Genomic DNA, 54,826 nt, shown 5'->3' with positions numbered 1-54,826 from the left:
GCATCAGTCCGCAAATCAGCATCAGGGCGCCAATAACCTGGGTGATGCGCATACGTTCTTTTAAAATCAGCACGCTGGCGAACATCATGCCCACCGGCGACAGCTGGCCAATCACCTGCGACGCCGTCGGGCTCAGGTATTGCAGCGAGGAGCTGAAGAACACAAAGTTGCCTAGCAGCCCCGCCGTCGCGATCGCCAACAGCAGCAGCCAACGCGGCTGGCGGAACATCGTCAGCCGCGGCAGCTTGCCGCGTACCGCGAGGATCACGCCCAAACCGATGGCGGCCATGGTAAAGCGATACCAGACAACGGTAAACGGCTCCATCACGACCAACACTTCTTTCATCGCGATCGGCAACGCGCCCCAGCAAACCGCCGTGGTTAACGCCAGAGAAATGCCAACGCCGACCTGCTGCTTCGTATCCATATCACCTTCGCCAACGCTGACGGGCCTGCCCTCAGGCAACCCATAAATGTAAAAAGCCCCGCAACGAATTGCGGGGCTTACATCTATTTCGTAAGGCTCGAAAAATTATTCAGCTTCGATGCTGATGAATTTACGATTGCTCGGGCCTTTAACTTCGAATTTGACTTTACCGTCTTTCAAAGCAAACAGAGTGTGGTCTTTGCCGCAACCCACGTTGGTACCAGCGTGGAATTTGGTGCCGCGCTGACGAACGATGATGCTGCCTGCCAGTACTGCTTCGCCGCCAAAGCGTTTTACGCCCAGACGTTTAGCTTCTGAATCGCGACCGTTACGAGTCGAGCCGCCAGCCTTTTTGTGTGCCATTAATCCGCTCTCCTAACTTAAGCGCTGATGCCGGTGATTTTAACGTCAGTGAACCACTGACGGTGGCCCTGCTGCTTACGGTGGTGTTTACGACGACGAAACTTAACAATTTTAATTTTCTCGCCACGACCGTGAGCAACAACTTCAGCTTTGATCTTGCCGCCATCGACGAAAGGAACGCCGATTTTGATATCTTCGCCATTAGCGATCATCAGAATCTGGTCAAACTCAACCGCTTCACCAGTTGCGATGTCCAGCTTTTCCAAGCGAACGGTCTGACCTTCGCTTACTCGGTGTTGTTTACCACCACTTTGGAAAACCGCGTACATATAAAACTCCGCTTTCCGCGTGCCCGACTGTGTTAGTTCAGAGCGCGCTATAAATATTCACAATAGGGCGCGAATTCTACGCAAAAAAGCAGCGTATGACAAGAGCAGAATAAGACCAGAACAAGAAAAAAGAAGAAAAAAAGCGCAGTTTCTTTCGTGGCGTTTATCTGAACCGTTTTTCAAGTACAATCATAGGGACAGTTACCGCCATGTACCGATGTGAGCAGCGATCTCAACGCGGTGAAGAGAAACACAGCTGAAAAAAACACAATGAACCTAGAGCAAATTACCGAGTTAACCGCGCAAGATATGGCGGCCGTGAACGCAACAATTCTCGAACAGCTGAATTCCGATGTCACGCTCATCAATCAGCTTGGCTATTACATTATCAGCGGTGGCGGTAAGCGCATCCGGCCGATGATCGCCGTCCTGGCGGCGCGGGCGTTGGGCTATGAAGGCAACAAGCACGTCACCGTCGCCGCCCTGATCGAATTCATTCATACCGCCACGCTGCTGCATGACGACGTCGTCGACGAATCGGACATGCGCCGCGGCAAAGCCACCGCCAACGCGGCGTTCGGCAACGCCGCCAGCGTGCTGGTCGGCGACTTTATCTATACCCGCGCCTTCCAGATGATGACCAGCCTGGAATCCCTGCGCGTGCTGGCGCTGATGTCGGAGGCGGTCAACGTCATCGCCGAAGGCGAAGTGCTGCAGTTGATGAATGTGCACGATCCCGACATCAGCGAAGAAAGCTATATGCGGGTGATCTACAGCAAAACCGCCCGTCTGTTTGAGGCGGCGGCGCAATCGTCGGCGATCCTGTCCGGCGCCAGCGCCGAACAAGAGAAGGCGCTGCAAGATTATGGCCGCTACCTCGGCACCGCTTTCCAGCTGATCGACGATCTGCTCGACTACAGCGCCGACGGCAGCACCCTGGGCAAAAACACCGGCGACGATCTGAACGAAGGGAAGCCGACCCTGCCGCTGCTGCACGCGATGCACAACGGCGACGACGCCCAGCGTGACATGATCCGTGGCGCAATTGAGCAAGGCAACGGCCGTCATTTGTTGGAGCCGGTACTGCAGGCGATGCAGCAATGCGGTTCGCTGGAATACACCCGCCAACGCGCCGAGGAAGAGGCCGACAAGGCGATCGCCGCGCTGCAGGTGTTGCCGGCATCGGAGCACCGCACGGCGCTGGAAGGCCTGGCCCATTTAGCGGTGCAACGCGATTTTTAAGAAATCGCGATTTCGCAATACACTCATCAGGCCCGCGTACGCGGGCCTGCTTAGGTATTGCTCTCTTCGTCGATACGCGCCAGCAGACCGCCAATCCCTTCCCGCATCAGGAAAGCCACCATTTTCTCGCGCTCGCTCTCCGTCAAATGGTAGTAATACTCGATCCAGACCGCCAACGGATCCTGGCGTTCTACGTCATAGGCCGCCCCGTCTTCCTTCAGCACCAGCAGGTTACGCACACCTGAAGGCAGGCTATCGATATGGTATTCCAACGCTTTTCCCTGCACGCCTTTACGCCTGCGGCTGATCCAGCCTTCGCGCCGGGCCATCAAATTGATTCCCTGTGGTGAGGAGGGTAATCCTGCGATGCCTGTCAGTTCCTTGGCGGCAAACCACTCGTTTTTCATGGCCATCATCTCTGGGCAATAGTGGGCAACGTCATTTTTGGAAATTACCTGGGTATTTTTTAGGAAATTTAATGGTATTCTGGTTTCCGAATAAACGTTTCACGTTGTTCAAACGCTTAACTTTGACTCGTTAGTTATACCACTAACGCAACTTTGGCTAATCAGAAAAGGAATGTAAACATGAATTCAAGGAACCCAGATTGGCACCCGGCAGATATCATCGCGGCGCTACGCAAGCAGGGCACCACGCTGGCGGCGGTGTCGCGCAAGGCCGGATTGAGCTCATCGACGCTGGCCAATGCGCTGTCGCGCCCGTGGCCGAAGGGGGAATGGCTGATCGCCGAAGCGATAGGCATTCACCCATCGGAGATCTGGCCAAGCCGTTATTACGATCCGCACAGCGATTGCCTGCTGGATCGCAAAGCACGCATCAAGTCGTGAACGCGGAACAAAAAAAACCGCCGGAACAGCGTCCGGCGGCGTTTATCGGCTGACTCTCGGTATCGATCAGTTATTGATGAACTTCTCGCCCAGTTCGATATCTTTGTGCAGCACGTCCAGCATCTCGTTCAGCGCTTTCTGCTCGAAGGCGCTCAGGGTGCCGATATCTTTACGCTCTTCAACGCCGTTCTTGCCCAGCACCAGCGGCTGCGCGAAGAAGCGAGCGTATTTGCCGTCGCCTTCAACGTAAGCGCATTCCACAACGCCTTTCTCGCCCTGCAGCGCACGCACCAGAGACAGACCGAAACGTGCCGCCGCCTGGCCCATGGACAGCGTTGCAGACCCGCCGCCGGCTTTGGCTTCTACCACTTCGGTACCGGCGTTCTGAATGCGTTTGGTCAGATCCGCCACTTCCTGATCGGTGAAGCTCACGCCAGGGATCTGCGACAGCAGAGGCAGAATGGTCACGCCAGAGTGGCCGCCGATAACCGGCACGTTCAGCTCTTCCGGCTGCTTGCCTTTCAGCTCGGCCACGAAGGTGTTGGAACGGATGATATCCAGCGAAGTCACGCCGAACAGTTTGTTCTTGTCGTAAACGCCGGCTTTTTTCAGCACTTCCGCCGCGATAGCGACCGTGGTGTTAACCGGGTTGGTGATGATGCCGATGCAGGCTTTCGGGCAGGTTTTCGCCACTTGCTCAATCAGGTTACGCACGATACCGGCGTTAACGTTGAACAGATCAGAGCGATCCATGCCTGGCTTACGGGCCACACCGGCGGAAATCAGCACCACGTCCGCACCGTGCAGAGCCGGGGTCGCGTCTTCGCCGCTGAAGCCTTTGATTTTAACTGCGGTTGGGATGTGGCTTAAGTCGACGGCAACGCCTGGGGTAACGGGGGCAATGTCGTAGAGAGAGAGTTCAGAACCTGAAGGAAGCTGGGTTTTGAGTAGAAGGGCGAGGGCCTGGCCGATACCGCCAGCAGCACCGAGAACTGCAACTTTCATCCTATACTCCTTTATTATCTTAAATATATAAAGCGCCGTGAATGTGTTGGTTACGAACCTTGAGTCATTACACCTTTCAAAACAATAAATTAGTCAATTCTTGCCTGCAGGTGTAATAAAACGGCCGCTGTCGCGCCCATTTTAGATTAAATCGCTTGCGCATGAAGGGCATAGCGCACACTAATCAAAAATAGTGCGAGGTTATTCACGAGCAAGTTAACCGGCCGTTACATTACACCCTTACGCAACATCAGAACAACATCATTTTAATAACATTTTATTTACCACCGTAGGCCGATTTTCCGTCGTCAAAAGGGCATATTCATCGCGGCCGGATTTTGTTAAAATGCCGCCCTTTCCTCGCCGCCCGGTCTTTTTTATTTTCTTTGGGGCGGCCTTTGTTGCATAAAAATTCATCTATATGCATAATCATGACTTCCACTATCAACATTCCACGGTGCAAAATGCGTAATCCCGCAAAACAGGAAGATCTGATCAAGACGTTCAAAGCGTTATTGAAAGAAGAAAAATTCAGTTCTCAAGGCGAGATCGTTTTGGCGCTGCAAGAAGAAGGCTTCGAAAACATTAACCAATCCAAAGTATCGCGCATGCTGACCAAGTTCGGCGCGGTACGTACGCGCAATGCCAAAATGGAAATGGTGTATTGCCTTCCTGCCGAACTCGGCGTGCCGACCACCACCAGCCCGTTGAAGAATCTGGTGCTGGACGTCGACCATAACGACGCCGTCGTGGTGATCCATACCAGCCCGGGCGCCGCGCAGCTGATCGCCCGCCTGCTCGACTCACTGGGTAAATCCCAGGGCATCCTCGGCACGATTGCCGGCGACGATACCATTTTCGTCACCCCGTCCAGCGGCTTTACCGCTCAGAAGCTGCATGAAGCGATCCTGGGCGTGTTTGAGCAAGAGCTGTGAAACCTGGCGCTAACAAAGTGCGGCTACCTTCCGCATTTTGTTAGCGCTTCTTTAACCCTCGCGTTACCTCCCCGGCCTTTAACCGCGTTTAACACTGCTTTTTTATCCCGCAACAACACATTTCCATGACATCGCCATGTAACCAGCAGTACCCACTGTGATCTTCCGCACTTTTGGTTAAAAGCACTTACCTTATTGAAATTACATAAATTTAACATCAAAAGATCGTTTTATGAGCGTTTTTTATTCCTTACAGTTATAAAAAATAAGGATCATAAGGTTAAAGTTTCACTAGCAACTGTTAGCGAACTATTAATTTTTCGCGTTACTAGCTGTATACTCATTTTCGTGAACTGAATCACAGTTCGTTGGAACTGATAAAAGAATACGATGAGGTGAGATAATGAAAATTAAAGCTACCGTTGCAACCCTGAGCGTTCTGTCCATGCTTTCATTTGGTGCATTCGCAGCACAATCTGTTGATGCAACCCAGGCCGCACAACTGCAACCCGCCGGTGTGATCACCGTGAGTGGCGTCGCCGCTGCGCCTTCCGACATTCGCCAGGCACTGTCTGACAAAGCTGACGCCAAAGGGGCGACCGCTTACCGCGTGATCGAAGCGCGCAACGACGGCAACTTCCACGCGACCGCTGAAATCTACAAATAAGTAACGACATTACCCGGCAACGGGCAATACATCTCTGGAATCAAACGCTGTCATAACGGCCTTCAAGAATAAAAATCGCTGCCAAGCCCTTCCAGGCGGTTATGACCAAGGATCGCTATCATGAACATGAAAACTACTCTTGCTGCACTCGGTCTGCTGTCCGTCATCTCCTTCGGCGCATCTGCCGCCCAGTTGGTGACTAACGATCAGACCGCCAATCTGCAATCTATCGGCACCATTACCGTCAGCGGTATCGACGGCGCACCGACCGACATTCGCCAGGCGCTGTCGGAGAAAGCCGACGCTAAAGGCGCGACCGCCTACCGCGTGATCGAAGCGCGTAACGAAGGCAACTACCACGCCACCGCCGAGATTTACAAATAACAACTCTGGGAACGGCTTTGCAGAGCTGATTACCCTCGTCACTGCCACTGCCGAGTTCTGACGCAAACGCCGATTTCCCAGAGACCCTCTCGTCGTCCTATCCGACGAACCCCGTTGCCCTCGCTCGCGAGGGCTTTTTTATGGGCGTAAAAAAGGCCGCAAATGCGGCCCTTAGAGTGGCTTATGCTACTGAACAATCAGTAGGTCACCTTCGGCTCCTGCTTTTTCGCCAGCGCGTCCAGCAGGCGATCGTGAATGCCGCCAAAACCGCCGTTGCTCATCACCAGAATGTGGTCGCCCGGCTGTGCGGTTTTCACCACCATGTCCACCAGCGTGTCGAGATCCGCGCTCCAGTGCGCCGGCTGCACACAGGCATCAGCCACTTCCGCTACCTGCCATGGAATGTGATGCGGCTGGAACAGGAACACTTCGTCGGCGCGGCCGAGCGAAGGCGCCAGATCGTTTTTGCTGATGCCCATTTTCATGGTGTTGGATCGCGGTTCCAGCACCGCCAGAATGCGCGCCGTGCCGCCGACCTTGCCGCGCAACGCGGCCAGGGTGGCCAGGATCGCGGTCGGGTGGTGCGCGAAGTCGTCGTAAACCGTGACGCCGTTGGCTTCGCCACGCAGCTCCAGGCGGCGGCGGGCGTTGATGAAATCGCCCAACGCGCGGCAGGCGTCCGCCGGCTGCACGCCAACGTGGCGAGTCGCGGCGATGGCCATCAGGCCGTTATGCATGTTGTGCTCGCCCACCAGCGCCCAGTTCACTTCGCCGACCTGCTCGCCGTCGAGGAACACCGCGTAATGACTGGCGTCCGGCGTCAGCTTCTGCGCACGCCAGGTCCCCTCTTCGCCCACCAGCTCCTGTTCGCTCCAGCAGCCCATCGCCATCACCTGCTTCAGGTGGCTGTCGTTGTCCGGCAGGATGATCTTGCCTTTGCCCGGCACCAGGCGCACCAAGTGGTGGAACTGTTTCTGGATGGCTTTCAGATCGTCGAAGATATCGGCGTGGTCGAACTCCAGGTTGTTCATGATCAGCGTGCGCGGGCTGTAGTGCACGAACTTGGAGCGCTTGTCGAAGAACGCGCAGTCATACTCGTCGGCCTCGATCACGAAGAACGGGCTGCCGCCGAGGCGCGCCGAGACGTCGAAGTTGCCCGGCACGCCGCCGATGACGAAGCCCGGCTGGTAGCCGCAGGCTTCGAGGATCCAGGTCGCCATGCCGGCGGTGGTAGTTTTACCGTGGGTGCCGGCGACCGCCAGTACCCAGCGATCGCGCAACACGGCGTCGTGCAGCCACTGCGGGCCGGAAACGTAAGGGATGCCACGCTCCAGCACCGCCTCCACGCACGGGTTGCCGCGCGTCATGGCGTTGCCGATGATCACCAGATCCGGCGCCGGATCCAACTGGGCTGGATCATAACCCTGAATAAGATCGATCCCCTGGTTCTCCAGCAGCGTGCTCATCGGCGGATAGACGTTGGCGTCCGAACCGGTGACGTCATGCCCCAGTGAACGCGCCAGCATCGCCAGCCCGCCCATAAAGGTGCCACAGATCCCAAGAATGTGAATGCGCATAGGTTTCTCATGTGAGTGCATCGAATGTCGGCATATTCTAACGCTCAGAATCGTCCAGAAGAAATGGATTTGCCTATGAATGGCGCGCATCTTTGGGCTACACTGCTCGCGAAAACGTTGGCGGTTTGTTAACAGGCCGCTATCCATCCGTAGATTCAGGGATTGTGTCATGAAAACGTTAGGCGAATTTATCGTCGAGAAACAGCACGACTTCTCGCACGCCACCGGCGAGCTGACCGCGTTACTTTCTGCCATTAAACTGGGCGCCAAAATCATCCACCGCGACATCAACAAGGCTGGCCTGGTTGATATTCTGGGGACCAGCGGGGTGTCCAACGTACAGGGCGAAGTTCAGATGAAACTGGACCTGTACGCGAACGAAAAACTGAAAGCGGCGTTGAAAGCGCGTGGTGAAGTTGCGGGTATCGCTTCCGAAGAAGAAGATGAAATCGTGATATTCGACGGCGAGCGTGCTGAAAATGCCAAGTATGTCGTATTGATGGATCCGTTGGACGGTTCGTCCAACATCGATGTCAACGTCTCGGTCGGTACGATTTTCTCTATCTACCGTCGCATCACGCCGGTCGGCACGCCGGTGACCGAAGAAGACTTCCTGCAGCCGGGCAGCGCCCAGGTCGCAGCGGGTTATGTGGTTTACGGTTCGTCCACCATGCTGGTGTACACCACCGGTTACGGCGTCCACGCCTTTACTTACGACCCGTCTCTGGGCGTATTCTGCCTCTCCCACGAGAAAGTACGCTTCCCGGCGAGCGGCAACATGTATTCCATCAACGAAGGCAACTACATCAAGTTCCCTCTCGGCGTGAAGAAATACATCAAGTACTGCCAAGAGCAGGATGAAGCGACGCAGCGCCCTTACACCTCGCGCTACATCGGTTCTCTGGTGGCGGACTTCCACCGCAACCTGCTGAAAGGCGGCATCTACATCTACCCAAGCACCGCCAGCCATCCGCAAGGCAAGCTGCGCCTGCTGTACGAATGCAACCCGATGGCGTTCCTGGCCGAACAGGCCGGCGGTAAAGCCAGCGACGGCAAAAACCGCATTCTGGACATCACGCCGGTGAAACTGCACCAGCGCGCGCCATTCTTCGTCGGCACCAAGTCGATGGTAGAAGACGCAGAACGCTTCATCGCCGAAAACCCGGACGAGTAACGTGTTTCTGGCAAGGGTTCGGCACCGCGCCGAACCCTTATCGCCTTACAGCTTGAACGCCGCCATGCTCTGCGCCAGCAGCTGAGCCTGATCTTCCAGCGAGCGCGTTGCCGCCGCAGACTCTTCCACCAGCGCCGCATTCTGCTGCGCCACCTGATCCATCTGCGCCACCGCCAGGTTTACCTGTTCGATACCGCTGCTTTGTTCGCGCGTCGCCGCCGAGATCTCACGCATCAACGCCGTCACCCGGCCCACTTCACCGGTGATGCCGCTCATGGTCTGCGCGGCCGACTCCACCATCTGTTCGCCTTCCTGCACCCGGTTCTGCGACGCTTCAATCAGCCCTTTAATCTCTTTCGCCGACTGGGCGCTACGCTGCGCCAGACTGCGCACTTCACCGGCCACCACCGCGAAACCGCGGCCTTGCTCGCCGGCACGCGCCGCTTCCACCGCCGCGTTCAGCGCCAGGATATTGGTCTGGAAGGCGATGCCGTCCATCACGCTGATGATGTCGGCGATGCGGCGCGAACTGTCGGTGATCGCCTGCATCTTGCTCATCACCTGGCTGACCACGTCACTGCCCTGGTTGGCGATATCGGACACGCTCAGCGCCAGTTGGTTGGCCTGCTCGCAGTTCTCGGCGTTCATTTTCACCGTCGAAGTCAGCTGTTCCATGCTGGCGGCGGTCTCTTCCAGCGAAGCGGCCGACTCTTCGGTACGCTGCGCCAGATGCAGGTTACCGGCCGCCAGTTCGCGTGAACCGGTATCGATCTGGCTGCTGGCATCGCGCACTTTGCTGACCGAACTGGCCAACGCCTGCTGCATACGCTGCATCGCCCGCACCAGGCGGCCCATCTCGGTATCACCCTCACCGCGGATCTCATGGGTCAGATCGCCGCCGGCGATGTGTTCCAACTGCGCGATGGACTCGTCCAACGGGCGCAAAATGATCACGCGCAGCGCGAACCAGGCCAGCACCGCCAGCAGCACGCTGAGCAGGCCCGCCACCACGATCAACGAGATCTTGGTGCTGGCGTTGTTTTCCGCGTCATACACCTGCTTTTCGCCGAGCTTCATGGCAAAGCTGCGGAAATCGCTGAGATCCTTTTCAAACGCGATGCTCAGCGCAGAGATGCGGGTCTCCTGAATATGGTAATACTCATCGATTTTGCCGGCCTTGATGGCGGCAGCCATCGGCTTCACGCCCTGCTCGAGGTAGGCGCGATAGCTGTTTTGCAGACGATTGGAGAGTTCGCGGCCACGATCGGTCACGGTGCCAACGCCGACAAAGCGCGCCATTTCCTTGTTTGACTGATCGAGGTAACCGTAGATGCGGCCCACGGTGGCGTCGGACACATCGATCTGGCCGATCTCCCGTTGGCGCACCGCCAACGAAGCGGCGGTTCGGGCGCGCAGCGTCAGGTTGGAGCTGTTGGCCAGCGAGCCCAGCTCTTCACCGAGGATCTGGTTCAAGGTATGGATCGAGCGCGATCCTTCGTTAATCGCGTTGACGCCAATAACGCTGACCATGATCAGCAACATGGTCATCAGGCTCAGCAGGGCGATCAGCCCAGCCTTCACCGTAATCTTTTTTAGCATGAGTTCTTCCCGGCTTCAGAAATTGTGAGATCAGACGTAGTAGGGGTGGCAAAACGCGGAGCCAGCTTTGCTGGCTCATTATTGTTTGTTGAAGTTATCGGCAGGCGAAGGCAAAACTTCATGCCGCGGCGGGATTAATCTGGAAATTATCCCTGCGCCGGCACACTGGGTTTTCGACGATGAAAAGGGCAGGAAATCGCAAAAGAGTCCGCTATAATAGCCGCCACTCCATTTCTGGTTTGATGATTAAAGGAAACCGACATGAGCTTGAATCTGGTCCCTGCTGGCAAAGACCTGCCGGAAGACATCTACGTAGTAATCGAAATCCCGGCCAACGCCGATCCAATCAAATACGAAATCGACAAAGAAACCGGCGCGCTGTTCGTTGACCGTTTCATGTCCACCGCGATGTTCTACCCGTGCAACTACGGCTACATCAACCACACCCTGTCTCTGGACGGTGACCCGGTTGACGTGCTGGTCCCAACCCCATACCCGCTGCAGCCGGGCTCCGTGATCCGCTGCCGTCCGGTTGGCGTACTGAAGATGACCGACGAAGCCGGTGAAGACGCCAAGCTGGTTGCGGTACCACACAGCAAGCTGACCAAAGAGTACGATCACGTGAAAGACGTGAACGACCTGCCGGAACTGCTGAAAGCCCAGATCGCTCACTTCTTCGAGCACTACAAAGATCTGGAAAAAGGCAAATGGGTGAAAGTGGAAGGCTGGGCAGACGCTGCCGCGGCTAAAGCGGAAATCATCGCCTCCTTCGAACGCGCTGCCAAGAAGTAATTCCAGCCGCCGTCCGATGAAAAAACACCGCTCATTGAGCGGTGTTTTTTTTCTTACTGTTCTTCGAGACGCTTCAGCCAGTCACCGCTGGTAATTCGCGGGTAACCGTCCACGCTGTGTTTGTACAGGTAGATCCACGCACTCCCATAAGGCGTCTGAATCAGCTCGCGCTTATAGTCCTTGGTGTTGCTTTTCAGTTCGTCCAGCTCTGCCAGAATCGATGAGTTAATACGATACACCTCGCAATGTATCGTGCCCTCTCCAGGGATCGCCGCCGGGTAATGGCCCAGATTATAAATCTGATAGCCTTCGAGCTCGTGCTCGCCGAGCCATTGGGCGTTGGTCATCCAATGGCTGTTTCCCTGTTTGCGCCGTAAACTGCCGTAGACAATTATTCGCATCGCTAAAACTCAAACTGATAGAGCAAATCTAATGCCTGGTCGAGACCAGACACCGCTTCAAGATACAACTTAGGCATCAGGCGATAACGCAACGTCAGCGTGGCCAGCGAGTCGAAAATGCCCACCCCATATTTTACTTGTAAGCCTGGGAGGACATAGCCGCTCACGACAACCTGGGAATTGTCGCCAACCCCTTGAGTGTCCAGAGCCAAATTACTCACGCCGAATGCCTCGCCGATTTTACCCACAAGTTGACCACTTTGTGCAACCCCCATGCCGATTAACATCGACGTCATGGCGTTGCCGTCGGCGCCGGAGCTGCTCAAGCCCTGGCCGCGCAGCAGATAAGACAAGGCTTCCTGTTGCGATTTGGCCGGATCGGAGAACACTTCCAGCTTCGGTGCATCCGCCAGGCCGGTCACGCGCACGCCAGCAGTCACGTCGTCCTCGGTGGATTCCGGGTTGCGGATCGCTTCGATATTGAGCAGCGGCTGATCCGGCGGGCCGGAGAACATCAGCTGCCCTTTACGCACGATCAAATCCTGACCATAAGCATGGAAGCGACCGGAAGGGATGTCAATCTGGCCGTTGAGGCCCAGCCCTTTCTTGTCCTGCACCACCTTCAGATCGCCCTTCAAGCGGGCTTTCAGGCCGAAGGCGTCCAGCCGCACGTCGTTGCCGACGTGGATCATCAGGTTGCTGTTGATCGGGATCGAGGCGGTCTTCGGCTGAATCGGCTTCAGCTGATCGTCCAGCATCACCTCGTCGGAAGAGACGCCCACCGCGCTTTCCGGCAGCTCCTGCACCGTAATGCGCGCCCAAGGGATATCGACCTTGCCGTTGAGCGAGAACAGCTGCGGCGTGGCTTCGAACACCAGATCCGGCGACACGTCGATGCGGATCATCGGCGGCACCGTCACCCGCAGCTTGTCGCCCTTGGCGGCAATGCGCGCACGCCAGGCGTTGATGTCACGCCAGTCTGCATCGCCCGCCAGATTCAGCTGGCCGCGGGTGGTGCTGAGCAGCCCCTCCAGCGTCGAGGTCATGCCATTGAAATTCACCGCCAGCCGCGCGTCGGTCATATCGAACGGCATCCAGTGCCCCTGCACCTTCGCCCGATCCAACGCCAGACGCCCGAACACCAGCGGCTTCTGCGCGCTGCCGCCCAGACGCAGGTTGGCGTTCAGCATGCCCGCTGCACTTTCGCCCTTCATCAGCGCCGGGTTGATCAGCGCCAGCGAGATGTTGGTGATATTGACGTTGCCGCTGATGGTGCGCCGCACCTGCGGATCCACCACCTGGATATTGCCGTCAAACTGGCCGTTGTTGGTCAGTTTGATCCGCCAGTCGGCCTGCGCGCGGCCGTTGTTCAGGCCGGCGTTGAGGGTCAGCGTATCGAAAGCGATAGGCAGCGCGTTGCCCTGCACCTGCTGTACCACCTTGACGCCGTTGCCGGCCAGCGTGACTTTCGCCTCCGGCAGCGCGCCGCCTGGTTTCCAGCTGACGTCGGCCCGGCCGGTGAACACGCCGCTCAGGGCGGTTTCCGGGCCGAGAAACGGCTTGATCATCGCCAGGTCGAACCGATTGAGCACCACGCTAGCCTGGCCGCTCTGGCCGGCTTCAATGGTCTTCGGCACGCACAGCTCGGCGTTCGGGTTCTGCCAACAGTGCGGCCCGATGCTGATTTTCTGCGCGGTGTTCAGGTAATCCAGCGCGATGGCGCGCGTCAGGCGCCACTCCCCTACCGGCGTATCGAAGCGGGTATTGTTCAAATTGCCGCGCCAGCGCTGCTGCTGACGATCGAAGCTGCCCTGCAGCGCCAGCTGGCCGGAGACCGGTTTGCCGTCAATCTTCAACTGCAGCTGATGCTGCTTCTCGCTGCCTTTGGCGTCGAGGGTCAGCAGGCTGACTTCCAGCGCGTCCTGCTTCAGCTGCTCGACGCGTACCGCCAACTGCCCCTGGACCTGATCCGTGGAGCGCACGTCGCCGTCTATTTTCACGCGGTTGATGCGCAGCGCCTGCCACTGCAAGCCGGAGGCGGTCAAATCCGCCAGCAGCTGCGGCGCCTGCAGATTGCCGCGCAGTTTCAACAGCCCTTTGGCGGTGCCGCCCAGGCCCGGCAGCGCGCCGTCCAGACGCGGCGCGTCGATGTTGGCGTCCAGGTTCCAGCTTTTCTCATCCAGCTGCCCTTTGACGTTCAGCTGGTTGCGCCCCAGCGTCAGATCGATGCCGGGGATTTTCCACTGCCCGGCGGCGTTGCCGCTCAGCGTACCGCGCGCCGTGACCTTGTTCTGCTTCACGTTGCCGTCCAGCTGCAGCACCGGCACCTGCAGCTGCCAGCTGCCGCCGTGCAGGCTGCCGCGCGTGGTGATCTTGCCATCCAGCTTCGCCGGCCATTCCGGCCACTGCTTGGCGGTATTGATGCCGCTCAGCGTCAATTGCGAGTTCCAGCTGATGGCCTTGCTCCAGTCCACCAGCGCAGTGAGATCGGTATTGCCCTGCAGCGCCGCCAGCCGCAGGCGCTCCAGCTTGAACTGCTCAACGTTGCCTTTGCCGTCCAGCGTCAGCACCGCCGGCGGCAGATCCTGGCCTTTCAGATTGGCGCGTGTCGACAGCGCATAGTCGGTCGCCTTGCCGTTAAAGCGCAGGCGAAAATCGTTGACCTGGTACTGCGCCTCGCCGCTCAGCGGCCATTTCAGCTGTTTGCTCTGCAACGTCAGCGCCAGCGGCAGGCCGGCTTCGGCCAGCCGGGTTTGCACATCGAGCTGGGCGCCGACCGGGCCGGACAGGTTCAGCGCGACCTTCAGCTCATCACGCAACCCGCCACCGATGTTCAGCTTCACCTTCTCGCCCTTCAGCGGTTCGATGTTCAGCGCGCTGTTGGCGGTCAGGGCCACCGGCCAGTCGCCGGTCAGGGTCGCCTGCCCCTGCACCGACAGCGTGCCCTGCGGCGACTTCACGTCGAAGTTGTCCAGTTGGATATGCTGATCCTGCGTGCTGGCCTGCAGCAACAGACTCGTGATCAGCACGTCGGTATCGCCGGTCAAGCGCAGCTGTTCGCCGCTGATCTCTTTGACGGTGATATCCAGCGGCAGGCGGATGTCCGGCAGATCCGGCAACAGCGGTTTGGCGAACAGTTCCTTCAGCGTTTCGCCGAGCGGCTTCTCTTCCGGCTGCGGCGCCGGTTTCGCCGCGTCGGTAACCTGCTCACCGACCTTTTTCGCTACCTCAACCGCCGGTTGCACCGCTTCCGGCAACGGATTTTGCGGCGTTTTCGGCAAGGCGATCAGCAACGAGCCGATCTTGGTTGGCATCAGCGTCAGCGCGCGCTCTTGCCACTGTGCGCCGGTGCGGAACTCGGCCAGAGAAATGGCGGTGTCGTCGACGGTGACCTTGATGTTGTTCAGCGCCAACAGGCGCAGGGTGATCGGATAAGGGGTGCTGAGATTGGTGGTCGGCTCACTGCTCTCCTCCACCGGCGTGGAGGGCGCCATCTCTTTGGTGTTCACCGCCACGTCCACGTCCTGAGCGGTCAAGGCGTTGACGCACAGCGAGCTGCGTTTAAAGCAGGAGAGATCGAGGGACAGATGGAATTGCCCAGCGTTGACCGTCACGCCCGGCATCTGATACTTCACGCCCTTCAGCGTCAGATCGCGCCAGCCGCCGCTGACGCCGGCGATCTCCAGCCCCGGCACCCAGCGCGCCGCGCCGTTGATGACCATATGCAAACCGGTGGTAGTGCCCACCAGAAAGGCCAGCCCGCCGATCAGCAACAGCAGGACGACCAGAAATCCGAGACAAATCTTTTTAACCAGGCTCATAGTTCAGGCCCCAAACCGATGTAGAACTGCATCCCGTGAGTGTCCTTGTCTCCCACGGGCGCGGCGATATCCAACTTCACCGGCCCCACCGGCGACTGCCAGCGCACGCCGACACCGGCGCCGGTCTTGAAGTTGCTTTTCTTGATATCGTTCACCGCTTCACCGGAATCGACGAACATTGCCCCCCACCATTTGCCGGTCACGTTGTATTGATACTCCAGCGAGCCGGTCAGCATCTTGGAGGCGCCGGTCAGCTTGCCATCGTCGCCGCGCGGCGAAATGTCTTTGTACTTGTAGCCGCGAATGCTGCGGTCACCGCCGGCGAAGAAGCGCAAATCCGGCGGCACCTTGTCGAAGTCGTTGGTTTCTATCCATCCCACCTGCCCGCGCGCCACGAAACGATGCTTGTCGGCAAGCGTGCGGATCCAGACGTTTTGCGCCTGCATCAGCGCGAAGTCCACGCCGGAGCCCCAGGTGGTGTCGGACACGTCGATGGAGTAGCGTTGGCTGTCGCCCCAGGTCGGCATCAGGCCACCGCGTGAACGGGTGCGGTTGAAGCTGACGCCAGGGTACAACAGCATGGTAGTGTTGCTGACGTTGCCCTGGGTAAAGTTATCCCAGCGCCAGGTCAGGTTGATCGCCCGCTGCCAGCCGCTGGAGAGATCCCAGTTGCGCGAGGCCACCACTTTGGAGGTCACGGATTTGGTGTCGTTAAGATCGACGTTCTTGAGCCCGCCCTGCAGCAGGTAATACTGCTCCAGCGGATTCTTCAGCAGCGGGATCTTATAGGTCAGATCCAGTTGCTGCTCCGGCGCCGACACGCTGGCGCTGGTTTCCAGGCTGTGGCCGCGATCGTTGAGCCAGGGCTTTTTCCAGGTGCCTTTCACCCGCGGGCCGACGTCGGTGGAGTAACCGATACCGGTTTCGATGGTATTGCGCGTACGCGGCGTTACCAGCGCGTCCAACGGCAAAATCTTGTTCTCTTTGGCATCGTTGAAATCAGGGGACACCACCACCGAGTTGAACCAGTTGGTAGCGGACAAACGGCGGTTCAGCTCGGCCAAATCCTCCGAACTGTAGTAATCCCCCTGATGAAAGGGCACCAGATTTTGCAGATAGTCTTCGCGGATTTGCGAACCGGTGAATTTCACCTTGCCGAAGCGGTAACGTTCGCCGCTGTTGAAATCGATGTCCCAAAACGCCTTGTGCAGATCTTCGGCCACGCCGAGCTGGCTTTTGGTCATGTCGGCGTCGAAATAGCCTTTGCGCAGCGCCAGGCCGGTGAGCGAGCCTTTGAAACTGTCATACTTGCCGTGGTTGAGGATCTCGCCGATGGTCGGCCGCCCCTTCTTTACCAGCGTCAGGTAGTCTTCATCGGTCTTCGCGCCGCCCTCCAGCACGATATTGGCGCCGGCGATACGCACCGGCTCGCCCGGATTGACCTTGGCATGCAGCACCGGGCGCGACATTCCCGGTCGGTCGTCCAGCGTAAACTCGATGGTCGGCTGGTAATAGCCGAGCGCGCGCAGCCCCTGGCGCACCGCCTCATCCACCCGCGCGCGGAAGCGGCCGTCGGTGCCGACCTCTTCAGGCGTGATCGACGACAGCCGCACTCGGACGTTTTTTTCCAACTCTCCGCTTAACCCCTCCACCTGCAGCCGCACGTTCGCCGCATAGGCCGCAGGTGCCGCAAGCAACACAGATATCAAGCACATGACCGGGTACTTTGGCACGTGTTCTCCTTATTGATTTTACTTTCCTGTTATGGTGTTTGCTCCGGGGCCAGGGCAGACTCCGCGCTATCATGACGGCAGCCCTCTTCAACCTTATTCCGGACGCCACCCGCCGCGCTTTGCCACCGCCGCGCAACAGGCGAATTCTTCACTTTTGGCGCTCAAAATACTGCGTTAAGCTTATACAAAATCCAACTTGCCACTTATTGTGGGCAAAGACGCGGTGAGATACAACCGAACCGCCGCCATGTAGGGTCAATTCTTACTGTGACAACAGGAGTCAACCGTGGTGCCATTTTTTGATAAATCACAAACCGTCGATAAGGCAAGCGCGCTGCCTGGCCGCACCACGCCAATGCCTGTCGCAACGCTCAACGTGGTCACCGAACACTCGATGACCCAGGTGCCGGCAGGCATGGAAGTGGCGATCTTCGCCATGGGCTGTTTCTGGGGCGTCGAGCGTCTGTTCTGGCAGCAGCCGGGCGTCTACAGCACCGCCGCCGGCTACAGCGGCGGCTATACGCCGAACCCGACCTACCGCGAAGTGTGCAGCGGCCAGACCGGCCACGCCGAAGTGGTGCGCGTGGTGTTCGATCCGCAGGTCGTCAGCTACAAACAGCTGCTGCAGGTATTCTGGGAAAATCACGATCCGGCGCAGGGCATGCGCCAGGGCGGCGACGTCGGCACTCAGTACCGCTCGGCGATTTATACGCTGAGCCCAGAGCAGCAGGCCGAGGCGGAAAGCAGCCTGCAACGCTTCCAGCAGGCGATGGACGCGGCGGGCGACAAGCGCGTCATCACCACCGAGATCGCGCCGGCGCTGCCGTTCTATTATGCGGAAGACGATCATCAGCAGTACCTGTTCAAAAACCCGGAAGGTTACTGCGGGCTGGGCGGCATCGGCGTTTGCCTGCCGCCGCAGGGCTGATTTGATGCCGGCCGGCGGCACTTTTTTAACCGCTGGCGGCCCCTGTGGGGCAACTGCTATACTATGCGGGCCGCTTCTGCGGCCCGATAGCTTCCCTTCTGGTTGTTATCGCTGCTTTTTTTACTATGTACTACCCTTCCTCAAGAGCGCCGTCATCCCGTCGGCACGTATGGATAGATTATGTTAAACAGTATTTTACTGATTCTTTTTCTGATCGCGGTGAGTGCGTTCTTCTCACTGTCGGAAATCTCTCTGGCCGCCTCGCGCAAGATCAAACTGAAGCTGATGGCCGACGAAGGTAACGTCAACGCCGCCAGAGTGCTCAAGCTGCAAGAAACCCCAGGCATCTTCTTCACCGTGGTGCAGATCGGCCTGAACGCCGTGGCCATCCTCGGCGGTATCGTCGGCGACGCGGCTTTCTCTCCCACCTTCAAGGTGTTGTTCGATCGCTTCCTGTCGCCTGAACTGGCAGAACAGGTCAGCTTCATCTGCTCCTTCGTGCTGGTGACCAGCCTGTTTATCCTGTTCGCCGATTTGACCCCGAAGCGCATCGGTATGATTGCACCAGAGACGGTCGCCGTCCGGATCATCAACCCGATGCGTTTCTCCATCATGATCTTCCGCCCGCTGGTGTGGTTCTTCAACGGCATGGCCAACCTGATCTTCCGCATGTTCAAGCTGCCGATGGTGCGTAAGGACGATATCACCTCCGATGACATCTACGCGGTGGTGGAAGCCGGCGCCCTGGCGGGCGTGCTGCGCAAGCAGGAGCACGAGCTGATTGAAAACGTGTTCGAGCTGGAATCGCGCACCGTGCCGTCTTCGATGACCTCACGCGAAAGCGTGGTGTACTTCGATCTGCGCGAAAGCGAAGAGAGCATCAAGGAGAAGGTCTCGACCCATCCGCACTCCAAGTTCCTGGTGTGCGACGGCCATATCGATCAGGTGGTGGGTTACGTCGATTCCAAAGACCTGCTGAACCGCGTGCTGGGCAACCAGAGCCTGGTGCTGAGCAGCGGCGTGCAGATCCGCTCGGCGCTGATCGTGCCGGATACGCTGACGCTGTCCGAAGCGCTGGAAAGCTTCAAAACCGCCGGCGAAGACTTCGCGGTGATCCTCAATGAATATGCGTTGGTGGTGGGCATCATCACCCTTAACGACGTGATGACCACGCTGATGGGCGATCTGGTCGGCCAGGGCCAGGAAGAACAGATCGTGGCGCGCGACGAAAGCTCATGGTTGATTGAAGGCGGCACGCCGATCGACGACGTGATGCGCGTGCTGGACATCGACGAATTCCCGCAGGCGGGCAACTACGAGACCATCGGCGGCTTTATGATGTATATGCTGCGCAAGATCCCGAAACGCACCGACTTCGTCAAATACGCCGGCTACAAGTTCGAGGTGGTGGATATCGACAGCTACAAGATAGACCAGCTGCTGGTCACCCGGCTGAGCGACAAACCGGCGGCGGTGCTGCCGAAAGCGCCAGACGACACCCCGGCGGCCTGACGGCGCGAAGGACAGAAACATCAGCGGCCCCATCGGGGCCGCATTTTTTTACCGCTGTCAGCGAGGTGTTCACCCCATCTCGGTCTGCAACAGCAGCACCTGACGGTTCACTTCAGACATCACGCTGAAATGGCGCTTGTCGCGAATCTTCGGCGGCAGGATTTTCCCTTCGTCGAATTCAAATGCGCCTACGTCCTTGATATACAGCCTTCCGCGAAACAGGGTCTTGACGTACTTTGCCACTTTCAAAGGGTTATAACGCTGGAAGATTCTCATTCTTTTACGCTCCTCCCGTTGATCCATGCGCTCAGCGAGCCGCCAAAGGTGGCAGCCTCGAAATTCAGAACGCAACTTGATTGCATGTAGTAGACCCAGTAAAGACCAGAACGTTCACTTCTGCCTGGTTATCTACGCTGGATTTACACTTTTTGACAGAATTGTATATGATAATTTATAACGTTTTCAGGATATCCCTTCAAAATCTGATGATTAGCGAACCAAGGGAAAATCTGCGATCCGGTTAACAGGACAGACCTCTTATCACATCCTATGCTTTAGGCTGTCGAAGTGCTGTCGCACAAATTCCCCCCATTACAAGGAGAAAGCATGAAAACAAGTCGCATGCTGATGGTATCCCTGCTGCTCGCCCCGCTTTTCGCTTCCGCGCACAACTTCCAGCTCCAGCAGCGCGTAGCGCCGGTTGGCGTCAGCGACAAAGGAGAGCTCAACTACGCTGACGGTAATTTTAGCTACCAAAACTGGAACAGCGCGCAGCTCAGTGGAAAAGTGCGAGTGATACAACATATTGCCGGCCGCAGCTCCGCCAAAGACATGAACGACCCACTGATTGAAGCGATCAAGAAAGCGAAGCTACCACACGATCGTTACCAAACGACGACAATCGTCAACACCGACGATGCCCTGATGGGCACCGCGATGTTCGTGCGCAGCAGCATTGAAGACAGCAAGAAGGAGTTCCCGTGGTCGCAGTTTATCGTCGACAGCGACGGTAACGTGCGCAAGGCCTGGGATTTGCAGCCGAAAGGCTCAGCCATCGTGGTGCTGGATAAGCAAGGGCGCATTCAGTTTGCTAAAGACGGCGCGCTGACGCCGGAAGAGGTGCAGCAGGTGATATCCAAACTGCACCAGCTGTTGGCGAACTAACTCAGAACAGCGACACCCGGAAGCCGGGGTTGAGGAAAGATTCACGCGGGGTATAGAGCAACGGCTTGCCCTGCCAATCGTGAATTTGCGCCCCGGCAGCCACCGCCACCGCATGCCCTGCGGCGGTATCCCAAATGTTGGTCGGCCCAAAGCGCGGATAAAGCTGCGCCTTGCCTTCCGCCACCAGGCAAAACTTCAGCGAGGAACCGACGGACACGGTCTGGTGCTCGCCCAGTTGCTGAAGGTAATCTTTCAGTTCGTCGTCGATATGCGAGCGGCTCACCACCACCAGCGGCGGATGCGCGTTGCTGACGCCGATCGCCTGCCGCACGCCCTTCTCTTCTTTCCAGGCCTTGCCGCGCTCCGCCAGATACAACACGCCGATCGCCGGGGCATACACCACGCCCATCACCGCCTGCCCGTCTTCAATCAGGGCGATATTGACCGTGAACTCGCCGTTGCGGTGCAAAAACTCTTTGGTGCCGTCCAACGGATCGACCAACCAGTAGCGCGTCCAGTTGCGGCGCTCTTCCCACGCCGGCGGATCCTCTTCCGACAGCAGCGGCACCTCCGGCGTCAGGGCCGCCAGGCCGCGCTTGATGATGTGATGCGCCGCCAGATCGGCCGCCGTCACCGGTGAGTCATCTTTTTTCTGTGCGACATCAAGCGGTTGTTCACCGTCGTACACCGCCATGATCGCCGCCCCCGCCTCGCGGGACAGTTGGCAAATTCGCTCTAACATCATGCACCTCAACTCTGCATCTCCGTGGGAAATTTCCCTCTGTCTCTGCTAGCAGACTAGTTTTTTTTACGCCGAATATCCATCTCAACCGGCTAAGCCACGGGAAATCCTCAGATCTTGTTGGGCACAACTGTGAACTTCCCCGCGTTACCTGCTCCCGTTTTCTGCCACACTTCACAGTTTACTGTGGCAAGCAGTGTTAATTACATTTCCCTCTGCGATAACACTCGAATAATGGAATGGAGAGAACCCCAAATGATGAAGCATCCACTGACGCTGTCCGCGCTTGCGCTGCTGGTGTGCGCCTCGGCGCAGGCGGCGACCGTCGATCTGCGCGTGCTGGAAACCACCGATCTGCACAGCAACATGATGGACTTCGATTACTACAAGGACACGCCGACCGACAAATTCGGCCTGGTGCGCACCGCCAGCCTGATCCAACAGGCGCGCCAGCAGGCCGCCAACGCGGTGTTGGTGGACAACGGCGACATCATTCAGGGCAGCCCGCTCGGCGACTACATGGCAGCCAAGGGGCTGAAACCGGGTGACGTGCACCCGGTCTATAAGGCGATGAACACGCTGGACTATGTGGTCGGCAACATCGGCAACCATGAGTTCAACTACGGGCTGGACTATCTGAAGAACGCCATCGCCGGCGCCAAATTCCCGTATATCAACGCCAACGTCATCGACGCCAAAACGCAAAAACCGCTGTTCACGCCGTACATCATCGTCGATACGCCGGTGAAAGACCGTGACGGCAAGGCGCATACGCTGCGCATCGGCTATATCGGCTTCGTGCCGCCGCAGATCCTGGTGTGGGACAAAGCCAACCTGCAGGGCAAGGTGACGGTGGACGACATCACCGCCACCGCCAAGCGCTACGTGCCGCAAATGCGTAAACAGGGCGCCGATCTGGTGGTGGCGATCCCGCATTCCGGGCTGTCCAGCGAGCCTTACAAGGTAATGGCGGAGAACTCAGTCTACTACCTCAGCCAGGTGCCGGGCATCGACGCCATCATGTTCGGTCACGCCCATGCGGTGTTCCCGAGCAAAGACTTCGCCAACATCAAAGGCGCGGATATCGACAAAGGCCTGCTGAACGGCGTACCGGCGGTGATGCCGGGCCAATGGGGCGATCATCTCGGCGTGGTCGATCTGCAGCTCAACAACGATAACGGCAGTTGGAAAGTGACCGCCGCCAAAGCGGAAGCACGGCCGATCTACGATAAAGAGAACAAGACATCGCTGGCGGCGGAAGATGCCGCGCTGGTGAAAGTGTTGGCGGACGATCACAAAGGCACGCGCGAGTTCGTCAGCCAGCCGATCGGTAAATCCGACGGCAACATGTACAGCTACCTGGCGCTGGTGCAGGACGATCCGACGGTGCAGATCGTCAACAATGCGCAGAAGGCCTACGTCGAACATTACATCCAGGGCGATCCGGACCTGGCCGATCTGCCGGTGCTGTCGGCGGCGGCGCCGTTCAAGGTCGGCGGCCGCAAGAACGATCCCGCCAGCTACGTCGAAGTGGAAAAAGGCCAGCTCACCTTCCGCAACGCCGCCGATCTCTATCTCTACCCCAATACGCTGGTGGTGGTGAAGGCCAGCGGCAAAGAGGTGAAAGAGTGGCTGGAGTGCTCCGCCGGCCAGTTCAACCAGATCGACGTCAACAGCGCCAAGCCGCAGGGCTTGATCAACTGGGACGGCTTCCGCACCTATAACTTCGACGTGATCGACGGCGTCAACTACCAGATCGACGTCAGCCAGCCGGCGCGTTACGACGGCGAATGCCAGCTGATCAACGAGAAGGCGGAGCGTATCAAACAGCTGACCTTTAACGGCAAGCCTATCGATCCGAACGCCACCTTCCTGGTTGCCACCAACAACTATCGCGCCTACGGCGGCAAGTTTGCCGGCACCGGCGACAAACATATCGCCTTCGCTTCGCCGGATGAAAACCGCTCGGTGCTGGCGACCTACATCAGCGCCGAAACCCAGCGGCATGGCGCGGTGCGTCCGCAGGCGGACAACAATTGGCGTTTGGCTAACTTCAGCAGCAAGCAGCCGCTGGATATTCGCTTCGAGACCTCGCCTTCGGACAAAGCGACGGCGTTTATCAAAGAGCACGCCCAATACCCGATGACCGCCGAAGGCAATGACCGTATCGGTTTCGCGGTCTATCGCATCGATTTAAGCGCGAAATAATCACCAGGCCGGGGCACTCCCCCGGCCATCACCTCTATTTTCCCGCTGGCGCGCCCTTTAAATTGCATTTAAAATACATGTTATAAAATTCCTTCGTTTAAAGAGGCACTACCATGGATTACCGCAATCAATCCCTTGGCGCGCTCGCTATGGCCATTCCCCGGGCATCCCGCCTGTTTCGCCAGCATCAGCTGGATTTCTGCTGCGGCGGCCGGCAATCGCTGGCACGCGCCGCCGAGCGCAAAGGGCTGGATATCGACAGACTGGAAAACGAACTGGCCGCCCTGGCCGCCACACCGGAGCAGAGTCGGGACTGGCGCACGGCGCCGCTCGGTGAAGTAATTGATTACATTCTGCCGCGCTTTCATCAGCGGCACCGCGAGCAGTTGGCCGAACTGGTGCTGATGGCGGAAAAAGTCGAACGCGTGCATGGCGACAAACCCACCTGCCCGCGCGGACTGGCGAAGCAGCTGAACCTGATCCGCCTGGATCTGGAGAATCACATGATGAAAGAGGAACAGATCCTGTTCCCGCTGATCAAACAAGGCATGGGGCCGCAGGCCGCCGGACCGATCTCAGTGATGGAACATGAGCATGACGAGGCGGGTGAGCAATTGGAGGTGGTGAAGTTCCTCACCGATAACGTGACGCCGCCGGAGGGCGCCTGCACCACCTGGCGGGCGCTGTACAACGGCATCGACGAGTTCATCGGCGATCTGATGGAGCACATCAGCCTGGAAAACAACCTGCTGTTCCCGCGCGCGCTGAGCGGCGCATAAAACAAGGGCGCCATAAAGGCGCCCAGAGCAATCTTCGGTAGGATTACAGGATTTCCAGCAGCTCGACGTCGAACACCAGCGCGCTGAACGGCGGGATGGACGCGCCTGCGCCACGTTCGCCGTAGGCCAGGTTGTGCGGGATATACAGCTGCCATTTGGAACCGACCGGCATCAGGGTCAGCGCTTCAATCCAGCCTGGGATCACGCCGCTGACCGGGAATTCTGCCGGCTGGCCGCGCTCGACCGAGCTGTCGAACACGTCGCCGTTGATCAGACGACCGGTGTAGTGCACACGCACGCGATCCTGACGGGACGGGATCGGGCCGTTGCCCTGCTCCAGTACGGAGAACTGCAGGCCGGACTCGGTCAGCGTCACGTCGTCGCGCTTGGCGTTGTCGTCCAGGAATTTCTGGCCTTCAACGGCCATCGCCTGCTGGCGCTCGCGGCGCACCGCATCCGCACGCTCGTGGATTTCACGCAGCGCACGGTGCACCACGTCTACCGGAACCGCCGGGGCATTCCCTTCCAGCGCGTCGCGCAGACCCGCCAGCAAAGCTTCCGGTTGCAAACCTTCCAGCCCGGACTCTTGCAGCTGCTGGCCGACCTGTAAACCAATCCCGTAACTTGCTTGCGCTTCAACGCTGTCAAAAGAAGGGGTTGTCATGGGGTTTTCCTTAAGTCTGTAAAAAGTCGAAAGCGCAGCATAACAGCGCGTCAATGCCGGGTAAAATCTTGTGTGGAGAATGATGACTTTTGTCGTAGAAAAAGAAACAATAACCTTCTGTTAACGCCCGCAGCCGCAAACCCCGGCCCTGCCGCTCAGCCGCCTTTCACTTCAATCAGTTAGCGGACTATACTGAAAGCAGGATATCGGGCAGGCAACGCGCTTGCCGCGCCGCGCTCATTATTACGCCGTCGAAGAGAGGTCACCATGGGCAGAATCGCGCCCAGGAGAAGGAAAACCACCCGCATCTACCAGCCGCTGCTGCGCACCTGGCTGAACGTCAGCCAGCGCCTGAAACCGGGCGCCGCACCCACGTCTGAAGGCGCGGAACCGCCATCGGAGCCACCGTCGGCCAACGATAAAATGCAGCAGCTCAAAGCGCTGCTGGCCAAAGTCTGGCATCTGCCGGACCGTTTCCATTGGATGGAGCCGCTGCCCTACTTTCACCGCCGCTGGGTGCTGATCTTTGGCATCATTCTGCTGTTGGCGTTGCTGTGGCCCTATTCGCCCGAAAGACAGCCGTTCCCGGTCTCCCACCAAGAAACCAGCGTGCCACTGCAGGCCGATCTGCAAAACGACGGCGGTACCACTTCAGCCAACGAACCGACGCCGGCGGGCAACTGGCAGCGTTACCAAATCCAGCCAGGCCAGACCCTGGCCCAGCTGTTTCGCGATAACAATCTGCCGGTAAATGAAGTGTTTGCCATGGCGCAGGTGGAAGGCGGCGACAAGCCGCTGAGCAACATGAAAGCCGGCCAGGAAGTGCGCATCGAACGCGACGCTAACGGCGTGATTAACGCGCTGTCAGTCACCACCGTGGACAACAGCCAGGCGCTGTTCCGCCGCCAGGCCGACGGCAGCTACCGCCGGGAACGCTAATCCCTACAGCTGCGCCAGCAAAAACTCGCGCAGCACCACGCCCTGGTTGTGCTCGGTGTCCTTGCTGCCATACAGCAGCGTCAGCGTTTTCCCCTGCCGTAAGAGCGCCACCAGCGGCTGCCAGGCGTCGTTGGTAGCCAGCTGTTGGCGGTAACGCTCTTCGAAGACTGTCCACTGGTCGGTATGCTGATGGAACCACTTGCGCAGTTCGTCATCCGGCGCCACCTGTTTCAGCCACTGCACGCCCGTCAGCCGCTCCTTGCTGATACCGCGCGGCCATAGCCGGTCTATCAGATAACAGTGTTCCGGCGCCGGCGCGCTGAAGTCATAAACCCGCTGCAGCATAATCTTTGCCATCGCTCGCTCTCCTTTTCATCCCGTCTTCAAGCGTAGCGCGTTTTGCCGGGCGCAGAAAAGCAAAACGCCAGCGCGAGGCTGGCGTTTTAACCGGGTTAACAGCAGCGTAAATTACGCTTCTGCAACCACAACTACATTCAGCTGTGCGAACACGTCACTGTGTACCTGGAAGTGCACTTCGTGCTCACCAGTGGTACGCAGAACGCCGTTCGGCAGACGAACTTCGCTCTTGGCAACTTCAACGCCTGCCGCAGTCACTGCGTCAGCGATGTCGCGGGTGCCGATAGAGCCGAACAGTTTACCTTCGTCGCCAGATTTGGAAGCGATGGTCACTGAACCCAGTTCGTTGATCTTGGTTGCGCGAGCTTCAGCAGCAGCCAGAACGTCAGCCAGTTTGGCTTCCAGTTCAGCACGGCGTGCTTCGAAGAACTCAACGTTTTTCTTGGTAGCAGGAACAGCTTTGCCCTGTGGTACCAGGAAGTTACGAGCGTAGCCCGCTTTAACGTTAACTTGATCACCCAGGCTGCCCAGGTTTGCTACTTTATCAAGCAGAATAACTTGCATTACCTTATCCTCTCAAAGTCGTTAATGGACAGTGGCCGATTACTGATGACGATCAGTGTACGGCAACAAAGACAGGTAGCGCGCGCGCTTGATAGCACGGGCCAGCTGGCGCTGATATTTTGCACGAGTACCGGTGATACGGCTCGGTACAATTTTACCACTTTCGGTGATGTAGTTTTTCAGCGTAGCGATGTCTTTATAGTCAATCTCTTGAACGCCTTCCGCGGTGAAACGGCAGAACTTGCGACGACGGAAATAACGTGCCATTTGGCTAGTCTCCAGAATCTATCAATTCAATCTGCTCGGCATGCAGAACCAATTTGCTCAGCCCGTTGCGCCCTTGATGGCAGCTTACAAAGCCTTGCACGGTAATCTGACTGCCGACCGTTAATCTTTGAGTTAGTGCTTGTGACTGTTGTCCGCTGACAACCACGGGCATTCGGCACCATGCTTGTCTGCTGAATCCGGCTTCCATCTGCTGCGAACGGTGCTCTAGCACAAATTGGCAGTGCGGTATCCCGGAAGGACTCACTTTTCGAACCGGCGCCTTGCACACAGTGCCCGACAAGACCAGACGATTAGCCGTCACGACGGCAATTACTCTTCAGAATCCCCAGCATCTGCATCATCTGCGGTTTCGTTAGCGAAGTCTTCGCGGCGATCGCCACGACGTTCGTCTTTCGCTTTAACCATCGGAGATGCTTCAGTTACCGCGTGCTTAACGCGCATAACCATGCTGCGGATAACGGCGTCGTTGAAGCGGAAGTTAGTTTCCAGCTCATCGATCGCTTCCTGCGGCGCTTCAACGTTCAGCAGAACGTAGTGAGCTTTGTGCAGTTTGTTGATCGGATAAGCCAGCTGACGGCGGCCCCAGTCTTCCAGACGGTGAATCTGACCTTGCGCGTTAGTGATGGTAGCACTGTAACGCTCGATCATGCCCGGAACCTGTTCGCTTTGGTCAGGATGGACCATAAAAACGATTTCGTAATGACGCATCGAATTGCTCCTTACGGATTATTCAGCCTCCTGTCAGGGTCAACCGCGGCCCATGGAAGCAAGGAACGTGTTTAGTGTGCGGCTGAAAAATGACGCGTAATCATACTGACGCAGGGCGGGAAACTCAAGGACTGCGTGGGTTTTATTCGCGTTAATGCGAGGCGCTATGGGAAATAGCACGATTTGCTCGTGGGTGAACCTATGTACGCCGATCCATGGGTTTCAAAAATCTTTCAATGAAATCAGCGCTGAGTCACAAATCTATTTCATTTTTTTTGAAAGAGGTCATCAAAACACCCCACTTTTTAATCCGCAGTAACGGACTAAAATTAACCATATCCGCCGCAGACAGCGCGACGAAAAAGATTTCAGGTTATTCAATGCAGATAAATGACTTTTTGCCGCAGCGCCACTCGCTGTCAGGCCGTAACGGCAAAGGGTTAAGAGAGGCACTATGAAACGCATTATTCTCGCGACGGCGCTGGCCGCCCTGTTCTCCGCCAACGTGATGGCCGCGACGGAGATTAGCTCGCACCAGGCCGATCAACGCCAGAGCGTTGGCTTCGTCACCCTGAACCAGAACGTGGTTTCGCCGGATGACGCCAGCAGCCAGGTCAGTAAAATCGCCGATCAACGCGGCGCGACCTCTTATCGCATCATCGCCCTGCACGAACCGGGCGACAACAGCACGATGCACGTCAGCGCCGAGCTGTACCGCTAAAAAGACGCGCCACGCCAGGGAAATCCCCAGGGCTTCATCAGAAAGCCCGCTCAATCCTCGCCGGAGCGCCGCTTGTCGGGCGCTCCACTTTCTCACCTGTCACAGCTTGAGCAACGCCGGCGCGCTGAACGCTTTGCCCGGATTGTGCAATTGCAGCGCCATCCGCAGATAGTTTGTCCGCGTTTGCAGCAGCTCGGCGCTTTGCGTCAGCGTCACCCGCTGCTCGAAGGAGAGCGTACCGGCCGCCGCGGTGTGAGTGGCCGCCGCTTTCGGCGCGAAGGCAAACAGCGCCGTCAGGTTTTGCACCGTCTGCGCGGTGATGCGCGACAGCGGATCCGCCTTGTTTTGCCGCACCTTGCCGTCGGCTGCCCCCAACATCTCGCTGAAGGCCGCTGAGTTAAGATCGGCGCGCACTTTCATCGTTCCCACCAGCCCGCGCGCTGTCTCGGCCGTATTGCTGATACCCTTTATCATGCTCTCCGCTCCTTGCTGCCCTGAAAGAATTCACGCTGACATTCTCCTCCGCCATGCGTCAAACAATGACCGAAACAGCCCGCAGAGAGCGGCGCAATTCCACGCATCGCGCCCGGATGCGTATTACAGCTCGCGGAGGAAGAAATCGGTGGTAGCGGACAGCGCCAGCGGCGTGATGCGGTGCTTCACGCCCGGCTCGACGAGCGACGTCAAGCGGCCATCTGCGCCTTGCTGCCGCAGTTCAGCCGCCAAACGCAGGCTGTCCGCCGCCGGCACCACGTCGTCCGTCTCGCCGTGCCACAGCAGCAGCGGCCGCCCGGCGATCGTCTCCAAACGCCCTTCCAGCTCATACTCCGCCAACACGGCGGTGCGCGCCGCAAACGCCGCCGGCGAGAGTGCCTCGCCCTCTTCGCCCAACGGCGGATACAGCGTTTGCGCCAGCGCACGGTAATAGCCTGAGCCCATCAGGCTGGCGGCCACCCGGACCCACGGAAAGCGCGCGAAGGCGCCCAGCGCGGTCATGCCGCCCATTGAGGCGCCGGCGACGCCAATGCGGCCGTCGACGATCAGGCCAAGCCGCTCGAAATGCGCCTTGATCTGCGGCAGTTCGTCGATATTGCTGCGCAGGATCTCCCAGAATGACGCCAGGCGCTGCGCCTCATCGCCGTCGAATCGCTCGCCGTGCCGATCGGCATCCGGCAACACCGCCCGAAAACCGGCACGCGCCAGCGCATAGGCGAAGTAGGCGTACACCTCTTTCGACGAGGTATAACCATGACAGAAGAACACCGTCGGCAGCGGCCGATGATACTGCCCCGCCGGCACCGCATGGATCACCGCGATATCGCCCACTCGCTCGTCATGAATTTCGATCATCCGTTCATCCTCACTCCACCTGTTGGCCTTAATCATGACAAACTTGCGCGAAGCAGCGTTAGCTCAATCTGTTACAGCTTATATTGCGTTACACTGAAGCCATCGCACCGGCTCTTTCGAGGTCACCATGACGCTAGTCCGCACACTCATCGCCCTGACGCTGGCCGCACAGCTTTCCGCCTGCGGCATCATGACCACCACGCCGAAACCGCCACCGCCCCCCACCGCACAGGCGCAGGAGATCGTCCGCGCGCAGACCGCCGCACTGGCGAAAATGGGCACCATCACCGCCGTGGTGCGCGGCAGTCCGATGGACGTGGAAGCGGAGATCCAACGCAAGGCCACCGCCGCCGGCGCCCGTTATTACGTGATCATCATGAACAGCGAAACCGTCGTGCCGGGCCAATGGTATTCCCAGGCGATCCTGTATCGTTAAGGCGGGGATTTTTTAAGCAGATTTACACTGGCTTTGCACTGGCTGAAGAAGGGTGTTGCACACTGAGGGACAGCATGCCGCATGTTGCGGGTGTCGATTCAGGATCTGACGAAGGGGAACGCCATGAAACGCTCCACCGCACTCACCTCCCTCTTGCTTTCCATGGGATTGCTCAGCACCGGCGCACAGTCCGCCGAGCTGGCGCCCGCCGATCGCGTGACGCCGCTCAGTGAAATCGCCGAGATCACTTTCAACGATCTGCCCGGTTCGCCGCAGGAAGCGGAACTGGCCATTGCCCGCACCGCCGACCAACACGGCGCCAGCTATTACCGCATCCTGCGGATGGAAGAACAGGCGCACCCGCTTGGCTGGCGCGCCTCCGCCATCTTATACCTTTAATAGCTCATGCAAGCCGCATTCAACACGCCGCCGCTAACGGAGACGCCCCCCAGGAAAATCCCGGCGGCCAGGTGATTCGCTTCGATCTTTTCGCTGATGCGCGGCATGTAGATCTTCACGGCGGCGAACAGCAGCAGTTGCACCACCAGCGCCACCACGCCCCACAGCAGGTAATCCAGCAGGCTAATCGAGTTGATCGCCGCGCTGGCCAGCGGGATCACATACCCCAGGCAGGCGCCGATGAAAGCAAAGGCGGCGGATTGATTATCAGCCTTGATCAGCGCCCATTCATCGTGCGGGGTGATACGGGTATAGACGAACAGAAACACCAAAATCATGGCGAAGCCGCTGAAGAAGTAAGAGGCAAACGCCGCCAACGCGCTGAGAATATCCATGTGCATTTTCCTGTCAGAGTGAGGCTGAATTAAAAAGGTTTTCGCCGCCGGGCGCCACCCTTTTCCCTAACCGCCGATGGCGCGACTCAGCAGCAGTTCGCACACTTCGGCCGACAGCAGGCTCTCGCCACGGTGATCCAGCGTCATATGACACCAGGCGTCGGCGATCTGCGGGCTGGCGTGCTGCAGCAGCTGCGCGGCGCAGCACAGGTCGAACAGCTGCTGGGTCAGCAGCCGCCCCATCTCTTCACGCGGTTGCCGGGCACGCTGCTGCCACTGCCGCCAGGCGCGATCGAACAACCGATTCTGGCCGCGCACCGGCTGCAGCTCGAACTGCAACATCTCGAGCGCGCCCGGCAGTTTGTGCAGGCTGCGCAACACGTCCAGACACATGATGTTGCCAGAGCCCTCCCAGATGCTGTTCACCGGCATTTCACGGTACAGGCGCGGCAGTTCACTCTCCTCGCAGTAACCGATGCCGCCCAGCACCTCCATCGCCTCGGCGATGAACGGCATGCCCTGGCGGCAAATGCTGTATTTGGCCGCCGGCGTCAGCAGACGGCTGTAGATCAGTTCGCCTTCATTGCTGCGGCTTTCCCAGGCGCGAGCCAGCCGGAACAGCAACGCGGTATGCCCTTCCAGCCGCAGCGCCATGCGCGCCAAGACCTGGCGCATCAGCGGTTGTTCTATCAACAGCTTGCCGAACGCCTGCCGCTGCAGCGCATGGTACAGCGCCACCGACAGCCCGCGGCGCATCAGGCCGTGGCTGCCCAACGAACAGTCGAAACGGGTCAGGCCGCCCATCTTCAGGATATGCCGCACGCCGTCGCCCTCATCGCCCAGCAGCCAGGCCGTGGCATCCTGAAACTCCACCTCGCTGCTGGCGTTGGAGCGGTTGCCCAGCTTGTCTTTCAACCGCTCAAGGCGAATGGCGTTGCGGCTGCCGTCCGGCAAAATGCGCGGCAGGAAGAAGCAGGACAGCCCGCCTTCGGCCTGCGCCAGCACCAGGTGCGCATCGCTCTGCGGCACCGAGAAGAACCACTTGTGCCCCACCAGCCGGTAGGCTTCGCCCGGCCCGCGCGCGCCGAGCGGCGTGGCGGTGGTGGTATTGCTCAAGACATCGGAGCCGCCCTGTTTCTCCGTCATGCCCATGCCGATCAGCAGGCCGCGCTTTTGCCCGCCCGGCAGCAGGTGAGCGTCATAACGGTCCGACAGCAGCGGCGTCAGCCAGGAGCGAAACTCGGCCGGTAAAGCCTGCAGCAACAGCGGCGTGGCGCCGAAGGTCATGGTCACCGGGCACAGCGTGCCGGCCTCGACCTGCGCATGCAGCATAAAGCGCGCGGCGCGCGCCACGAAGGAACCGATGCGCGCATCCTCCTGCCAGGGCAGGTTGTGCACCCGATTGGCGATCAGGCCCTGCATCAGAATATGCCAGGCGGGGTGAAAGCGAACGTCGTCCAGCCGCTGGCCAGTGGCGTCGTAGCGCAACAGTTCCGGCGGGTTGGCGTTAGCCAGCCGCCCCAGCTCCAGCGACTCCTGGGTACCGAGCTGCTGGCCCAGCGAGGCCAATACCTCGGCGTCCCAACCGCCTTGTTCACGCTGCAACGCTTCGCGCAGCGGCGTATCGGAGAGAAACAGGTTGCTGTTGCCCAGCGGCTTGGGTTGGTTAAAAACGGTGTGCGTAGTCCAGACCATGAGAGTGCTCCCTGAAAAAAGCGTCAGGGATAAGTATGGTCGGCGCAGAGATTTCTGCCGCAGGCGGGATCACAAGAGGGGGAATTAACGGGGGCACGGGGCCCCCGTCAGAAGAATCAGCCGCGCTGACGCACCGCTTCGAACAGGCAGATGCCGGTGGCGACCGACACGTTCAGCGAAGAGACGGTGCCGGCCATCGGGATGCTGATCAGCTCGTCGCAGTGTTCGCGAGTCAGGCGACGCATGCCTTCGCCTTCCGCGCCCATCACCAGCGCCATCGGGCCGGTCATTTTGCTCTGATACAGCGTATGGTCGGCTTCGCCGGCGGTGCCCACCACCCAGACATTCATCTCTTGCAGCAGACGCAGCGTACGTGCCAGGTTGGTCACGCGGATCAACGGCACGTTTTCGGCGGCACCACAGGCCACTTTCTTGGCGGTGGCGTTCAGCTGGGCGGAACGGTCGCGCGGCACGATCACCGCGTGCACGCCGGCTGCGTCGGCGCTGCGCAGGCAGGCACCGAGATTGTGCGGGTCGGTCACGCCGTCCAGCACCAGCAGGAACGGGGTCGCCACGCTTTCCAGCAGGCCCGGCAGATCGTTCTCCTGATACTGACGCCCTTCGCGCACCCGGGCGATGATCCCCTGGTGCACCGCGCCTTCAACCTTGTCATCCAGCCATTGGCGGTTCGCCACCTGGATCACGATGCCGGTCGCTTCCAGCTCGGCGATCAGCGGTTGCAGACGGCGATCTTCGCGGCCTTTCAGGATAAACACTTCCAGGAAGCGTTGCGGATCGCGCTCTAACAGGGCTTTGACGGCGTGGATGCCGTAAATAATTTCGCTCATGATGCTCTTTTAAATTCGTGCGGCCGGCGATAACCGGCCGATGATAACGATGTGCGGCAGGTTAAGCCTGCTCGGCACCTTTCTTCTTGGCTGCGCGTTTGGCTTTGGTCGCCGCCGCGATTTTCCGCGTTTTGTCGGACGCTTTCTTGGCTTTCTTTTTCGCCTTCTTCACGTTGTCCGCAGGCTTGGTGTCATCCTGCTTGCGGAAGGCGCTGTCCGGTTCGAAGTTGGCCGGCGGTTTGCCGCCGCGGCGCTTGCCGCGCCCCGCGCTACCGTTGTCGCGCAGCGTGCGCTGGCCGCCCTTCTTGGCGCGATCGCGCTCGGTTTTGCCTTCACCGCGCGCTTTGCGGGTGCTGGATACCAGCGCGAAGTCGATCTTGCGCTCGTCCATATGCACCGCATCCACGCGGATCTCCACCGTATCTCCCAGGCGATAGACCGTGCCAGAAGATTCGCCGATCAGGCGCTGGCCGATATTATCGTAGCGATAGTAATCATTATCCAGCGTTGATACGTGCACCAGCCCGTCGATAAACAGATCGTTCAGGCGTACGAAGAAGCCGAAGCCGGTCACGCTGGAGATGATGCCGCTGAACACTTCACCGACGTGATCCTGCATGAAGTCGCACTTCAGCCAGTCGGCGACGTTGCGCGTCGCTTCGTCCGCGCGGCGCTCAGTCATCGAACAGTGTTCGCCCAGCTGCAGCATCTCTTCGAATTCGCTGTGCCAGCCGCCGGTCGGCGTCCAGCGCTCTTTCGGCTCGCCGTGTTCTTTGGCCAGCTGATATTTGATCGCGCGGTGCAGCGCCAGATCCGGATAACGACGGATAGGCGAGGTGAAGTGGCCGTAAGACGCCAGCGCCAGGCCGAAGTGGCCGCGGTTTTCCGGATCGTAAATCGCCTGCTTCATCGAGCGCAGCAACATGGTTTGCAGCATTTCGTGGTCAGGGCGCTCGGACACTTCATCCATCAGCACCGCATAGTCCTTCGGCTGCGGCTTGTTGCCGCCGCCCAGCGTCAGCCCCAGCTCGCTCAGCACGCTGCGCAGCGCGGAGATGTGGTCATCACTCGGACGATCGTGCACGCGGTACAGCGCCGGCTCGTTGCGTTTCTCGACGAAGCGCGCGGCCGCCACGTTGGCCATGATCATGCACTCTTCGATCAGCTTGTGGGCGTCGTTGCGCACCGTCGGCTCCACGCGCTCGATGCGGCGTTCGGCGTTGAAGATGAATTTGGCTTCTTCGGTTTCAAACGCGATGCCGCCGCGCTCGGCGCGCGCCTTATCCAGCACCTTATACATCGTGTGCAGCTCTTCCAGGTGCTTGACCAGCGGGTGGTAATGCTCGCGCAGCTCCTGATCGCCCTGCAGAATGTGCCACACCTTGTTATAGGTCAGGCGGGCGTGCGAGCTCATCACCGCCTCGTAGAATTTGGCCGTGGACAGGCGCCCCTGGGCAGAGATGGTCATCTCGCATACCATGCACAGGCGATCGACCTGTGGGTTCAGGGAGCACAGTCCGTTGGACAGCACTTCCGGCAGCATCGGGATCACCTGCGACGGGAAGTAGACCGAGTTGCCACGGCTGCGCGCTTCGTCATCCAGCGCGGTGCGTGGACGCACATAGTAGCTGACGTCGGCGATCGCGACCCACAGGCGCCAGCCGCCGCCGCGTTTTTTCTCGCAGTACACGGCGTCGTCGAAGTCGCGCGCATCTTCACCGTCGATGGTGACCAACGGCAGTTTGCGCAGATCGACGCGGCCCTTCTTGGCCGCTTCCGGCACCTGCTCGCTGAGATCGGCCACCTGCTTTTCCACCTGCGGCGGCCAGGTATGCGGGATCTCATGGGTGCGCAGCGCGATGTCCACCGCCATGCTGGTGCCCATTTTGTCGCCGAGGATCTCGACGATCTTGCCGACCGCCTTAGTACGGCGGGTCGGGCGCTGAGTCAGCTCCACCACCACCATAAAGCCCATGCGCGCGCCGCTGACGCTGTCGGCTGGGATCAGAATATCGAAGCTCAGACGGCTGTCGTCCGGCACCACGAAGCCGGTACCGGCGTCCATGAAGAAGCGGCCGACAATCTGGCTGGTTTTCGGCACCAGCACGCGCACGATGCGCGCTTCGCGGCGCCCTTTACGGTCCGCACCCAGCGCCTGCGCCAGCACCACATCACCGTGGATCGCCATTTTCATCTGTTCGGCAGACAGGTACAGATCGTCTTTGCTGCCTTCAACGCGCAGGAAGCCGTAGCCGTCGCGGTGGCCGATCACCGTGCCGCGCAGCAGATCCAAACGCTCCGGCAGCGCATAGCACTGGCGGCGGGTAAACACTAACTGGCCATCGCGCTCCATGGCGCGCAGGCGGCGACGCAGCGCTTCCAGCTGCTCTTCACCGCTGAGGCCCAATTCGTTGCCCAGTTCTTCGCGACTGGCCGGCGTTTCTCGTTTCGCCAAATGGGCCAGGATATATTCACGGCTGGGGATAGGGGATTCGTATTTTTCTGCTTCTCGTTCCAGGAATGGATCTTGTGACATTGCGGTTCCTCCGTTGTCATCAGCAGGATGACGTTGAGCCTTGTCTTCTCAACGTCGTTTTATTCGACAAGCAATAGCTTGTAGAGCGGCGGATTGTCTTCGACCATGTCGGCCAACGTATGCTTATCCAGCTCTTCAAGGAAATTCTGTACGCCCTGTTGGAGCACCTGCTTCAATCGGCAGGCAGGGGTGATGTGGCAAAAATCACTGCTGCAGTTAACCAGCGCAAGCGGCTCCAGCGCCCGCACGACGTCACCGAGGCGAATGCTCTCGGCCGGTTTACCCAAACGAATGCCGCCATGCTTACCGCGCACCGCCGTGACAAAACCGACCCGGCTCAACTGATTGATGATCTTCACCATATGGTTGCGGGACACGCCATAAACCTCAGTCACTTCCGAGATGTTGGTCATCTTGTCCTGCGGCAACGAGGCCATGTAGATCAACGCCCGCAGGCCATAATCAGTAAAACTTGTTAACTGCACATCTTACCTCTGGGTATCACTTTACCCGTCTGATACGCCGCTTTTCGGCGCTATTCAAAAGATTACTCATTGGATAATAAACCAGCCGGAGAGTTCGTCGCTAATTATTTAGCGGATCCCGCGCCCTAAGGCGAGTTTATGAAAGGATTTTTTGACGTGAAACCGCAATCGGAGGGAGTCAGGATAAAAACAAACCGGGACGCGCCCGGTTTGTTTAATGCCGCAAAGCCTGATTATGCGTCGAACGGGTCGCGCAGGATCATGGTTTCGCTGCGGTCCGGGCCAGTAGAGATGATGTCTACCGGTACGCCGGTCACTTCTTCGATGCGCTTGATGTAGTTCAGCGCAGCCTGAGGCAGCTTGCTGTGCTCTTTCACGCCAAAGGTCGTTTCGCTCCAGCCCGGCATGATTTCGTAGATAGGCTCGATGCCTTCCCAACCTTCAGCCGCCAGCGGAGTGGTGTCCACTTCGCGGCCGTCCGGCATGCGGTAGCCCACGCAGATCTTCACTTCTTTCAGGCCGTCCAGGACGTCCAGTTTGGTCAGGCAGAAGCCGGACAGGGAGTTGATCTGCACCGCGCGACGCACCGCTACCGCGTCCAACCAGCCGGTACGACGACGACGGCCGGTGGTGGCGCCGAACTCGTTACCCTGCTTGCACAGGTACTCGCCGGTTTCATCGAACAGTTCGGTTGGGAACGGGCCGGCACCCACGCGAGTGGAGTAGGCTTTCACGATGCCCAGCACGTAGTCCACATAACGCGGGCCAATGCCGGAACCGGTAGCCACGCCGCCGGCGGTGGTGTTGGAAGAGGTCACGTACGGATAAGTACCGTGGTCGATATCCAGCAGGGTGCCCTGAGCGCCTTCGAACATGATCAGGTCGCCACGCTTGCGTGCGCCGTCCAGCAGTTCGGAAACGTCAACCACCATGGCGGTCAGGATGTCGGCGATAGACAGTACGTAGTCCAGCGTCGCCTGATAATCGACGGCTTCAACTTTGTAGTAGTTGACCAGCTGGAAGTTGTGGTAATCGACGATCTCTTTCAGCTTAACGGCGAAGGTTTCTTTATTGAACAGGTCGCTGACGCGCAGGCCGCGACGAGCCACTTTATCTTCGTAAGCCGGGCCAATGCCGCGACCGGTGGTGCCGATCGCTTTCGCGCCGCGCGCTTTCTCACGCGCGTTGTCCAACGCAACGTGGTAAGGCAGGATCAGCGGGCAAGCTTCAGAGAGTAACAGACGTTCGCGTACCGGGATGCCACGCGCTTCGAGTTCACCCATTTCTTTCATCAACGCGTCCGGCGCCAGAACAACACCGTTGCCGATGATGCTGGTGACGTTTTCACGCAGAATACCTGAAGGAATTAAATGAAGGACGGTTTTTTCACCGTTGATTACCAGAGTGTGGCCAGCGTTATGGCCACCTTGGTAGCGCACAACATATTGAGCCCGTTCAGTCAGCAGGTCTACAACCTTGCCTTTACCTTCGTCACCCCATTGGGTGCCCAGTACGACGACGTTCTTACCCATTTTTCAAAATCACCGATTGCTTAAAAATGGATTCTACCACCGTAATTTTCGATTTTCAGCACTTTTAGCATACGATTGCATAAATTTTGGGCTAGACTTTAAAGACCCGTGCGGCCGCTCAACATGTAGTAGATCACGCAGCCCGCAACCACTATTCCACCACCAAATCGCCGCAGCGTCGCGTCCGGCAGCTGCGACATCGCCACAATCATTTTGCGCCAGGCCTGCGGAAACAGCATCGGCCCTAACCCTTCCAGCACCAGGACCAGCCCGAGCGCCAGCCAAATCGTTGAGTTCATGCATCCCCCAAAAACGAGAAAGGGCCCGCGTAAACGGGCCCTCGGTCAGATTGCCTGCCGCGCTTATTTGCGCAGGGTATCAGGCGACTTCATGTAGCGGAAGAAATCGCTGTCCGGGCTCAGTACCAGCACGTCCTGGTTGTCCTTGAAGCTGGCTTCATAGGCACGCAGGCTGCGGATAAAGGCATAGAAGTCCGGATCCTGGCTGAACGCGTTGGCGAACAGTTTAGCCGCTTCGGCATCGCCTTCACCGCGGGTGATACGCGCCTGACGCTCGGCTTCCGCCAAGGTACGGGTCACTTCGTAGTCCGCGCTGGCGCGCAGTTTCTCAGCTTCTTCCTGGCCCTGCGAGCGCAGACGACGGGCTACCGCTTCACGCTCGGCGCGCATACGCTGGTAGATGGCGTCGGACACTTCGGCCGGCAGGTTGATCTGCTTGATACGTACGTCGATCACCTCGATGCCCAACGCCGCCATGCTGTTCGGGTTAACCTGCGGCTGTTTGCCGGTGGTTTCCCGTTCAACGCGCGCCGCCGCAGAGGCGATAGCGTCATCGGCTTCGGTGGTCGCCACTTCTTCGCCGTCACCCACGGTGCCGGTGTTCAGCGCGTCACGCACGTCAGACATCAGCTTGCCGCGCGAGTCGGTCACGATGTCTTTCACGTCCAGACGGCCGATTTCGGAACGCAGACGGTCGCTGAACTTGCGTTTCAGCAGCACTTCGGCCTGGGAGACGTCGCCGCCGCCGGTCGCCAGATAGTAGCGGCTGAAGTCGCTGATGCGCCACTTCAGATAGGAATCGACGATCAGGTCTTTCTTCTCGCTGGTCACGAAGCGATCGGCCTGGTTGTCCATGGTCTGAATACGCGCATCCAGGTTCTTCACGGTCTCAATGAACGGGATCTTGAGGTGCAGACCCGGCGCATACACCAGCGGCTTGTTTTCGCCGTCGCGCAGAACCTTGCCGAAGCGCAGCACGATGCCGCGCTGGCCTTCCTGCACCACGAACAGCGAAGCGTACAGCACCACCAGCACCGCGAGGACAATAACTACAAAAGACTTACGCATTGATTACTCTCTCCCTACGCGAGTGGTGTCGTCACGCTGCGCATTCGCCCGGCGCTGATCCATAATCGAACCGCCGCTGGTACGCGGAGCGCTGCTGTTGGCAGCCGGCGCAGGATTCGGATTGAGGCGAATCAGGCTGGTATCCTTGTTGCCGCTCTCCGTTGCCGCGCCTTGACCGCGCAGCATCTGATCCAGCGGCAGCACCATCAGGTTGTTGCCTTTGTCGCTCACCAACACCTTACGGGTATGGCCCAGCACTTTTTCCATGGTTTCGATATACAGACGCTCGCGAGTAATCTGCGGTGCGGACTTGTATTCCGGCAACAGCTTGGCAAAGCGCGCCACCTCACCCTGAGCTTCCAGGACGGTACGGTCTTTATAAGCCTTGGAGTCTTCCAGCAGACGCTGCGCCTGGCCGTTCGCACGCGGCTGAACTTCGTTGGCGTAAGCTTCCGCTTCACGGATGTATTGCTGCTCGTTCTCACGCGCAGCGATCGCATCGTCGAACGACGCCTTCACCTCTTCCGGTGGACGCGCCGCCTGGAAGTTGACGTCCAGCAACGTGATACCCATGTTGTAAGGACGAATAGTCTCTTCCAACATGCGCTGCGTATCGTTACGCACCACTGTACGGCCTTCGGTCAGGATGCGGTCCATCGAGTATTTGCCGATCACGCCGCGCAGGGCGCTGTCGGTCGCCTGGCTCAGGCTGTCGTCGGCATTGACGACGCTGAACAGGTACGCTTCCGGGTTGGTCACGCGGTACTGCACGTTCATTTCCACGCGCACCACGTTTTCATCGGAGGTCAGCATCACGCCGGACGCCGCCAGCTCGCGCACGGACTCCACGTTCACCGGACGCACGTCATCGATGAAGGTCGGCTTCCAGTTCAGGCCCGGCTGCACCAGGTGGCTGAACTTACCGAAACGCGTCACAACGCCGCGTTCGGCTTCCTTGATGGTGTAGAAGCCGCTGGCGGCCCAGATCACCACCACGGCAACCGCCGCGATACCGATAATGCGGCCGCTGAAGCCCGGACCAGAGGTGCCGGTACCGCCGCTATTGCTGTTGGAGCCTTTGCCCCCGCCGAAACCGCTCAATTTCTTGCTCAGTTTGCGGAAGATATCGTCCAAATCAGGTGGCCCTTGATCACGACCGCCTTTGTTGTTACCGCCAGAGTTGCCGCCATTATTATTGCTGCTCCCCCACGGGTCGCGGTCCTGTCCGTTATTACCGGGCTGATTCCACGCCATGTTTTAGCTCCATATTCTGTGATTGGGTACTTCAGGCTTTCGCGAAGCATAAATGTAACAGGATATGATCATACGATAAAGTCAATCAGGTCCTGTTCTTGCTTGCAGAGACGACGCCATTCGACGATCGGCATTCGCACCACCACGCCAATGCTGCCGTCCTCTTCGTTCCACTCTTTTTCAATCGCCTGAAGCTGGTAAAAACGGCTGCGAAGACGGCCTGCCCGTGGCGGTAAGCGCAATTCGTAATGCGCGATCTCCCCCGATAAGCGCTCCGTCAACGCCTGATACAGCAACGGAATACCCTCTCCGCTGGCGGCGGACAGCCACACCCGGATCGGCAGGTTTTCGTCGTTGCGGTCGATACGCGGCACAAAATCGTCCAGCATATCTATTTTGTTCATCACTAACAGTGTAGGAATTTCATCCGAGTCTATCTCCGCCAGCACGGTGTTCACCGCTTCGATGTTCTCATCAACGCGCGGATCTGCGGCATCGATGACGTGCAGTAGCAAAGACGCCTGGCGCGTTTCCTGCAGCGTCGCCTTGAAGGCGGCCACCAGATCGTGCGGCAGGTGCCGGATAAAGCCTACGGTATCCGCCAACACGGTATCCCCCACGTCCGGCACGTCAATGCGCCGCAACGTAGGATCCAGGGTGGCAAATAGCTGGTCCGCCGCATACACCTCGGCAGACGTTATTCGGTTAAACAGGGTGGATTTGCCGGCGTTGGTGTAGCCCACCAGCGATACGGTCGGCACATCGGCACGGGTCCGCGCGCGTCGGCCTTGTTCACGCTGCTTTTCTACCCGCTCGAGGCGGCGCAGAATCAAGCTGATACGATCGCGCAACAGGCGACGGTCGGTCTCAAGCTGGGTTTCCCCCGGCCCGCGCAGGCCAATCCCCCCTTTTTGCCGCTCCAGGTGCGTCCAACCGCGTACCAGACGCGTGGCGATGTGACGCAACTGCGCCAGCTCCACCTGCAGCTTACCTTCATGGGTGCGGGCACGCTGGGCGAAGATGTCTAAAATCAGCCCGGTGCGATCGATCACCCGGCATTCGCACAGGCGCTCGAGGTTTCTTTCCTGCGCCGGGGAAAGGGAATGATCAAACAGGACAACAGACGCGCCGCTGGCTTTCACCGCATCTGCAATTTCTTCGGCCTTTCCTTCGCCGACAAAGTACTTCGGATGCGGGGCTTTGCGGCTACCAGTCACCACTTGCAAAGCTTCGACACCGGCTGAGGAAACCAACGATTCGAACTCGTTGAGGTCTTCCGTATCTTTGTCTTGCGAGAAATAGATATGAACCAGTACGGCCTGCTCACCGGCTTCATAACGGTCAAACAAGCGTGCAACCTCTCAAACGGACACTCACCGTGAGTTTGGGGGACATAAACAGCCCGCGGCTGCTTATGCTCCCCGTCATGGTTGACTTGCAACGCGCTTTATTCAGCGTCATCGCTTTCCTGCTGCGGCTGTTGCTGCGCAGACGGATTGTTGCCATGGTGATAGTTGCTTGAACCGCCGCTCGGGTTGTTGCTGTGATGCGAAACCGGGCGTGACGGGACGACGGTAGAGATAGCGTGCTTGTACACCATCTGGCTAACCGTGTTCTTCAACAGGATGACAAACTGGTCAAAAGACTCAATCTGGCCTTGCAGCTTAATACCATTCACCAAATAAATAGAAACCGGAACACGTTCACGACGCAATGCGTTCAGGAACGGATCTTGCAAAGATTGCCCCTTAGCCATTCTATCTTTTCCTTATTTGCTTGTTGTTTGTAACTAAGAACCTGTCGGCTCTAAAATAAACGACGTAAAAAATTTGCGCGCTGAATACTCAGCAATTGTACACAATCACCCAACCTATGCACTAACAACCTGTGTCACCGAGTCCAAAGCCTCTCCCGGCTTTTCACTGTCCAACCAATGGACCGACTCCCAACCCCGTAACCAGGTCATCTGACGTTTAGCCAACTGACGTGTTGCGCAAATACCACGATAAACCATCTCATCGTAACTAATTTCACCAGACAAGTATGACCACATCTGGCGGTAACCGACACAGCGAATGGAGGGCAAGTCCGTATGCAAATCACCCCGTGCGAAAAGTGCACGCGCTTCCGTCTCAAAACCCGCCGCCAACATTTGATGGTACCGCAGCTCGATGCGTTGATGGATCAACTCACGGCTGGTCGGCGCTATCGCAAATTGGTGAACTTGATACGGTAACGATTCACCCGAAATTTGAGTCAGTTCCGTTAAAGTTTTACCCGAAATAAAAAAAACTTCCAGTGCTCTGGACAGTCTCTGCGGATCATTCGGATGAATTCTCACTGCCGCGACCGGATCGATCGCCTGCAACTGACGGTGCAGCGCCTCCCAGCCCTGCTCCGCCGCTTGGCGTTCGATGCGCTCGCGCACCGCGGGATCGGCGGAGGGCAGCGGCGACAATCCTTCCAGCAACGCCTTGAAATACAACATGGTGCCGCCGACCAGCAGCGGAATGCGCCCGGCGGCGGTGATATCGGCCATCTCCTTCAGCGCGTCGGCGCGGAACTCCGCGGCCGAGTAAGCTTCGGCGGGATCGCGAATATCGATCAGCCGATGCGGCGCCTGCGCCAATTCTTCGGCGCTCGGCTTGGCGGTGCCGATATCCATGCCGCGGTAAATCAGCGCGGAATCGACGCTGATCAGTTCCACCGGCAGGCGTTCGCGCAGCGCGATCGCCAGCGCGGTCTTGCCTGAGGCGGTCGGCCCCATGATGAAAATAGCCGGGGGACGTGGTGTCATTTCAGTGTTAGTCATGCTTGAGGGCCGCCAGTGCGGCCTGTAAATCAACGGGTTGTAAAAGTCCGCTCGGTGGCGATTTGACCAGCTGCGGGCAAAGTCGTTCAACGTCGGTCAGCAATTGTATCGCTTGCGAGGTGTTCCACTGTTCATGTTCGCTGCCAAGACGGCGAGCGAGCCAGGTGGCCAGCACCGCGGGCGACATCTCCTGATGTTCGGCCAGATAGCCTAACAGTTCGGGTATCAGTTTTTGTAAATTTTGTTGGCGTAATGGTAAAGGCACTGCACGCAGCGTCACACGGCCGTGATCCGTCTGCAGATCCAGCCCCATCATCGTCAGCAGCGCCTGATGCCGTGCAATGGCCGCCGCTTCGTTCTTATCCAACGTCAGCTTGATCGGTATCAGCAGCGGTTGCGGCCGCAGCCCTTCCGTCGGCGGATTGAGCTGCGCCTGGCGCAGCCAGCGTTCGGCCACCGTCAGATTGAGCAACGCAGGCTGCTGGCGCTGTTCAATCAGCGCGTAGCACGGCGGATGGATCATCAGCACCCGGCCAAAGCTGTGTTGTCCGCTCGCCAACGGCGTTTCCACGGCGGCTTTCGCCGGCGGGAACAGCGGCGGCTTGCTCGAAACTTCCGGCGCCGCATCGGCCGGTGGCTCGGTGGCGGGCTGCATCAGTTTGCCATACAGCTCGCCTTCGCGTTTCTGGTAACCGCCCGCCGTTTGCCAACCGGGCTGCGGCGCGCGCTCGCGGACGGCGCCGGCCGATGACGGCGTTTCGCGACGCGGCGCCGGCTGAGAAAAATGGTTGCCGCCGGCGGCGACGCGGTTTTCCTGCTGCCAGACCGGCGCGGGCGCTTCGTCGGGCGTTTCCGCCAGCGGCAGCGACGGTGTCTGACCGGCCTGTTGCAGCACGGTGGTCACCGCCTGGTAGATAAAATCGTGTACCAGCCGCGCCTGATGGAAACGCACCTCGTGCTTGGCGGGATGAACGTTGACGTCCACCTGGTGCGGGTCGACTTCCAGATACAGCACGTAAGCGGGCTGCTGATCGTCTTTTAGCTGATCCTGATAGGCCTGACGAATCGCGTGATTGATCAAGCGATCGCGCATCATGCGGCAATTGACGTAGCAGTATTGCATCTCACCCAGCTGGCGCGCCCCCGCCGGATCCGCCACCCAGCCGCGGATACTCAGATCGCCGTGTTGCCAGTCGATGTTCAGCGCATGCTGTAAAAACGCCGGGCCGCAGATGCTGCCCAAACGGCGTTCGTGCTGGCTCTCTTCTTTCGCCGCCCGGTATTGGCGGATCAGTTTGCCGTTGTGGCTGAGGTTGATCGCCACATCGAAACGCGCCAGCGCGATGCGCCGCACCACTTCATCGATATGGCCGAATTCGGTTTTCTCGGTACGCATGAACTTGCGGCGCGCCGGCGTGTTGTAAAACAAATCCAGCACTTCCAGCGTGCTGCCGACCGGGTGCGCGGCGGGTTTGACCGTCACCGCCTGCTCGCGCCCTTCGGCATAGGCTTGCCACGCCTCGCTTTGTTCGGCGGTGCGCGACGTCAGGGTCAAACGGGAAACCGAGCTGATACTGGCCAGCGCTTCGCCGCGAAAACCGAGGCTGACGATCGCTTCCAGGTCATCGAGCGTGCTGATTTTACTGGTAGCGTGCCGCGCCAGCGCCAGCGCCAAATCGTCCTTGCCGATGCCGCAGCCGTTATCGCGAATGCGGATCAGCTTGGCACCGCCGCGTTCGATATCGATATCGATGCGCGTCGCACCGGCGTCCAGACTGTTTTCCACCAGCTCTTTGACGACCGACGCGGGGCGTTCAACCACCTCTCCGGCGGCGATCTGGTTGGCGAGCTGTGGCGGTAACACCTGGATAGGCATGCTGACTCCTGTAGCGGTGGCGCTAGGCCTGCGGAATGGTCAGCGTCCGGTCCAGCGGCGCGACGTCCGACTTCAGATTATTGACCCGTTTCAGATCGCCGACGCTGACCCCATAACGAGAGGCGATAGAGGACAGCGTGTCCCCGCGGGCCACTTTATGTTTAGACGGCTTCTTCGCCGGCGTTTTCGCCTTGGCGACGGCGGTGACGGCGGCGGTTTTCCCCGCCGGCACCTTCAGACGTTGCCCGACCCACACGCCGTCTTTTTTCAGTTTGTTCAGATCCCGCAGCGCCGCCATGGTCGTGCCGTAGCTGTCGGCGATGCCGGACAGCGTCTCCGCTCGTTTCACCACGTGGATCTGAGTCTTGCCGCTTTCGCTGCGGCTCGCGCCAGCAGAGCTCACGATAGGCTCAGGCTGGCGCACGTCTGGTGTTGAGGTGTTAACCGCCGCTGCGACGTCCAGCGGTCGGTTTTCCACCTTTGGGTCGGCTTGCAGCGGATGCGCCAGGAAGTAGCTGCGCAGGCCGTTATGAATGGCCTTGGCAATCTTCTCCTGATACGCGCTACTGCCCAGCAGCCGCTCCTCCGTGCTATTACTGATAAATCCGGTTTCCACCAGCAGCGAGGGAATATCCGGCGAACGCAATACACCCAGGCTGGCGTGTTCCGGCCGGCGTTTATGCAACGATCCGACGCTCTGCAGCTGCTGCAGCACCTTCACCGCCACATCGTACCCGACGCGTTGCGAGTGGCCGAACTGCAGGTCCAGCACCGCCTGGCTCAGATAAGGATCGGCCTGGCTGTTGGCCAGCAAATCGCCGGCGCCGCCGAGCAACTCAGACTGCTTCTCATGCTGTTCGAGCCAGCCGGCCATTTCGCTGTTGGCGCGGCGATTGGACAGCACCCAGACGGAAGCCCCGCTGGCGCTGCGGTTCGGCGCGGCGTCAGCGTGGATGGAGACCAGCACGTTGGCACCCTGTTTACGCGCAACGTCGGAACGCCCCATCACCGAGATGAAATAGTCGCCGTTACGCGTCAGCACCGGTTTGAACTGCGGATCGGCGTCCAGCATCGCCTGCAGGCGGCGCGCGATGGCGATGGTGACATTCTTTTCTTTCAGCCCGCTCGGGCCAATGGCGCCCGGATCCTGGCCGCCGTGGCCGGCGTCGATCGCTACCACCACCCGATCGCCGGAACCGGCGGAAACGCGGCTACTGCGCGGCGTCACCTCGGTGGCGGTGCCTGCAACCACGGTCTGTTTATTGGTAAACGGATTCGATCCCGTCGGCGCTTTGCGCAGCGGCGGCTCCGGCGCTTCACGCACCGCGACCGGCGCCTGGCGCGGTGGCTGGCTGACCGTGACGGGTGCCTGACGCGGCGGTGGATTGACCGCAACCGGCGCTTTACGCACTACGGTATTGGCACTGCCTTCGGCCGTGATAGTGAACACTACGGTGTGCACGCCGCCGTTCTGGCGGGTGGCGACGCGGGTTTTGGCGCGCTGCGTCAGATCAAACACCAAACGCACGCTCTGAGCGTCTTTCGGCGCGCTGGAGCGAATGCTCTTCACCAGGTTTTGGCCGCTGAAATTGAGCGGCAGGCCGCCGACCTTGCCTTTCTGGTTGACGTCAAGCACCACGCGCTCCGGTCCGTGCAGCGGGAAAAACGCGTAGTCCGGCGGACCATTGAAGCTCACCGACACCGTCGCTTCGCGTTGGGCGTTGGACACTTTGATATCGGACAGCGAGGACGCCGCCAGCGCGTTCAACGCGCCGAGCGGCCCCAGCACGGCGATCAGCATGATGACCGCAAATTTTTTCAACACATGCGTCATTGCAGCATCATCCCTGTGATCCATGAATACGGTCTAACAGCTGGCTGCCGTATGCGGAAATCGCCTCGATCTTCGCCTCTCGCCCCTCGCCCTGATAGCTGAGGTGCAGCGCCAGATCCGGCTCCGGCAGCACGCCAGTGCCCTGCTGCGGCCATTCGACCAGGCAGATGGCGTCTTGCGCGAAGTAATCGCGAATGCCCATAAATTCAAGCTCTTCCGGATCGGCCAGGCGATACAGATCGAAGTGATACACCGCCAGCGGCTGCAAGGCATAGGGTTCCACCAGCGTGTAGGTTGGGCTTTTGACGTTGCCCTGATGCCCCAACGCCTGCAGGAAACCACGGCTGAAGGTGGTTTTACCGGCGCCCAGGTCGCCGTAGAGATAGATGACGCTGGCGCGATCGCAGGCCTTGGCCAAAGTGGTGCCCAAAGCGACAGTCGCTGCCTCGTCCGGCAGAGGTAAAACGAGTTCTTTCATTCGATAAAGTCTATTTTGCCCACTCAGGGTTAACGAAATGAAGGATGTCCGGCAGTAAATCGGTCGCCAACATGCCTCTTGTTCCTTGTCTTTCCGCTACGCGATCGCCGGCCGCGCCGTGTACGACGCAGCCCGCACAGGCGGCATCATACAGCGAGAGCTTTTGCGCCAGCAAACCGCCGATGATGCCCGACAGCACATCGCCCATGCCGCCGGAGGCCATGCCGGCGTTGCCGACGTCGGCGATCGCCATCTGCCCCTGCTCATCGGCGATCAGCGTACCGGCGCCTTTTAGCACCGCCACGCCGCCGTAGCGTGCCGTCAGCTTGCACACGGCAAGTAAGCGATCACTCTCGATGTCGACAGTGCTGCAGCTCAACAGCCGCGCAGCCTCTCCAGGATGCGGAGTCATCACGCGATTCTGCCGTTTCTCGGGATTTAATGCCAGCAAGTTCAGCGCATCGGCGTCCCACAAGGCCGGTTTATCGCTGGTTTGCAGCACGTTCAAGGCGTTTTTGCCCCATTCAGCCTGGCCCAGCCCCGGGCCAATCACCAGCACATCCGCCCATTGCATCGCCTGCCGCAGCGTCGCCTCGTCCAGCGCCTGCGCCATCAGCTCCGGCCGGGCCGCCAGCAGCGGTGCGACGTGCTCAATGTGAGTAAGCACTCGCACCAATCCCGCCCCGCTGCGCAGCGCCGCTTCCGCCGCCATGCGAATGGCGCCACCGAACCCGCGATCGCCGCCCACCAACAGCAGACGGCCATGCTCGCCTTTATGGGCACAGGGACGACGCGGATGCAGCCAGCGCGGTAACACCTCGGCGGTAAGCCGCTGAATCTGCTCCGGTTGCTTCGCCAGCCAATCCGATAAGCCTAGCGTATTCTGATGAAGTTGCCCGACCCAGTCGCGCGCCTGCCCGGTCAGCAAACCCGGCTTGAGGCCAATGAACGTGATGGTGTGCGCGGCACGCACGACCGGGCCCGGCGTCGCGCCACTTTCCGCCAGCAGGCCGGACGGGATATCGAGCGCCACCACCGGCGCCGAATGGCGGTTGACGGCCTCGATCAGCGCGTCGTAGGGCGCACGCGGCGCGCTGCCCAGGCCGGTGCCTAGCAGGCCATCAATGATGAGCGAAACAGACGCCGGCCAGCGGCTGTTCGCCGGCAGAATGTCGCCGCCGGCAGCCAGCCAGGCCTCGCGGGCCGCTGCGGCCTCCGGCGGCAAAGGGCGTGCGCCTTCGCAGGCGATCACCGTCACCTGCACGCCCGCCGCCTTCGCCAAACGCGCCACCACATAGCCGTCGCCGCCGTTGTTGCCGTGGCCACAGAGCACCAGCCAGTGGTTGCAGGAGGGATAAGTGTCGCGCGCCAGTACGTAGGCCGCCTGACCGGCGCGCAGCATTAAATCGTAAAGAGAAAGACCGAGCGAGGCCGCCGCCGCAGGTTCCGAACGACGGATCCAATCCGCAGGCCAGACAGAGTGTGGTAAACTGTCAGCGTATGCTTTTTCACTGTGGCCCGTCATGACGCACCCCCTCGATCTCCATCAACTCGCCCAACATATCAAGCAATGGGGGCAATCGCTAGGATTCCAGCAGGTTGGCATCTGCGATACCGATCTCAGCCTGGAAGAGCCGAAGCTGCAGGCCTGGCTCGACAAACAGTACCACGGCGAGATGGAATGGATGGCGCGCCACGGCATGCTGCGCGCACGCCCTCACGAGCTGTTGCCGGGCACGCTGCGGGTGATCAGCGTGCGCATGAACTACCTGCCGGCCAAGGCGGCGTTCGCCAGCACCCTGCAGAACCCGCAATTGGGCTACGTCAGCCGCTATGCGCTGGGGCGCGATTATCACAAGCTGTTGCGCCAGCGTCTGAAAAAGCTGGGCGATCAGATCCAGGAATACTGCGGCGAGTTGAATTTTCGCCCCTTTGTCGATTCTGCGCCGGTGATGGAGCGCGCGCTGGCCGCCAAAGCGGGCATTGGCTGGGTTGGTAAACACTCACTAATTCTCAACCGTGAAGCCGGGTCGTGGTTTTTCCTCGGCGAACTGCTGATCGACCTGCCATTGCCGGTGGATCAGCCGCAGGAAGAGCAGTGCGGCCGCTGCGTTGCCTGCATCACCACCTGCCCGACCGGCGCCATCGTCGCGCCCTACACCGTCGATGCCCGGCGCTGCATCTCCTACCTAACCATCGAGCTGGAAGGCGCGATCCCGGAAGAATTCCGTCCGCTGCTCGGCAACCGCATCTACGGCTGCGACGACTGCCAGCTGATTTGCCCGTGGAACCGCTTTTCTCAGCTCACCGACGAAGACGATTTCAGCCCCCGCGCCGCGCTGCATGCGCCGCAGCTGCTCGATCTGTTCAACTGGACGGAAGAAAAATTCCTGCGCATCACCGAAGGCTCGGCGATACGCCGCATCGGCCACCTGCGCTGGCTGCGCAATATCGCCGTGGCGCTGGGCAATGCGCCCTACGAGGACAGCATCGTGCTCGCACTGCGCACGCGTTTGGGCCAAGACGCCATGCTGGACGAACATATCCACTGGGCGCTGGCGCAACAGCTCGCTCGCCGCGAAGCGCAGGGTATCGAGGTGCAGACGGCGCAGAAAAAGCGGCTGATACGGGCTGTGGAAAAAGGTTTGCCAAGGGATGCCTGACGGCGTACGCCATTCAGGCGAATCGCCGGAAGACTCACTCTGTGGATTTGTGCATAAAAATAAAAACACGTTGTCTTTCAACTGCAACAAAAAGAGCAAGTGATCGGCATAACGTTTTGGGATAAATAAATAAGCATATAAATCAAATAGATAAATATTTAATTTGTATGACGTTGATTTTTCAGTCAGGCGAGTTTATGTACAGAGGCTGTGGATAACTCTGTTTACAACATTTTTACCAGGCGTGTAAAACGGGACAAAAACCCGCGCCGAATAAGGCGTTGGATTTGAGTTTGAAACGAAGAGAAAATTGGAGCGGGAAACGAGACTCGAACTCGCGACCCCGACCTTGGCAAGGTCGTGCTCTACCAACTGAGCTATTCCCGCATTGAGATGCTTTTGGCATCCGGCCACCAAACACTGGCGTGACCTTTGAATTTTTGGAGCGGGAAACGAGGCTCGAACTCGCGACCTCAACCTTGGCAAGGTTGCGCTCTACCAACTGAGCTATTCCCGCGTCGCATAGGTACTGCTTGATACTGCTTTATTTATTCATCATGCCGCATCGCGACATTGTTGAATTTGGAGCGGGAAACGAGACTCGAACTCGCGACCCCGACCTTGGCAAGGTCGTGCTCTACCAACTGAGCTATTCCCGCCCGGCGTATCGATGGTGGAACGTTACGAAATTCTTCATCGGTACGGGGTGCGCATTATACGAGAAATCCTTTTTGTCGCAAGCCCCTGAAAGCAAAAAAACGCGATTTTTGTTTGATTGCCGATTAAAGCGCCAGATTGGCGAATTAAGCGGCTAAAAACGGCGTTTTTTCCCCGCAGGGGCCGTCATCGCCTTAAAGCTGAATGAAATGTTCGCGGTAATAAGCCAGTTCGGCCACCGATTCACGGATGTCATCCAGCGCCTGATGGGTGCCCTGCTTCTTAAAGCCGCCGAGAATTTCAGGCTTCCAACGGCGCGCCAGCTCCTTCAGCGTGCTGACGTCCAGATAGCGGTAATGGAAGTAGGCCTCCAGCTCCGGCATATAACGGAACAAGAAACGGCGATCCTGGCCCACGCTGTTGCCGCAGATCGGCGATTTGCCGGCCGGTACCCACTGCTGCAGGAAGGCTATCGTTTCCAGCTCAGCGGCGCGATCGTCCTGGCGGCTGGCTTTCACCCGCTCCACCAGCCCGCTGCCGGTATGGGTGCGCACGTTCCACTCGTCCATCAAGGCCAGCTGCTCGTCGGATTGGTGCACGGCGATCACCGGCCCTTCCGCCAGGATGTTCAGGTTGGCGTCGGTGACCAGCGTGGCGATCTCGATAATGCGGTCACGCTCGGGATCCAGCCCGGTCATCTCCAAATCGATCCAAATCAGGTTATTTTCGTTTCCTGTCATGATGTTTCCTGCCTAAAAGCCGAGAGAAAAACGCTGTGCGGACGAGACGACGGGCGCCGCCGGTGGCAACGCGCCGCAGCCGGCGGCTAACAACGGTTATTTAATATAAAATAGCGTGTATCATAGTCTTTTTGGTCGCCATCGGCGACATATACCCTGACGGGTTCAAGGCTGCGCCCGGGGCTAGTCCCTCGCCGCAGCTGTGCGTATACGTAAAGGTATAAAACCGATTCAAGTGAGGCGCAGTGAGTAAGAACAAACTGTCCAAAGGTCAGCAACGCCGCGTGCAGGCGAACCATCAGCGCCGTCTGAAACGCGCTGATAACAAACCGGAACCGGATGATTCCCAACTGGGCGAGCCGCAGGAAGGCGTCGTCATCAGCCGTTTCGGCATGCACGCCGACGTTGAGGCGCCGGATGGCACTCAGCACCGCTGCAATATCCGCCGCACGCTGCGTTCGCTGGTCACCGGCGATCGCGTGGTGTGGCGCCCCGGCCTGGGCACCCATGAAGGGGTAAAAGGCATTGTGGAAGCGGTGCACGAGCGCACCTCGGTGCTGACGCGCCCGGACTTCTACGACGGCGTGAAACCGATCGCCGCCAATATCAATCAGATCGTCATCGTGTCGGCGATCCTGCCCGAGCTGTCGCTGAACATCATCGACCGCTATCTGGTGGCCTGCGAAACGCTCGAAGTCGAGCCGCTGATCGTGCTCAACAAAATTGACCTGCTGGACGCCGAAGCGCGCAAGCTGGTCGACGGCATGATGGATATCTATCGCAAGATTGGCTACCGGGTGCTGGAAGTCTCCAGCCAGACGCGGGAAGGCATGGCGGAATTCGAACAGGCGCTCGCCGGGCGCATCAGCATCTTCGCCGGCCAGTCGGGAGTCGGCAAGTCCAGCCTGCTGAACGCGCTGCTGCCGCCGTCTGAAGAGCAAATTCTGGTAAATCAGGTTTCCGACGTCTCGGGCCTCGGGCAACATACCACCACCGCCGCGCGGCTGTACCATTTCCAGCACGGTGGCGACGTGATCGACTCCCCGGGGGTGCGCGAGTTTGGCCTGTGGCACCTGGAGCCGGAACAAATCACCCGCGGCTTTGTCGAATTCCGTGATTATTTAGGCGGTTGCAAATTCCGCGACTGCCGCCACGATACCGATCCCGGCTGCGCCATCCGCGCGGCGATGGAGAAAGGCGATATCGCGGAAGAGCGTTTCGACAACTATCACCGCATTCTGGAAAGCATGGCTCAGGTGAAGGTTCGCAAGAACTTCACGGACGCCGCAGACTGACACTGACGGGCGAGCATTGACGACGGCGAGGCCCTCGTTACAATGCGCGCCCTTTACCCTGATTCACGAGGTTAACGTGCTGGATAGCATCAAGATTAAACTGCAATATTGGCTACCGAAGCTGGCGCTGACCCGCCTGGCGGGCTGGGGCGCCGACAAACAGGCAGGCTGGCTGACCCAACTGGTGGTCAAAACCTTCGCCCGCTACTACCGCGTGGACATGCAGGAAGCGCAAAACCCGGACCTGACGTCTTACGCCACCTTCAACGACTTCTTCGTGCGCCCGCTGCGCGATGGCGCGCGCCCGATCATCGCCGACGCCAACTGGCTGGCGCTGCCTGCCGATGGCGCCATCAGCCAGCTCGGCCCGATCCGCGAGGATCAAATCTTCCAGGCCAAAGGCCACCACTACAGCCTGGAAGCACTGCTGGCCGGCAACTACCTGTTGGCCGAGCCGTTCCGCAACGGCCTGTTCGCCACTACCTACCTGGCACCGCGCGACTATCACCGCGTACACATGCCGTGCGCCGGCGTACTGCGCGAAATGATCTATGTGCCGGGCGATCTGTTCTCGGTCAACCCGCTCACCGCCGCCAACGTGCCTAACCTGTTCGCTCGCAACGAGCGCGTGATCTGCGTATTCGACACTGACATCGGGCCGATGGTGCAAATCCTGGTCGGCGCCACCATCGTCGGCAGCATCGAAACCATCTGGGCCGGCACCGTCACGCCGCCGCGCGAAGGCATCATCAAACGCTGGACCTACCCGGCCGCCGGCGAAGAAGGCGCCATCGCGCTGGAAAAAGGCGCCGAGATGGGCCGTTTCAAACTCGGCTCCACGGTGATCAACCTGTTTACCGCAGGCAGCGTGCAGTTTGCGCCGCAGCTGCATAACGGCACCGTCACCCGCATGGGTGAGGCCTTCGCCGAAATCCCGGCCGCCGCTGAAACACCACAGACCCCGCTCTAAAGGAATCGACGCCGTGCGCCTGATCATCACGCTTTTGCTCGGTTGCCTGCTGTGGCAACCGGCGCTGGCCGCCCCCGTGCCGACCGAGAACCAGCTCAAACAGGAGCTGAAGCAGGCGGAAAGCAGCAAAAACGCGCCGAATCAGGCGGAAACCACCGAGGCGCTGCAAAGCGCCCTCAACTGGCTGACGGAGCGTAAAGAGTCGCAGACTCGCTCCGAGCAGTATCAGAGGGTGATCGACGATTTCCCGAAGATGACGCAGGAGCTGCGCCGTCAGCTGGTGCTGGAAAGCAACAAGATCCTGCCGAACGGCGACGATCTGCCGGCCGCCGA

The 54,826-nt window shown here is 59.1% G+C and carries 58 protein-coding genes and 3 tRNA genes (2 of these 61 only partly in view); 21 read left to right on the top strand and 40 right to left on the bottom strand.

Annotation, left to right across the window (positions count from 1 at the left end; all coding sequences use genetic code 11):
* The 3 genes from ACSJLU_RS02140 to rplU all read right to left on the bottom strand — a co-directional run.
* A protein-coding gene (locus ACSJLU_RS02140) for a DMT family transporter (RefSeq protein ID WP_380827486.1) crosses the window boundary here: on the bottom strand, nt 1–427 show its 5' end (the start). 545 nt of this gene lie to the left of the window's left edge; the window shows 427 of its 972 coding nt (coding positions 1–427); its start codon is at nt 425–427; its stop codon lies beyond the left edge, outside the window.
* 105 nt (nt 428–532) lie between these two features.
* A complete protein-coding gene (gene rpmA, locus ACSJLU_RS02135) occupies nt 533–790 on the bottom strand; it encodes a 50S ribosomal protein L27 (RefSeq protein WP_004933559.1) in 258 nt (85 codons plus the stop codon).
* A gap of 17 nt (nt 791–807) precedes the next feature.
* On the bottom strand, nt 808–1,119 hold the full coding sequence (gene rplU / locus ACSJLU_RS02130) for a 50S ribosomal protein L21 (protein WP_004933561.1): 312 nt from the start codon (nt 1,117–1,119) through the stop codon (nt 808–810).
* Nucleotides 1,120–1,389: 270 nt separating this feature from the next.
* Between rplU and ispB the strand changes: the two genes are divergently transcribed.
* The gene (gene ispB, locus ACSJLU_RS02125) at nt 1,390–2,361 is read left to right on the top strand and encodes an octaprenyl diphosphate synthase (protein WP_025305045.1); all 972 of its coding nucleotides are present in this window, start codon (nt 1,390–1,392) and stop codon (nt 2,359–2,361) included.
* A 50-nt stretch (nt 2,362–2,411) separates the two neighbouring features.
* Here ispB and ACSJLU_RS02120 read toward each other — a convergent pair whose 3' ends face one another.
* A complete protein-coding gene (locus ACSJLU_RS02120; protein WP_025305044.1) occupies nt 2,412–2,768 on the bottom strand; it encodes a DNA-binding protein in 357 nt (118 codons plus the stop codon).
* Nucleotides 2,769–2,948: 180 nt separating this feature from the next.
* Between ACSJLU_RS02120 and ACSJLU_RS02115 the strand changes: the two genes are divergently transcribed.
* Nucleotides 2,949–3,209 carry a helix-turn-helix domain-containing protein gene (locus tag ACSJLU_RS02115; protein WP_004933567.1) on the top strand — a complete coding sequence of 87 codons (261 nt, stop codon included), beginning with the start codon at nt 2,949–2,951 and terminating at the stop codon, nt 3,207–3,209.
* 66 nt (nt 3,210–3,275) lie between these two features.
* Here the strand turns inward: ACSJLU_RS02115 and mdh are convergent, their stop codons facing one another.
* Entirely contained in the window at nt 3,276–4,214 is a 939-nt protein-coding gene (gene mdh / locus ACSJLU_RS02110) for a malate dehydrogenase (protein WP_004933569.1), read from the bottom strand.
* A gap of 464 nt (nt 4,215–4,678) precedes the next feature.
* Here mdh and argR point away from each other — a divergent pair, with 464 nt between their 5' ends.
* The 3 genes from argR (at nt 4,679) to yhcN (ACSJLU_RS02095) (ending at nt 6,200) form a co-directional block, all read left to right on the top strand.
* A complete protein-coding gene (gene argR / locus ACSJLU_RS02105; protein WP_016929335.1) occupies nt 4,679–5,149 on the top strand; it encodes a transcriptional regulator ArgR in 471 nt (156 codons plus the stop codon).
* A gap of 403 nt (nt 5,150–5,552) precedes the next feature.
* Entirely contained in the window at nt 5,553–5,816 is a 264-nt protein-coding gene (gene yhcN, locus ACSJLU_RS02100) for a peroxide/acid stress response protein YhcN (RefSeq protein WP_025305043.1), read from the top strand.
* Nucleotides 5,817–5,936: 120 nt separating this feature from the next.
* Nucleotides 5,937–6,200, top strand: coding sequence for a peroxide/acid stress response protein YhcN (gene yhcN, locus ACSJLU_RS02095; protein WP_025305042.1), 264 nt, complete (start codon nt 5,937–5,939; stop codon nt 6,198–6,200).
* Nucleotides 6,201–6,397: 197 nt separating this feature from the next.
* Here yhcN (ACSJLU_RS02095) and mpl read toward each other — a convergent pair whose 3' ends face one another.
* Nucleotides 6,398–7,777 carry a UDP-N-acetylmuramate:L-alanyl-gamma-D-glutamyl-meso-diaminopimelate ligase gene (gene mpl / locus ACSJLU_RS02090; RefSeq protein ID WP_033636810.1) on the bottom strand — a complete coding sequence of 460 codons (1,380 nt, stop codon included), beginning with the start codon at nt 7,775–7,777 and terminating at the stop codon, nt 6,398–6,400.
* A 169-nt stretch (nt 7,778–7,946) separates the two neighbouring features.
* Between mpl and fbp the strand changes: the two genes are divergently transcribed.
* Entirely contained in the window at nt 7,947–8,951 is a 1,005-nt protein-coding gene (gene fbp, locus ACSJLU_RS02085) for a class 1 fructose-bisphosphatase (protein ID WP_004933587.1), read from the top strand.
* Nucleotides 8,952–8,996: 45 nt separating this feature from the next.
* Here the strand turns inward: fbp and ACSJLU_RS02080 are convergent, their stop codons facing one another.
* Nucleotides 8,997–10,550: a methyl-accepting chemotaxis protein gene (locus tag ACSJLU_RS02080; protein WP_025305040.1), complete on the bottom strand. Its 1,554-nt coding sequence runs from the start codon at nt 10,548–10,550 to the stop codon at nt 8,997–8,999.
* A gap of 261 nt (nt 10,551–10,811) precedes the next feature.
* Between ACSJLU_RS02080 and ppa the strand changes: the two genes are divergently transcribed.
* Nucleotides 10,812–11,342 carry an inorganic diphosphatase gene (ppa, locus tag ACSJLU_RS02075; protein WP_004933594.1) on the top strand — a complete coding sequence of 177 codons (531 nt, stop codon included), beginning with the start codon at nt 10,812–10,814 and terminating at the stop codon, nt 11,340–11,342.
* Between the two features lie 53 nt (nt 11,343–11,395).
* Here ppa and ACSJLU_RS02070 read toward each other — a convergent pair whose 3' ends face one another.
* From ACSJLU_RS02070 to tamA, 3 genes are read right to left on the bottom strand one after another with little or no spacing between them, the layout of a single operon-like run.
* Entirely contained in the window at nt 11,396–11,743 is a 348-nt protein-coding gene (locus ACSJLU_RS02070) for a gamma-glutamylcyclotransferase family protein (RefSeq protein ID WP_025159589.1), read from the bottom strand.
* 2 nt (nt 11,744–11,745) lie between these two features.
* On the bottom strand, nt 11,746–15,564 hold the full coding sequence (gene tamB, locus ACSJLU_RS02065; protein WP_127146738.1) for an autotransporter assembly complex protein TamB: 3,819 nt from the start codon (nt 15,562–15,564) through the stop codon (nt 11,746–11,748).
* Nucleotides 15,561–17,279, bottom strand: coding sequence for an autotransporter assembly complex protein TamA (gene tamA, locus ACSJLU_RS02060; RefSeq protein ID WP_169540592.1), 1,719 nt, complete (start codon nt 17,277–17,279; stop codon nt 15,561–15,563). The genes tamB and tamA overlap by 4 nt, the downstream gene beginning before the upstream one ends.
* A 304-nt stretch (nt 17,280–17,583) precedes the next feature.
* On the opposite strand from tamA, the gene msrA reads away from it, so the two are divergent.
* Complete coding sequence (msrA, locus tag ACSJLU_RS02055) at nt 17,584–18,225, top strand: peptide-methionine (S)-S-oxide reductase MsrA (RefSeq protein WP_043139288.1); 642 nt, start codon at nt 17,584–17,586, stop codon at nt 18,223–18,225.
* A gap of 180 nt (nt 18,226–18,405) precedes the next feature.
* Nucleotides 18,406–19,737 carry a hemolysin family protein gene (locus ACSJLU_RS02050; RefSeq protein ID WP_004933603.1) on the top strand — a complete coding sequence of 444 codons (1,332 nt, stop codon included), beginning with the start codon at nt 18,406–18,408 and terminating at the stop codon, nt 19,735–19,737.
* 69 nt (nt 19,738–19,806) lie between these two features.
* On the opposite strand, the gene ACSJLU_RS02045 is transcribed toward ACSJLU_RS02050, so the two are convergent.
* Nucleotides 19,807–20,013: a DUF1107 domain-containing protein gene (locus ACSJLU_RS02045; RefSeq protein WP_004933604.1), complete on the bottom strand. Its 207-nt coding sequence runs from the start codon at nt 20,011–20,013 to the stop codon at nt 19,807–19,809.
* A 330-nt stretch (nt 20,014–20,343) separates the two neighbouring features.
* Between ACSJLU_RS02045 and ACSJLU_RS02040 the strand changes: the two genes are divergently transcribed.
* A complete protein-coding gene (locus tag ACSJLU_RS02040; RefSeq protein WP_025305036.1) occupies nt 20,344–20,901 on the top strand; it encodes a YtfJ family protein in 558 nt (185 codons plus the stop codon).
* Nucleotide 20,902: 1 nt separating this feature from the next.
* On the opposite strand, the gene cysQ is transcribed toward ACSJLU_RS02040, so the two are convergent.
* Nucleotides 20,903–21,643: a 3'(2'),5'-bisphosphate nucleotidase CysQ gene (cysQ, locus tag ACSJLU_RS02035; protein WP_380827561.1), complete on the bottom strand. Its 741-nt coding sequence runs from the start codon at nt 21,641–21,643 to the stop codon at nt 20,903–20,905.
* A gap of 255 nt (nt 21,644–21,898) precedes the next feature.
* Between cysQ and ACSJLU_RS02030 the strand changes: the two genes are divergently transcribed.
* Together ACSJLU_RS02030 and ytfE are read left to right on the top strand one after the other, a co-directional pair.
* Complete coding sequence (locus ACSJLU_RS02030) at nt 21,899–23,851, top strand: bifunctional 2',3'-cyclic-nucleotide 2'-phosphodiesterase/3'-nucleotidase (protein WP_380827479.1); 1,953 nt, start codon at nt 21,899–21,901, stop codon at nt 23,849–23,851.
* Between the two features lie 113 nt (nt 23,852–23,964).
* Nucleotides 23,965–24,630: an iron-sulfur cluster repair protein YtfE gene (gene ytfE, locus ACSJLU_RS02025; RefSeq protein ID WP_261464663.1), complete on the top strand. Its 666-nt coding sequence runs from the start codon at nt 23,965–23,967 to the stop codon at nt 24,628–24,630.
* A 43-nt stretch (nt 24,631–24,673) separates the two neighbouring features.
* On the opposite strand, the gene fklB is transcribed toward ytfE, so the two are convergent.
* Complete coding sequence (fklB, locus tag ACSJLU_RS02020; RefSeq protein WP_004933618.1) at nt 24,674–25,294, bottom strand: FKBP-type peptidyl-prolyl cis-trans isomerase; 621 nt, start codon at nt 25,292–25,294, stop codon at nt 24,674–24,676.
* Nucleotides 25,295–25,561: 267 nt separating this feature from the next.
* On the opposite strand from fklB, the gene ACSJLU_RS02015 reads away from it, so the two are divergent.
* A complete protein-coding gene (locus tag ACSJLU_RS02015) occupies nt 25,562–26,233 on the top strand; it encodes an OapA family protein (protein WP_049208601.1) in 672 nt (223 codons plus the stop codon).
* A 3-nt stretch (nt 26,234–26,236) separates the two neighbouring features.
* On the opposite strand, the gene ACSJLU_RS02010 is transcribed toward ACSJLU_RS02015, so the two are convergent.
* From ACSJLU_RS02010 to rpsF, 5 genes are all read right to left on the bottom strand, one after another.
* Nucleotides 26,237–26,590 (bottom strand): DUF488 domain-containing protein, encoded by a 354-nt coding sequence (locus ACSJLU_RS02010; protein WP_025305032.1) that lies wholly within the window; start codon nt 26,588–26,590, stop codon nt 26,237–26,239.
* Between the two features lie 111 nt (nt 26,591–26,701).
* A complete protein-coding gene (rplI, locus tag ACSJLU_RS02005) occupies nt 26,702–27,154 on the bottom strand; it encodes a 50S ribosomal protein L9 (RefSeq protein WP_004933629.1) in 453 nt (150 codons plus the stop codon).
* 39 nt (nt 27,155–27,193) lie between these two features.
* Nucleotides 27,194–27,421, bottom strand: coding sequence for a 30S ribosomal protein S18 (rpsR, locus tag ACSJLU_RS02000; protein WP_000135199.1), 228 nt, complete (start codon nt 27,419–27,421; stop codon nt 27,194–27,196).
* Between the two features lie 4 nt (nt 27,422–27,425).
* A complete protein-coding gene (gene priB, locus ACSJLU_RS01995; RefSeq protein WP_049233092.1) occupies nt 27,426–27,743 on the bottom strand; it encodes a primosomal replication protein N in 318 nt (105 codons plus the stop codon).
* 8 nt (nt 27,744–27,751) lie between these two features.
* Nucleotides 27,752–28,150, bottom strand: a complete 399-nt coding sequence (gene rpsF, locus ACSJLU_RS01990) for a 30S ribosomal protein S6 (protein WP_004933634.1) — start codon at nt 28,148–28,150, stop codon at nt 27,752–27,754.
* Nucleotides 28,151–28,386: 236 nt separating this feature from the next.
* Between rpsF and ACSJLU_RS01985 the strand changes: the two genes are divergently transcribed.
* Both ACSJLU_RS01985 and ACSJLU_RS01980 read left to right on the top strand, forming a co-directional pair.
* Nucleotides 28,387–28,608, top strand: a complete 222-nt coding sequence (locus tag ACSJLU_RS01985) for a hypothetical protein (RefSeq protein WP_164066293.1) — start codon at nt 28,387–28,389, stop codon at nt 28,606–28,608.
* The gene (locus ACSJLU_RS01980; protein ID WP_043139300.1) at nt 28,605–28,871 is read left to right on the top strand and encodes a DUF1471 domain-containing protein; all 267 of its coding nucleotides are present in this window, start codon (nt 28,605–28,607) and stop codon (nt 28,869–28,871) included. The genes ACSJLU_RS01985 and ACSJLU_RS01980 overlap by 4 nt, the downstream gene beginning before the upstream one ends.
* A gap of 99 nt (nt 28,872–28,970) precedes the next feature.
* Here the strand turns inward: ACSJLU_RS01980 and ACSJLU_RS01975 are convergent, their stop codons facing one another.
* Together ACSJLU_RS01975 and yjfP are read right to left on the bottom strand one after the other, a co-directional pair.
* The gene (locus tag ACSJLU_RS01975; protein ID WP_025305030.1) at nt 28,971–29,345 is read right to left on the bottom strand and encodes a hypothetical protein; all 375 of its coding nucleotides are present in this window, start codon (nt 29,343–29,345) and stop codon (nt 28,971–28,973) included.
* A 123-nt stretch (nt 29,346–29,468) separates the two neighbouring features.
* Nucleotides 29,469–30,221 (bottom strand): esterase, encoded by a 753-nt coding sequence (yjfP, locus tag ACSJLU_RS01970; RefSeq protein WP_380827470.1) that lies wholly within the window; start codon nt 30,219–30,221, stop codon nt 29,469–29,471.
* A 127-nt stretch (nt 30,222–30,348) separates the two neighbouring features.
* On the opposite strand from yjfP, the gene bsmA reads away from it, so the two are divergent.
* Both bsmA and ACSJLU_RS01960 read left to right on the top strand, forming a co-directional pair.
* Complete coding sequence (bsmA, locus tag ACSJLU_RS01965; protein ID WP_025305028.1) at nt 30,349–30,657, top strand: biofilm peroxide resistance protein BsmA; 309 nt, start codon at nt 30,349–30,351, stop codon at nt 30,655–30,657.
* Nucleotides 30,658–30,780: 123 nt separating this feature from the next.
* Nucleotides 30,781–31,056: a DUF1471 domain-containing protein gene (locus ACSJLU_RS01960; RefSeq protein WP_025305027.1), complete on the top strand. Its 276-nt coding sequence runs from the start codon at nt 30,781–30,783 to the stop codon at nt 31,054–31,056.
* Here ACSJLU_RS01960 and ACSJLU_RS01955 read toward each other — a convergent pair.
* The 16 genes from ACSJLU_RS01955 to nnr all read right to left on the bottom strand — a co-directional run bounded on the left by ACSJLU_RS01955 (nt 31,053) and on the right by nnr (nt 49,693).
* Nucleotides 31,053–31,451 (bottom strand): DUF350 domain-containing protein, encoded by a 399-nt coding sequence (locus ACSJLU_RS01955; protein WP_016929354.1) that lies wholly within the window; start codon nt 31,449–31,451, stop codon nt 31,053–31,055. The genes ACSJLU_RS01960 and ACSJLU_RS01955 overlap by 4 nt on opposite strands.
* Nucleotides 31,452–31,517: 66 nt before the next feature.
* Nucleotides 31,518–33,146, bottom strand: a complete 1,629-nt coding sequence (locus tag ACSJLU_RS01950; protein ID WP_049208603.1) for an isovaleryl-CoA dehydrogenase — start codon at nt 33,144–33,146, stop codon at nt 31,518–31,520.
* Nucleotides 33,147–33,262: 116 nt separating this feature from the next.
* On the bottom strand, nt 33,263–33,994 hold the full coding sequence (rlmB, locus tag ACSJLU_RS01945; RefSeq protein ID WP_025305025.1) for a 23S rRNA (guanosine(2251)-2'-O)-methyltransferase RlmB: 732 nt from the start codon (nt 33,992–33,994) through the stop codon (nt 33,263–33,265).
* A 61-nt stretch (nt 33,995–34,055) separates the two neighbouring features.
* Nucleotides 34,056–36,530, bottom strand: a complete 2,475-nt coding sequence (rnr, locus tag ACSJLU_RS01940) for a ribonuclease R (protein ID WP_141997083.1) — start codon at nt 36,528–36,530, stop codon at nt 34,056–34,058.
* A gap of 59 nt (nt 36,531–36,589) precedes the next feature.
* A complete protein-coding gene (gene nsrR, locus ACSJLU_RS01935; RefSeq protein WP_025305023.1) occupies nt 36,590–37,015 on the bottom strand; it encodes a nitric oxide-sensing transcriptional repressor NsrR in 426 nt (141 codons plus the stop codon).
* A gap of 233 nt (nt 37,016–37,248) precedes the next feature.
* Nucleotides 37,249–38,547 (bottom strand): adenylosuccinate synthase, encoded by a 1,299-nt coding sequence (locus ACSJLU_RS01930; RefSeq protein ID WP_025305022.1) that lies wholly within the window; start codon nt 38,545–38,547, stop codon nt 37,249–37,251.
* Between the two features lie 98 nt (nt 38,548–38,645).
* A complete protein-coding gene (locus tag ACSJLU_RS01925; protein ID WP_004933666.1) occupies nt 38,646–38,846 on the bottom strand; it encodes a DUF2065 domain-containing protein in 201 nt (66 codons plus the stop codon).
* A 63-nt stretch (nt 38,847–38,909) separates the two neighbouring features.
* Complete coding sequence (gene hflC, locus ACSJLU_RS01920; protein ID WP_004933669.1) at nt 38,910–39,914, bottom strand: protease modulator HflC; 1,005 nt, start codon at nt 39,912–39,914, stop codon at nt 38,910–38,912.
* 3 nt (nt 39,915–39,917) lie between these two features.
* Nucleotides 39,918–41,168 (bottom strand): FtsH protease activity modulator HflK, encoded by a 1,251-nt coding sequence (gene hflK / locus ACSJLU_RS01915; RefSeq protein ID WP_025305021.1) that lies wholly within the window; start codon nt 41,166–41,168, stop codon nt 39,918–39,920.
* A 68-nt stretch (nt 41,169–41,236) separates the two neighbouring features.
* Nucleotides 41,237–42,517 (bottom strand): ribosome rescue GTPase HflX, encoded by a 1,281-nt coding sequence (gene hflX, locus ACSJLU_RS01910; protein WP_004933675.1) that lies wholly within the window; start codon nt 42,515–42,517, stop codon nt 41,237–41,239.
* 98 nt (nt 42,518–42,615) lie between these two features.
* Complete coding sequence (hfq, locus tag ACSJLU_RS01905) at nt 42,616–42,924, bottom strand: RNA chaperone Hfq (RefSeq protein WP_004933678.1); 309 nt, start codon at nt 42,922–42,924, stop codon at nt 42,616–42,618.
* A gap of 114 nt (nt 42,925–43,038) precedes the next feature.
* Nucleotides 43,039–43,980, bottom strand: a complete 942-nt coding sequence (gene miaA / locus ACSJLU_RS01900) for a tRNA (adenosine(37)-N6)-dimethylallyltransferase MiaA (RefSeq protein ID WP_025305020.1) — start codon at nt 43,978–43,980, stop codon at nt 43,039–43,041.
* Complete coding sequence (gene mutL / locus ACSJLU_RS01895; protein WP_197791152.1) at nt 43,973–45,856, bottom strand: DNA mismatch repair endonuclease MutL; 1,884 nt, start codon at nt 45,854–45,856, stop codon at nt 43,973–43,975. The genes miaA and mutL overlap by 8 nt, the downstream gene beginning before the upstream one ends.
* Nucleotides 45,857–45,878: 22 nt before the next feature.
* On the bottom strand, nt 45,879–47,690 hold the full coding sequence (gene amiB / locus ACSJLU_RS01890; protein ID WP_049294707.1) for an N-acetylmuramoyl-L-alanine amidase AmiB: 1,812 nt from the start codon (nt 47,688–47,690) through the stop codon (nt 45,879–45,881).
* Nucleotides 47,691–47,697: 7 nt separating this feature from the next.
* Nucleotides 47,698–48,168 (bottom strand): tRNA (adenosine(37)-N6)-threonylcarbamoyltransferase complex ATPase subunit type 1 TsaE, encoded by a 471-nt coding sequence (gene tsaE, locus ACSJLU_RS01885; RefSeq protein WP_025305017.1) that lies wholly within the window; start codon nt 48,166–48,168, stop codon nt 47,698–47,700.
* Nucleotides 48,169–48,178: 10 nt separating this feature from the next.
* A complete protein-coding gene (nnr, locus tag ACSJLU_RS01880) occupies nt 48,179–49,693 on the bottom strand; it encodes a bifunctional ADP-dependent NAD(P)H-hydrate dehydratase/NAD(P)H-hydrate epimerase (protein WP_439041051.1) in 1,515 nt (504 codons plus the stop codon).
* On the opposite strand from nnr, the gene queG reads away from it, so the two are divergent.
* Nucleotides 49,692–50,831 carry a tRNA epoxyqueuosine(34) reductase QueG gene (gene queG, locus ACSJLU_RS01875; protein WP_025305015.1) on the top strand — a complete coding sequence of 380 codons (1,140 nt, stop codon included), beginning with the start codon at nt 49,692–49,694 and terminating at the stop codon, nt 50,829–50,831. The genes nnr and queG overlap by 2 nt on opposite strands.
* Before the next feature lie 311 nt (nt 50,832–51,142).
* Here queG and ACSJLU_RS01870 read toward each other — a convergent pair.
* The 4 genes from ACSJLU_RS01870 to orn form a co-directional block, all read right to left on the bottom strand.
* Nucleotides 51,143–51,218, bottom strand: a tRNA-Gly gene (locus tag ACSJLU_RS01870).
* A 54-nt stretch (nt 51,219–51,272) separates the two neighbouring features.
* A tRNA-Gly gene (locus ACSJLU_RS01865) sits at nt 51,273–51,348 on the bottom strand.
* Between the two features lie 66 nt (nt 51,349–51,414).
* A tRNA-Gly gene (locus ACSJLU_RS01860) sits at nt 51,415–51,490 on the bottom strand.
* Between the two features lie 192 nt (nt 51,491–51,682).
* Nucleotides 51,683–52,228 carry an oligoribonuclease gene (gene orn / locus ACSJLU_RS01855; protein ID WP_004929689.1) on the bottom strand — a complete coding sequence of 182 codons (546 nt, stop codon included), beginning with the start codon at nt 52,226–52,228 and terminating at the stop codon, nt 51,683–51,685.
* Between the two features lie 245 nt (nt 52,229–52,473).
* Between orn and rsgA the strand changes: the two genes are divergently transcribed.
* The 3 genes from rsgA to mscM form a co-directional block, all read left to right on the top strand.
* Nucleotides 52,474–53,523, top strand: a complete 1,050-nt coding sequence (gene rsgA, locus ACSJLU_RS01850; protein ID WP_004929686.1) for a small ribosomal subunit biogenesis GTPase RsgA — start codon at nt 52,474–52,476, stop codon at nt 53,521–53,523.
* Nucleotides 53,524–53,599: 76 nt separating this feature from the next.
* Complete coding sequence (gene asd, locus ACSJLU_RS01845; RefSeq protein WP_025305014.1) at nt 53,600–54,493, top strand: archaetidylserine decarboxylase; 894 nt, start codon at nt 53,600–53,602, stop codon at nt 54,491–54,493.
* A gap of 13 nt (nt 54,494–54,506) precedes the next feature.
* Nucleotides 54,507–54,826 carry the beginning of a miniconductance mechanosensitive channel MscM gene (mscM, locus tag ACSJLU_RS01840; protein WP_089181562.1) on the top strand. Its footprint extends 3,028 nt past the window's final position, so the window shows 320 of its 3,348 coding nt (coding positions 1–320); it begins with the start codon at nt 54,507–54,509; the stop codon falls past the right edge of the window.

Source organism: Serratia bockelmannii (assembly GCF_051803255.1).
Classification (GTDB): domain Bacteria; phylum Pseudomonadota; class Gammaproteobacteria; order Enterobacterales; family Enterobacteriaceae; genus Serratia; species Serratia bockelmannii.
Note: the sequence above shows the minus strand (reverse complement) of the source record. Positions and strands in the feature narration are given on the sequence as shown.

What these genes read in the sequence shown, in the direction of transcription:
- yjfP (WP_380827470.1), bottom strand. Translation starts at nt 30,221, where the DNA reads ATGATCGAAATTCATGACGAGCGAGTGGGCGATATCGCGGTGATCCAT.
- hflK (WP_025305021.1), bottom strand. Translation starts at nt 41,168, where the DNA reads ATGGCGTGGAATCAGCCCGGTAATAACGGACAGGACCGCGACCCGTGG.
- ACSJLU_RS02015 (WP_049208601.1), top strand. Translation starts at nt 25,562, where the DNA reads ATGGGCAGAATCGCGCCCAGGAGAAGGAAAACCACCCGCATCTACCAG.
- ACSJLU_RS01960 (WP_025305027.1), top strand. Translation starts at nt 30,781, where the DNA reads ATGAAACGCTCCACCGCACTCACCTCCCTCTTGCTTTCCATGGGATTG.
- ACSJLU_RS02010 (WP_025305032.1), bottom strand. Translation starts at nt 26,590, where the DNA reads ATGGCAAAGATTATGCTGCAGCGGGTTTATGACTTCAGCGCGCCGGCG.
- ppa (WP_004933594.1), top strand. Translation starts at nt 10,812, where the DNA reads ATGAGCTTGAATCTGGTCCCTGCTGGCAAAGACCTGCCGGAAGACATC.
- ispB (WP_025305045.1), top strand. Translation starts at nt 1,390, where the DNA reads ATGAACCTAGAGCAAATTACCGAGTTAACCGCGCAAGATATGGCGGCC.
- rpsR (WP_000135199.1), bottom strand. Translation starts at nt 27,421, where the DNA reads ATGGCACGTTATTTCCGTCGTCGCAAGTTCTGCCGTTTCACCGCGGAA.
- mdh (WP_004933569.1), bottom strand. Translation starts at nt 4,214, where the DNA reads ATGAAAGTTGCAGTTCTCGGTGCTGCTGGCGGTATCGGCCAGGCCCTC.
- ACSJLU_RS02030 (WP_380827479.1), top strand. Translation starts at nt 21,899, where the DNA reads ATGATGAAGCATCCACTGACGCTGTCCGCGCTTGCGCTGCTGGTGTGC.
- tamB (WP_127146738.1), bottom strand. Translation starts at nt 15,564, where the DNA reads ATGAGCCTGGTTAAAAAGATTTGTCTCGGATTTCTGGTCGTCCTGCTG.
- mpl (WP_033636810.1), bottom strand. Translation starts at nt 7,777, where the DNA reads ATGCGCATTCACATTCTTGGGATCTGTGGCACCTTTATGGGCGGGCTG.
- ACSJLU_RS02040 (WP_025305036.1), top strand. Translation starts at nt 20,344, where the DNA reads ATGAAAACAAGTCGCATGCTGATGGTATCCCTGCTGCTCGCCCCGCTT.
- hfq (WP_004933678.1), bottom strand. Translation starts at nt 42,924, where the DNA reads ATGGCTAAGGGGCAATCTTTGCAAGATCCGTTCCTGAACGCATTGCGT.
- fklB (WP_004933618.1), bottom strand. Translation starts at nt 25,294, where the DNA reads ATGACAACCCCTTCTTTTGACAGCGTTGAAGCGCAAGCAAGTTACGGG.
- rplI (WP_004933629.1), bottom strand. Translation starts at nt 27,154, where the DNA reads ATGCAAGTTATTCTGCTTGATAAAGTAGCAAACCTGGGCAGCCTGGGT.
- rpsF (WP_004933634.1), bottom strand. Translation starts at nt 28,150, where the DNA reads ATGCGTCATTACGAAATCGTTTTTATGGTCCATCCTGACCAAAGCGAA.
- ACSJLU_RS02045 (WP_004933604.1), bottom strand. Translation starts at nt 20,013, where the DNA reads ATGAGAATCTTCCAGCGTTATAACCCTTTGAAAGTGGCAAAGTACGTC.
- bsmA (WP_025305028.1), top strand. Translation starts at nt 30,349, where the DNA reads ATGACGCTAGTCCGCACACTCATCGCCCTGACGCTGGCCGCACAGCTT.
- amiB (WP_049294707.1), bottom strand. Translation starts at nt 47,690, where the DNA reads ATGACGCATGTGTTGAAAAAATTTGCGGTCATCATGCTGATCGCCGTG.
- fbp (WP_004933587.1), top strand. Translation starts at nt 7,947, where the DNA reads ATGAAAACGTTAGGCGAATTTATCGTCGAGAAACAGCACGACTTCTCG.
- ACSJLU_RS01930 (WP_025305022.1), bottom strand. Translation starts at nt 38,547, where the DNA reads ATGGGTAAGAACGTCGTCGTACTGGGCACCCAATGGGGTGACGAAGGT.
- ACSJLU_RS02115 (WP_004933567.1), top strand. Translation starts at nt 2,949, where the DNA reads ATGAATTCAAGGAACCCAGATTGGCACCCGGCAGATATCATCGCGGCG.
- ACSJLU_RS01980 (WP_043139300.1), top strand. Translation starts at nt 28,605, where the DNA reads ATGAAACGCATTATTCTCGCGACGGCGCTGGCCGCCCTGTTCTCCGCC.
- ACSJLU_RS01955 (WP_016929354.1), bottom strand. Translation starts at nt 31,451, where the DNA reads ATGGATATTCTCAGCGCGTTGGCGGCGTTTGCCTCTTACTTCTTCAGC.
- rpmA (WP_004933559.1), bottom strand. Translation starts at nt 790, where the DNA reads ATGGCACACAAAAAGGCTGGCGGCTCGACTCGTAACGGTCGCGATTCA.
- ACSJLU_RS01950 (WP_049208603.1), bottom strand. Translation starts at nt 33,146, where the DNA reads ATGGTCTGGACTACGCACACCGTTTTTAACCAACCCAAGCCGCTGGGC.
- argR (WP_016929335.1), top strand. Translation starts at nt 4,679, where the DNA reads ATGCGTAATCCCGCAAAACAGGAAGATCTGATCAAGACGTTCAAAGCG.
- rplU (WP_004933561.1), bottom strand. Translation starts at nt 1,119, where the DNA reads ATGTACGCGGTTTTCCAAAGTGGTGGTAAACAACACCGAGTAAGCGAA.
- ytfE (WP_261464663.1), top strand. Translation starts at nt 23,965, where the DNA reads ATGGATTACCGCAATCAATCCCTTGGCGCGCTCGCTATGGCCATTCCC.
- ACSJLU_RS02070 (WP_025159589.1), bottom strand. Translation starts at nt 11,743, where the DNA reads ATGCGAATAATTGTCTACGGCAGTTTACGGCGCAAACAGGGAAACAGC.
- tsaE (WP_025305017.1), bottom strand. Translation starts at nt 48,168, where the DNA reads ATGAAAGAACTCGTTTTACCTCTGCCGGACGAGGCAGCGACTGTCGCT.
- rlmB (WP_025305025.1), bottom strand. Translation starts at nt 33,994, where the DNA reads ATGAGCGAAATTATTTACGGCATCCACGCCGTCAAAGCCCTGTTAGAG.
- ACSJLU_RS02120 (WP_025305044.1), bottom strand. Translation starts at nt 2,768, where the DNA reads ATGAAAAACGAGTGGTTTGCCGCCAAGGAACTGACAGGCATCGCAGGA.
- rnr (WP_141997083.1), bottom strand. Translation starts at nt 36,530, where the DNA reads ATGTCACAAGATCCATTCCTGGAACGAGAAGCAGAAAAATACGAATCC.
- ACSJLU_RS02050 (WP_004933603.1), top strand. Translation starts at nt 18,406, where the DNA reads ATGTTAAACAGTATTTTACTGATTCTTTTTCTGATCGCGGTGAGTGCG.
- ACSJLU_RS01985 (WP_164066293.1), top strand. Translation starts at nt 28,387, where the DNA reads ATGAAATCAGCGCTGAGTCACAAATCTATTTCATTTTTTTTGAAAGAG.
- cysQ (WP_380827561.1), bottom strand. Translation starts at nt 21,643, where the DNA reads ATGTTAGAGCGAATTTGCCAACTGTCCCGCGAGGCGGGGGCGGCGATC.
- yhcN (WP_025305042.1), top strand. Translation starts at nt 5,937, where the DNA reads ATGAACATGAAAACTACTCTTGCTGCACTCGGTCTGCTGTCCGTCATC.
- mutL (WP_197791152.1), bottom strand. Translation starts at nt 45,856, where the DNA reads ATGCCTATCCAGGTGTTACCGCCACAGCTCGCCAACCAGATCGCCGCC.
- ACSJLU_RS02080 (WP_025305040.1), bottom strand. Translation starts at nt 10,550, where the DNA reads ATGCTAAAAAAGATTACGGTGAAGGCTGGGCTGATCGCCCTGCTGAGC.
- tamA (WP_169540592.1), bottom strand. Translation starts at nt 17,279, where the DNA reads ATGTGCTTGATATCTGTGTTGCTTGCGGCACCTGCGGCCTATGCGGCG.
- ACSJLU_RS01975 (WP_025305030.1), bottom strand. Translation starts at nt 29,345, where the DNA reads ATGATAAAGGGTATCAGCAATACGGCCGAGACAGCGCGCGGGCTGGTG.
- queG (WP_025305015.1), top strand. Translation starts at nt 49,692, where the DNA reads ATGACGCACCCCCTCGATCTCCATCAACTCGCCCAACATATCAAGCAA.
- ACSJLU_RS01925 (WP_004933666.1), bottom strand. Translation starts at nt 38,846, where the DNA reads ATGAACTCAACGATTTGGCTGGCGCTCGGGCTGGTCCTGGTGCTGGAA.
- yhcN (WP_025305043.1), top strand. Translation starts at nt 5,553, where the DNA reads ATGAAAATTAAAGCTACCGTTGCAACCCTGAGCGTTCTGTCCATGCTT.
- hflC (WP_004933669.1), bottom strand. Translation starts at nt 39,914, where the DNA reads ATGCGTAAGTCTTTTGTAGTTATTGTCCTCGCGGTGCTGGTGGTGCTG.
- orn (WP_004929689.1), bottom strand. Translation starts at nt 52,228, where the DNA reads ATGACAGGAAACGAAAATAACCTGATTTGGATCGATTTGGAGATGACC.
- nnr (WP_439041051.1), bottom strand. Translation starts at nt 49,693, where the DNA reads ATGACGGGCCACAGTGAAAAAGCATACGCTGACAGTTTACCACACTCT.
- miaA (WP_025305020.1), bottom strand. Translation starts at nt 43,980, where the DNA reads ATGACTAACACTGAAATGACACCACGTCCCCCGGCTATTTTCATCATG.